The sequence below is a fragment of the Streptomyces sp. NPDC029138 genome (assembly GCF_055564375.1).
On sequence record NZ_JBVHWM010000022.1, the window covers coordinates 4,221 to 58,539 of the forward strand.

At 73.9% G+C, this 54,319-nt stretch carries 53 protein-coding genes and 2 pseudogenes (1 of these 55 running past the window's edge); 26 read left to right on the forward strand and 29 right to left on the reverse strand.

Features of this window, described 5'->3' with window-relative positions; all coding sequences use genetic code 11:
* From ACZ4WH_RS19225 to ACZ4WH_RS19240, 4 genes and pseudogenes are all read right to left on the reverse strand, one after another.
* Positions 1-398: pseudogene (locus tag ACZ4WH_RS19225) on the reverse strand (cell division protein DivIVA); the annotation flags it as partial.
* Positions 399-455: 57 nt separating this feature from the next.
* Positions 456-2,018, reverse strand: a complete 1,563-nt coding sequence (locus ACZ4WH_RS19230; protein ID WP_468181868.1) for an RICIN domain-containing protein — start codon at positions 2,016-2,018, stop codon at positions 456-458.
* Between the two features lie 335 nt (positions 2,019-2,353).
* The gene (locus ACZ4WH_RS19235) at positions 2,354-2,731 is read right to left on the reverse strand and encodes a toxin Doc (protein ID WP_041666033.1); all 378 of its coding nucleotides are present in this window, start codon (positions 2,729-2,731) and stop codon (positions 2,354-2,356) included.
* A gap of 3 nt (positions 2,732-2,734) precedes the next feature.
* The gene (locus ACZ4WH_RS19240; protein WP_030344647.1) at positions 2,735-2,974 is read right to left on the reverse strand and encodes a hypothetical protein; all 240 of its coding nucleotides are present in this window, start codon (positions 2,972-2,974) and stop codon (positions 2,735-2,737) included.
* A 183-nt stretch (positions 2,975-3,157) separates the two neighbouring features.
* On the opposite strand from ACZ4WH_RS19240, the gene ACZ4WH_RS19245 reads away from it, so the two are divergent.
* From ACZ4WH_RS19245 to ACZ4WH_RS19255, 3 genes and pseudogenes are all read left to right on the forward strand, one after another.
* Complete coding sequence (locus ACZ4WH_RS19245; RefSeq protein ID WP_468181870.1) at positions 3,158-3,670, forward strand: methylated-DNA--[protein]-cysteine S-methyltransferase; 513 nt, start codon at positions 3,158-3,160, stop codon at positions 3,668-3,670.
* A gap of 11 nt (positions 3,671-3,681) precedes the next feature.
* Positions 3,682-4,404, forward strand: coding sequence for a 2OG-Fe(II) oxygenase (locus ACZ4WH_RS19250; RefSeq protein WP_468181872.1), 723 nt, complete (start codon positions 3,682-3,684; stop codon positions 4,402-4,404).
* Positions 4,405-4,490: 86 nt separating this feature from the next.
* Positions 4,491-4,610: pseudogene (locus ACZ4WH_RS19255) on the forward strand (2OG-Fe(II) oxygenase); the annotation flags it as partial.
* A gap of 193 nt (positions 4,611-4,803) precedes the next feature.
* Here the strand turns inward: ACZ4WH_RS19255 and ACZ4WH_RS19260 are convergent.
* Complete coding sequence (locus ACZ4WH_RS19260; protein ID WP_468181874.1) at positions 4,804-7,899, reverse strand: glycoside hydrolase family 2 TIM barrel-domain containing protein; 3,096 nt, start codon at positions 7,897-7,899, stop codon at positions 4,804-4,806.
* A gap of 278 nt (positions 7,900-8,177) precedes the next feature.
* Between ACZ4WH_RS19260 and ACZ4WH_RS19265 the strand changes: the two genes are divergently transcribed.
* Entirely contained in the window at positions 8,178-10,559 is a 2,382-nt protein-coding gene (locus ACZ4WH_RS19265) for a SpoIIE family protein phosphatase (protein WP_468181876.1), read from the forward strand.
* Between the two features lie 15 nt (positions 10,560-10,574).
* Here the strand turns inward: ACZ4WH_RS19265 and ACZ4WH_RS19270 are convergent, their stop codons facing one another.
* Positions 10,575-11,123 (reverse strand): RNA polymerase sigma factor, encoded by a 549-nt coding sequence (locus ACZ4WH_RS19270; protein ID WP_468181878.1) that lies wholly within the window; start codon positions 11,121-11,123, stop codon positions 10,575-10,577.
* Positions 11,124-11,170: 47 nt separating this feature from the next.
* Between ACZ4WH_RS19270 and ACZ4WH_RS19275 the strand changes: the two genes are divergently transcribed.
* The 5 genes from ACZ4WH_RS19275 to ACZ4WH_RS19295 all read left to right on the forward strand — a co-directional run bounded on the left by ACZ4WH_RS19275 (position 11,171) and on the right by ACZ4WH_RS19295 (position 16,759).
* Entirely contained in the window at positions 11,171-12,562 is a 1,392-nt protein-coding gene (locus ACZ4WH_RS19275) for a serine/threonine-protein kinase (protein WP_468181880.1), read from the forward strand.
* Positions 12,563-12,724: 162 nt separating this feature from the next.
* Positions 12,725-13,432 carry a DUF4232 domain-containing protein gene (locus ACZ4WH_RS19280; RefSeq protein WP_468181882.1) on the forward strand — a complete coding sequence of 236 codons (708 nt, stop codon included), beginning with the start codon at positions 12,725-12,727 and terminating at the stop codon, positions 13,430-13,432.
* Between the two features lie 249 nt (positions 13,433-13,681).
* Positions 13,682-14,923, forward strand: coding sequence for a polysaccharide deacetylase family protein (locus ACZ4WH_RS19285; RefSeq protein WP_468181884.1), 1,242 nt, complete (start codon positions 13,682-13,684; stop codon positions 14,921-14,923).
* 63 nt (positions 14,924-14,986) lie between these two features.
* A complete protein-coding gene (locus tag ACZ4WH_RS19290; protein WP_468182069.1) occupies positions 14,987-16,240 on the forward strand; it encodes an SLC13 family permease in 1,254 nt (417 codons plus the stop codon).
* 30 nt (positions 16,241-16,270) lie between these two features.
* On the forward strand, positions 16,271-16,759 hold the full coding sequence (locus tag ACZ4WH_RS19295) for a universal stress protein (protein ID WP_468181886.1): 489 nt from the start codon (positions 16,271-16,273) through the stop codon (positions 16,757-16,759).
* A 65-nt stretch (positions 16,760-16,824) separates the two neighbouring features.
* On the opposite strand, the gene ACZ4WH_RS19300 is transcribed toward ACZ4WH_RS19295, so the two are convergent.
* Both ACZ4WH_RS19300 and ACZ4WH_RS19305 read right to left on the reverse strand, forming a co-directional pair.
* Positions 16,825-19,056, reverse strand: coding sequence for a ricin-type beta-trefoil lectin domain protein (locus ACZ4WH_RS19300; RefSeq protein WP_468181888.1), 2,232 nt, complete (start codon positions 19,054-19,056; stop codon positions 16,825-16,827).
* Between the two features lie 196 nt (positions 19,057-19,252).
* Positions 19,253-20,155, reverse strand: coding sequence for a helix-turn-helix domain-containing protein (locus tag ACZ4WH_RS19305; RefSeq protein WP_468181890.1), 903 nt, complete (start codon positions 20,153-20,155; stop codon positions 19,253-19,255).
* Between the two features lie 63 nt (positions 20,156-20,218).
* On the opposite strand from ACZ4WH_RS19305, the gene ACZ4WH_RS19310 reads away from it, so the two are divergent.
* Positions 20,219-21,040 carry a phytanoyl-CoA dioxygenase family protein gene (locus ACZ4WH_RS19310; protein ID WP_468181893.1) on the forward strand — a complete coding sequence of 274 codons (822 nt, stop codon included), beginning with the start codon at positions 20,219-20,221 and terminating at the stop codon, positions 21,038-21,040.
* A 4-nt stretch (positions 21,041-21,044) separates the two neighbouring features.
* Here the strand turns inward: ACZ4WH_RS19310 and ACZ4WH_RS19315 are convergent, their stop codons facing one another.
* Positions 21,045-22,013, reverse strand: coding sequence for an aldo/keto reductase (locus ACZ4WH_RS19315; protein ID WP_468181895.1), 969 nt, complete (start codon positions 22,011-22,013; stop codon positions 21,045-21,047).
* Positions 22,014-22,152: 139 nt separating this feature from the next.
* Between ACZ4WH_RS19315 and ACZ4WH_RS19320 the strand changes: the two genes are divergently transcribed.
* The gene (locus tag ACZ4WH_RS19320) at positions 22,153-22,932 is read left to right on the forward strand and encodes an endo alpha-1,4 polygalactosaminidase (protein ID WP_468181896.1); all 780 of its coding nucleotides are present in this window, start codon (positions 22,153-22,155) and stop codon (positions 22,930-22,932) included.
* A gap of 46 nt (positions 22,933-22,978) precedes the next feature.
* On the opposite strand, the gene ACZ4WH_RS19325 is transcribed toward ACZ4WH_RS19320, so the two are convergent.
* The 3 genes from ACZ4WH_RS19325 to ACZ4WH_RS19335 all read right to left on the reverse strand — a co-directional run bounded on the left by ACZ4WH_RS19325 (position 22,979) and on the right by ACZ4WH_RS19335 (position 25,080).
* Entirely contained in the window at positions 22,979-23,179 is a 201-nt protein-coding gene (locus tag ACZ4WH_RS19325; protein ID WP_468181898.1) for a ferredoxin, read from the reverse strand.
* A gap of 12 nt (positions 23,180-23,191) precedes the next feature.
* The gene (locus tag ACZ4WH_RS19330; RefSeq protein ID WP_468181900.1) at positions 23,192-24,421 is read right to left on the reverse strand and encodes a cytochrome P450; all 1,230 of its coding nucleotides are present in this window, start codon (positions 24,419-24,421) and stop codon (positions 23,192-23,194) included.
* A 200-nt stretch (positions 24,422-24,621) separates the two neighbouring features.
* The gene (locus tag ACZ4WH_RS19335) at positions 24,622-25,080 is read right to left on the reverse strand and encodes a nuclear transport factor 2 family protein (protein ID WP_468181902.1); all 459 of its coding nucleotides are present in this window, start codon (positions 25,078-25,080) and stop codon (positions 24,622-24,624) included.
* A 213-nt stretch (positions 25,081-25,293) separates the two neighbouring features.
* Here ACZ4WH_RS19335 and ACZ4WH_RS19340 point away from each other — a divergent pair, with 213 nt between their 5' ends.
* Positions 25,294-25,743: a nitroreductase family deazaflavin-dependent oxidoreductase gene (locus tag ACZ4WH_RS19340; protein WP_468181904.1), complete on the forward strand. Its 450-nt coding sequence runs from the start codon at positions 25,294-25,296 to the stop codon at positions 25,741-25,743.
* Positions 25,744-25,834: 91 nt separating this feature from the next.
* Here the strand turns inward: ACZ4WH_RS19340 and ACZ4WH_RS19345 are convergent, their stop codons facing one another.
* Complete coding sequence (locus ACZ4WH_RS19345) at positions 25,835-26,941, reverse strand: cation diffusion facilitator family transporter (protein ID WP_468181906.1); 1,107 nt, start codon at positions 26,939-26,941, stop codon at positions 25,835-25,837.
* A gap of 98 nt (positions 26,942-27,039) precedes the next feature.
* On the opposite strand from ACZ4WH_RS19345, the gene ACZ4WH_RS19350 reads away from it, so the two are divergent.
* Together ACZ4WH_RS19350 and ACZ4WH_RS19355 are read left to right on the forward strand one after the other, a co-directional pair.
* Positions 27,040-28,056 (forward strand): glutathione S-transferase family protein, encoded by a 1,017-nt coding sequence (locus tag ACZ4WH_RS19350; RefSeq protein ID WP_468181908.1) that lies wholly within the window; start codon positions 27,040-27,042, stop codon positions 28,054-28,056.
* Between the two features lie 28 nt (positions 28,057-28,084).
* Positions 28,085-28,387, forward strand: coding sequence for a DUF4235 domain-containing protein (locus ACZ4WH_RS19355; RefSeq protein WP_468181910.1), 303 nt, complete (start codon positions 28,085-28,087; stop codon positions 28,385-28,387).
* A gap of 141 nt (positions 28,388-28,528) precedes the next feature.
* Here ACZ4WH_RS19355 and ACZ4WH_RS19360 read toward each other — a convergent pair whose 3' ends face one another.
* The 3 genes from ACZ4WH_RS19360 to ACZ4WH_RS19370 all read right to left on the reverse strand — a co-directional run bounded on the left by ACZ4WH_RS19360 (position 28,529) and on the right by ACZ4WH_RS19370 (position 30,847).
* On the reverse strand, positions 28,529-28,921 hold the full coding sequence (locus tag ACZ4WH_RS19360) for a VOC family protein (protein WP_468181912.1): 393 nt from the start codon (positions 28,919-28,921) through the stop codon (positions 28,529-28,531).
* Between the two features lie 52 nt (positions 28,922-28,973).
* Entirely contained in the window at positions 28,974-29,438 is a 465-nt protein-coding gene (locus ACZ4WH_RS19365; RefSeq protein WP_468181914.1) for a pyridoxamine 5'-phosphate oxidase family protein, read from the reverse strand.
* Positions 29,439-29,890: 452 nt separating this feature from the next.
* The gene (locus ACZ4WH_RS19370) at positions 29,891-30,847 is read right to left on the reverse strand and encodes a GlxA family transcriptional regulator (protein WP_468181916.1); all 957 of its coding nucleotides are present in this window, start codon (positions 30,845-30,847) and stop codon (positions 29,891-29,893) included.
* Positions 30,848-30,918: 71 nt separating this feature from the next.
* Between ACZ4WH_RS19370 and ACZ4WH_RS19375 the strand changes: the two genes are divergently transcribed.
* The 3 genes from ACZ4WH_RS19375 (at position 30,919) to ACZ4WH_RS19385 (ending at position 33,093) form a co-directional block, all read left to right on the forward strand.
* On the forward strand, positions 30,919-31,869 hold the full coding sequence (locus ACZ4WH_RS19375) for an NADP-dependent oxidoreductase (RefSeq protein ID WP_468181918.1): 951 nt from the start codon (positions 30,919-30,921) through the stop codon (positions 31,867-31,869).
* 130 nt (positions 31,870-31,999) lie between these two features.
* Positions 32,000-32,380 (forward strand): anti-sigma factor antagonist, encoded by a 381-nt coding sequence (locus ACZ4WH_RS19380; protein WP_468181920.1) that lies wholly within the window; start codon positions 32,000-32,002, stop codon positions 32,378-32,380.
* Between the two features lie 62 nt (positions 32,381-32,442).
* Positions 32,443-33,093: a DUF4230 domain-containing protein gene (locus ACZ4WH_RS19385; RefSeq protein ID WP_468181922.1), complete on the forward strand. Its 651-nt coding sequence runs from the start codon at positions 32,443-32,445 to the stop codon at positions 33,091-33,093.
* Here ACZ4WH_RS19385 and ACZ4WH_RS19390 read toward each other — a convergent pair whose 3' ends face one another.
* From ACZ4WH_RS19390 to ACZ4WH_RS19415, 6 genes are all read right to left on the reverse strand, one after another.
* Complete coding sequence (locus ACZ4WH_RS19390) at positions 33,094-34,863, reverse strand: complex I subunit 5 family protein (protein ID WP_468181924.1); 1,770 nt, start codon at positions 34,861-34,863, stop codon at positions 33,094-33,096.
* The gene (locus ACZ4WH_RS19395; protein ID WP_468181926.1) at positions 34,863-35,210 is read right to left on the reverse strand and encodes a sodium:proton antiporter; all 348 of its coding nucleotides are present in this window, start codon (positions 35,208-35,210) and stop codon (positions 34,863-34,865) included. The genes ACZ4WH_RS19390 and ACZ4WH_RS19395 overlap by 1 nt, the downstream gene beginning before the upstream one ends.
* Positions 35,210-35,956, reverse strand: coding sequence for an MnhB domain-containing protein (locus ACZ4WH_RS19400; RefSeq protein ID WP_468181928.1), 747 nt, complete (start codon positions 35,954-35,956; stop codon positions 35,210-35,212). Before ACZ4WH_RS19400 ends, ACZ4WH_RS19395 begins: the two co-directional genes overlap by 1 nt.
* Positions 35,953-36,213 carry a Na(+)/H(+) antiporter subunit B gene (locus tag ACZ4WH_RS19405; protein ID WP_468181930.1) on the reverse strand — a complete coding sequence of 87 codons (261 nt, stop codon included), beginning with the start codon at positions 36,211-36,213 and terminating at the stop codon, positions 35,953-35,955. Before ACZ4WH_RS19405 ends, ACZ4WH_RS19400 begins: the two co-directional genes overlap by 4 nt.
* Before the next feature lie 81 nt (positions 36,214-36,294).
* Positions 36,295-36,747, reverse strand: coding sequence for an MrpF/PhaF family protein (locus tag ACZ4WH_RS19410; RefSeq protein WP_468181932.1), 453 nt, complete (start codon positions 36,745-36,747; stop codon positions 36,295-36,297).
* Positions 36,744-36,938 carry a hypothetical protein gene (locus ACZ4WH_RS19415; protein WP_468181934.1) on the reverse strand — a complete coding sequence of 65 codons (195 nt, stop codon included), beginning with the start codon at positions 36,936-36,938 and terminating at the stop codon, positions 36,744-36,746. The genes ACZ4WH_RS19410 and ACZ4WH_RS19415 overlap by 4 nt, the downstream gene beginning before the upstream one ends.
* A 232-nt stretch (positions 36,939-37,170) precedes the next feature.
* Between ACZ4WH_RS19415 and ACZ4WH_RS19420 the strand changes: the two genes are divergently transcribed.
* On the forward strand, positions 37,171-37,839 hold the full coding sequence (locus ACZ4WH_RS19420; RefSeq protein ID WP_468181936.1) for a VanZ family protein: 669 nt from the start codon (positions 37,171-37,173) through the stop codon (positions 37,837-37,839).
* 98 nt (positions 37,840-37,937) lie between these two features.
* Positions 37,938-39,170 (forward strand): lectin, encoded by a 1,233-nt coding sequence (locus ACZ4WH_RS19425; RefSeq protein ID WP_468181938.1) that lies wholly within the window; start codon positions 37,938-37,940, stop codon positions 39,168-39,170.
* A 9-nt stretch (positions 39,171-39,179) separates the two neighbouring features.
* Here the strand turns inward: ACZ4WH_RS19425 and ACZ4WH_RS19430 are convergent, their stop codons facing one another.
* From ACZ4WH_RS19430 to ACZ4WH_RS19440, 3 genes are read right to left on the reverse strand one after another with little or no spacing between them, the layout of a single operon-like run.
* Complete coding sequence (locus tag ACZ4WH_RS19430; RefSeq protein WP_358641386.1) at positions 39,180-39,425, reverse strand: hypothetical protein; 246 nt, start codon at positions 39,423-39,425, stop codon at positions 39,180-39,182.
* Positions 39,426-39,460: 35 nt separating this feature from the next.
* Positions 39,461-40,486 (reverse strand): DNA topoisomerase IB, encoded by a 1,026-nt coding sequence (locus tag ACZ4WH_RS19435; protein WP_468181940.1) that lies wholly within the window; start codon positions 40,484-40,486, stop codon positions 39,461-39,463.
* 41 nt (positions 40,487-40,527) lie between these two features.
* On the reverse strand, positions 40,528-41,331 hold the full coding sequence (locus tag ACZ4WH_RS19440) for an SDR family oxidoreductase (protein WP_468181942.1): 804 nt from the start codon (positions 41,329-41,331) through the stop codon (positions 40,528-40,530).
* 173 nt (positions 41,332-41,504) lie between these two features.
* Between ACZ4WH_RS19440 and ACZ4WH_RS19445 the strand changes: the two genes are divergently transcribed.
* The 4 genes from ACZ4WH_RS19445 (at position 41,505) to ACZ4WH_RS19460 (ending at position 44,933) form a co-directional block, all read left to right on the forward strand.
* Entirely contained in the window at positions 41,505-42,572 is a 1,068-nt protein-coding gene (locus tag ACZ4WH_RS19445) for a PHP domain-containing protein (RefSeq protein ID WP_468181944.1), read from the forward strand.
* 64 nt (positions 42,573-42,636) lie between these two features.
* Entirely contained in the window at positions 42,637-43,293 is a 657-nt protein-coding gene (locus ACZ4WH_RS19450) for an HAD family hydrolase (protein WP_468181946.1), read from the forward strand.
* Positions 43,294-43,616: 323 nt separating this feature from the next.
* Positions 43,617-44,648 carry an SDR family oxidoreductase gene (locus tag ACZ4WH_RS19455; RefSeq protein ID WP_468181948.1) on the forward strand — a complete coding sequence of 344 codons (1,032 nt, stop codon included), beginning with the start codon at positions 43,617-43,619 and terminating at the stop codon, positions 44,646-44,648.
* 39 nt (positions 44,649-44,687) lie between these two features.
* Entirely contained in the window at positions 44,688-44,933 is a 246-nt protein-coding gene (locus tag ACZ4WH_RS19460; protein WP_468181950.1) for a hypothetical protein, read from the forward strand.
* Positions 44,934-45,187: 254 nt separating this feature from the next.
* On the opposite strand, the gene ACZ4WH_RS19465 is transcribed toward ACZ4WH_RS19460, so the two are convergent.
* From ACZ4WH_RS19465 to ACZ4WH_RS19475, 3 genes are all read right to left on the reverse strand, one after another.
* Positions 45,188-46,477: an ROK family protein gene (locus ACZ4WH_RS19465; protein WP_468181952.1), complete on the reverse strand. Its 1,290-nt coding sequence runs from the start codon at positions 46,475-46,477 to the stop codon at positions 45,188-45,190.
* Positions 46,478-46,563: 86 nt separating this feature from the next.
* On the reverse strand, positions 46,564-47,541 hold the full coding sequence (locus ACZ4WH_RS19470; protein ID WP_468181954.1) for a phosphotransferase family protein: 978 nt from the start codon (positions 47,539-47,541) through the stop codon (positions 46,564-46,566).
* A gap of 22 nt (positions 47,542-47,563) precedes the next feature.
* The gene (locus ACZ4WH_RS19475) at positions 47,564-50,743 is read right to left on the reverse strand and encodes a bifunctional cytochrome P450/NADPH--P450 reductase (RefSeq protein WP_468181956.1); all 3,180 of its coding nucleotides are present in this window, start codon (positions 50,741-50,743) and stop codon (positions 47,564-47,566) included.
* A gap of 204 nt (positions 50,744-50,947) precedes the next feature.
* On the opposite strand from ACZ4WH_RS19475, the gene ACZ4WH_RS19480 reads away from it, so the two are divergent.
* The gene (locus ACZ4WH_RS19480) at positions 50,948-51,583 is read left to right on the forward strand and encodes a PAS domain-containing protein (protein WP_468181958.1); all 636 of its coding nucleotides are present in this window, start codon (positions 50,948-50,950) and stop codon (positions 51,581-51,583) included.
* A 198-nt stretch (positions 51,584-51,781) separates the two neighbouring features.
* On the opposite strand, the gene ACZ4WH_RS19485 is transcribed toward ACZ4WH_RS19480, so the two are convergent.
* Positions 51,782-52,768, reverse strand: a complete 987-nt coding sequence (locus ACZ4WH_RS19485) for a DUF3626 domain-containing protein (RefSeq protein WP_468181961.1) — start codon at positions 52,766-52,768, stop codon at positions 51,782-51,784.
* Between the two features lie 84 nt (positions 52,769-52,852).
* On the opposite strand from ACZ4WH_RS19485, the gene ACZ4WH_RS19490 reads away from it, so the two are divergent.
* On the forward strand, positions 52,853-53,347 hold the full coding sequence (locus ACZ4WH_RS19490) for an FBP domain-containing protein (RefSeq protein ID WP_468181963.1): 495 nt from the start codon (positions 52,853-52,855) through the stop codon (positions 53,345-53,347).
* 79 nt (positions 53,348-53,426) lie between these two features.
* Positions 53,427-54,319 carry the 5' portion of an FUSC family protein gene (locus tag ACZ4WH_RS19495; protein ID WP_468181965.1) on the forward strand. Its footprint extends 358 nt past the window's final position, so 893 of the gene's 1,251 nt are visible here — the first part of the coding sequence; it begins with the start codon at positions 53,427-53,429; its stop codon lies off the right edge, out of view.

Sequence of the window (54,319 nt, forward strand, 5' to 3'; positions counted from 1 at the left end):
CCATCGGTCCCTGGCCCATCGGTCCCTGGCCCATCGGTCCCTGGCCCATCGGTCCCTGGCCCATCGGTCCCTGGCCCATCGGTCCCTGGCCCATCGGTCCCTGGCCCATCGGGCCCTGGCCCATCGGTCCCTGGCCCATCGGTCCCTGGCCCATCGGTCCCTGGCCCATCGGGCCCTGGCCCATCGGTCCCTGGCCCATCGGGCCCTGGCCCATCGGTCCCTGGCCCATCGGGCCGGGACCCTGCGGGCCGCCCTGACCGCCGGGGCCGGCGGGCAGCTGCGGGCGGGGCACCGCTCGGCAGCTGGGGCGGACCACCCATGCGGCCACCCATCTGCTGCTGCGGCGGGCCCGGTGTCCCGGCGGGCACCGGAGCGCCGGGACCTCGCATGCCCTGCTGCCGGTGCCGCTGGTCCACGACGGACCGGCAGCCGGCGTGGCGCCCCCTGCCGCGGCCCTACGGCGCGCCGCCGGAGACCCACCGTTGGCCGGCGGACCCGTCCCGGACCTTGACGACGAGGTCGGCCCCCGCCTGGTCACCCCCGGCGGCGAGCGCGAGCGTCCGGTCCCACCGGGGCAGCAACTCGCCCTCCGGAGTGAGGTCGTAGCGCACGTCGTCGCCCCGCTCGGACCCCGCGTCGGCGCAGCGGCCGAGGAGGACCACACCGGCGTCGGCGTGCGAGTCCAGGCACAGACCGGTGTCGGCCGCACTGCGCAGCAGCCCGTCGGTCTCGTACGTCCACCGCTGCGTGGCCGAGCCGGAGCAGACGGCGAGCACGGCGCTCGCCCCGGCCTCCGGTGTGCCCTTGACGTCCAGGCACTGGCCGGCGGCGTTGCGCAGCGGGCCCGGCCGGCCGGTGGCGGGCAGTGCGGTGGTGCTCGGCGGAACCGACGCGCCGGGGACGGCGCTGGTGGTGGCGACCGGGGCGGTGCCGTCGTCGCCGTCCGGCCACACGCTGACCGCGAGGACGGTGGCGAGCAGTCCGGCCGAGGCCACGCCGACGCCGGTCAGCAGCGTCCGGGACGACCAGGCGGTGCCGGGTGCGCGGTGCGCGGACACCCCGGCGAGGAACCGGGCAGGCAGCCCCCTTCCGCCCTCCTCGGTGCCGCGCCGCCCACCGCCGCGCCGCCCACCGCCGCGCCGGCGTCCGCCGGACCGCCGGGAGCCGCCACGGGCGGGGCCGGGGCGGCGGCCGGGGCGCGAGTCGAGGTAGCGGCGGGCGCCCCAGCCGAGCACGGCCTCGGCGAGCAGCACACCCAACGCCGCGTCGGCGTGGCCCAGTTGCTCGGCCGCGTGCCGGCAGTAGGCGCAGCCGGCCAGATGCTCCTGGACGTCGGGCAGCAGGGCACCGCCCCGGCGGATCGGGACGTCGAGCAGGCGGTTGTAGTAACGGCACTCCTTGCCGGGCGCGAGTTCCCGGTGGGCCCGTACCAGGCCCTCGCGGAATTTCTCCCGGGCCTGTTCGAGCGCGGCGGTCGCGTTCTGGAGGTCCACGCCGAGCAGTCCGGCGGGCACGTCCAGCGGTTCGGCCTCGACCTCGGCGTGCCACAACAGGGCCTGTTCCAGCCGGGAAAGGGCGTGGAAGGAACGGTCGGAGAGGGCGCGGTTCTCCGGTATCAGCGGCTGCGCGGCGCGCATCCCGCGGCCCCCGGCGGGTTTTCCGAGTCCCGGGAGTACGGCGGTGATCCGGTCGGTGCCGGACCAGTTCAGGACCGTGTCGCGGACGGCCACCAGCAGGCGGGGCCGCAGCGCGTCGGCGGGTTCGCCGAGCGCCAGCCGGTCGAGGACCTGGTGGAAGGCGGTGGCGGTGACCATGTGGGCGAGGGGTCCGGAGGCGGCCAGGCAGATGACCGCGTACTCCTGGGCCGGCTGCCAGTGCCGGGCCATCAGGAGGGCGGCCGACCGGGAGGCCTCCGCGTCGGAGCCGGCCCGCAGCGGGCCGGCTAGGAACTCGTCGGATTCCCCGGTATCGGCGCCGGACGGCGGATAGGAAGGACGAGGGGGGTGGGGGGTGAGCACGGAGCGGATTCCTTTGGCGCGTGGTGCGAGCGGAAATTCACCGCGTTTGAACCCTTGCACAACTGCCACACGGGCAACAAGGCGCACGGAGGACATCGACCGGTTTGACAGAAAGTCAGAAACACGGCCCCGGCCAGGGGATTGTCGCGCAGGCGGCCGGATTTCTCATGCGCCCCGTGTGAAGCGTGCGCACGCGTCCACCTGACGCGCACGCTCCCGGAGCGCGCGGCCCGGTAGTGGACTGGGTGCCGGTCCACCTCGAAAGGCCCGTCCCCGGCCGGCGGCTCCCGGCGGCTTCCCCCCGCCGGCCGGAGGCGCGGCCGGCCCCTGCCGCGTCAGATCTGCCAGGAGCGGAGCCGGTCGGCGGCGCCGTACACGTCGGTCTTGCCGGAGATCAGGTCGCGGGCCAGGTCGACGAGGGCGCCGTAGGGCGGGTCGATGCCGACGCCGCTGACGAACATGTAGGCCACGGCCGTCGCGCAGGCGAAGCGGGCGTTGGCCGCGGGCAGCGGCTTGAGCACGGCGAGGGTGTGCAGCAGCGCGGCGGCGCGCCACGCCGCGTCGGAGTCCACGCCGAGCCGGGGCGGGTCCACCCGGTGCCGGGCGACGGCGGCGACCAGCGCGGAGAAGTCGTCCACGGCGGGCTGGTCGGGCAGGACCTCCTCGTGCCGCTGGAGCAGCCACGGGACGTCGATATGGATGACGGAGGGCATCGCTCAGGCGGCCTCGCCCTTGGCGGGGCGCTCGTCGTCGGGGAAGGCCGCCGCGAACTCCTCGGCATGGCCGGCGAAGAAGCGGCGGAAGGCCTCGGCGCCTTCCTGGAGGGCCCGGTGGCGGGCGATGTCGGCGGCGGCGGCCTCGCGCACGAGGGCCTTCATCGACGTACCGCGCTCCTTGGCGATCTGCCGCAGGTCCTCTAGTTCCCGTTCGCTGAACTCCACGTTGAGAGCTGGCATGCCTCTCACGGTACCGCTCGGGTACTCACGCGTAAATACCCCCAGGTCAGCAGGCACATGGTGCGGTACCAGCCAGGGTTGAGGGCCATGTCCGATTCCCGCCGGTGGGACGGCCGGCGGCGCAGCAGACTCGACAGCGCGGAAGCAGCCGAAGGAACACCGAGGAAACACGTAGGAGCACCGATGGAGACGCACACCGTGCACACCGTGCACCCGAGCCCGCTGGGCGACCTGCTGCTGACCGGCTCCGTGTCCCCGGCCGGCCGCCTCACCCTGGCCTCGCTCTCCCTGCCCGGGCAGCGCGGCGCCCCCGCGGTCCGGCCGGAGGACCGCGACGACCGGCCGTTCGCCGAGGCGCACCGGCAGCTGGACGCGTACGTCGCGGGCCGCCGGACCCGCTTCGACCTGCCGCTCTCCCCCGCCGGCAGCCCCTTCCAGCGGGCCGTGTGGCAGGCCCTGGACGACATCCCGTACGGCACGACGACCACGTACGGCGAGCTTGGCGCCCGGCTCGGCGTGCCCCGGTCCGCATGGCGCGCGCTGGGCCGGGCCCTCGGCGCCAATCCCCTCCTGCTGGTCCGCCCGTGCCACCGGGTGATCGGCGCGGACGGCTCACCGCGCGGGTACGCGGGCGGGGTCGAGCACAAGCGGTGGCTGCTCGCGCACGAGGGCGCGCTGCGGCCGACGCTGCTGTGAGGGGAGGACGCATGACGCTCACCCGGGCCGAGGCCCGCCGCCGGGCGGAACGCACCGACTGGGAAGCGCTCGCCGCCGAGCTGGACGAGCACGGCAGCGCGCCCACCGGTCCGCTGCTGACGCCCGCCGAGTGCGCGGACCTGGCCGCCCTGTACGACGAGCCGGGACTGTTCCGGACCACGGTCGACCTGGGCCGGCACCGGTTCGGCTCCGGCGGGTACCGCTACTTCACGCACGACCTGCCCGCCCCGGTCGCCGCGCTGCGGGCCGCGCTCTATCCGCGCCTGCTGCCGGTCGCCCGGGACTGGGCGGCCCGGCTGGACCGCCCGGCCCCCTGGCCCGACTCGCTCGACGCGTGGCTGGCGCACTGTCACGCGGCAGGCCAGGACCGGTCGGCGCAGATCCTGCTCCGCTACGGGCCGGGCGACTGGAACGCGCTGCACCGGGACGTGTTCGGCGAGCTGGTCTTCCCGCTCCAGGTGGTGATCGCGCTGGACGCGTACGGCACCGACTACACCGGCGGCGAGTTCCTCATGGTCGAACAGCGCCCGCGCGCCCAGTCCCGGGGTACGGCGAGCGTCCTGCGGCAGGGCCACGGACTGGTGTTCACCACCCGTGACCGCCCCGTGCGCACCCGCCGCGGCTGGTCGGCCGGGGCGATGCGGCACGGGGTGAGCACGGTCCGGTCGGGGCGGCGGCGCACCCTGGGCCTGGTCTTCCACGACGCCACCTGATCCCGACGGCACCGCGACTCCCCCCGGGGGGCGCGGAACTGCGCCACCGACCGCCACACCCCCGCGACCGCACACCCGCGCCCCGCCGCCACCGCCCCGTGCGCACCCGCCGCGGCTGGTCGGCCGGGGCGATGCGGCACGGGGTGAGCACGGTCCGGTCGGGGCGGCGGCGCACCCTGGGCCTGGTCTTCCACGACGCCACCTGATCCCGACGGCACCGCGACTCCCCCCGGGGGGCGAGGCTGCGCCACCGACCGCCACGCCCCCGCGACCGCACACGCGCGCCTGCCACCACGGCCCCGCCCCCGCGACCGCACACCCGCGCCCGCCTCCACGGCCCCCCGCCCGCACACGCACCCGCGGTCCGGCGGCGCGGATGCGGACAGGCACGCCGGCCCGTCAGACGTCCAGCCTGCTGATCCGCACCGCCCCCTTCGCCTGCCCCGGGTACGCGCTGGTGAGCGTCAGCCGCAGCCGGGAGCCGCGTACCGGGTCGAAGGTGATGACCGTCGGGCTGTCGGAGGCGGTGGCCCACTCCACCCTCGCCCCGGTCACCGGGACCCAGGCGTGCCCGTCCCACACCGCCACCTCGGCCCGCGCGGGCAGGGTGTGGCCCGCGTCGACGGTGAAGGAGGCCGCCACCCGGTCGAGGGTCCGGGTGCGCCCGAAGTCGACCGAGACCCAGTCCTTCGCCCGGGCCCCGCTGAACGCGGGCAGCAGCGCGGTGGCCGACTTGACGAAGGCGTTGGACCAGCCGGTGGCCGGGTCGCCGTCCAGCATCGCGGCGGGCAGGGTGTCCGGGCGGCCGGAGTAACTGGCGTCCGCGTACGGGTGGTCGGGCGGCGCCGGGTGGTCGGGCCGGAAGGCGGCGGGTTCGGTGGTCGCGGCCGAGCGGGCCGGGGTGGTGTGCAGGTGGGCCGTGCCCGTGCGCAGGCCGTCCACCCGGGCGGTGACCTTCAGGGTGCCGGGCCTGGTGCCGGAGCGGACGATGGCGAGGGCCTTGCCGTGGAAGGCGGTGCGAGTGCTCGCCTGGTAGCGCTCGGCGCTCTCCTCGCGGCCGTTGTCGACACCGGCCAGGGAGCCGCCGGTGACGTCGAAGGCGATGAGGTGGTCCGCGTCGGGCACGACCACGCCGTGCGCGTCGACGATCTCGGCGGTGACGAAGGCGAGCGAACGGCCGTCGGCGGCGAGGGACTTCCGGTCGGCGGTGAGCCGTACGGCGTGCGGGGCGCCGGCCGTGCGCAGCACGTCGGTGGCGACGACCTTGCCGTCCCGCCGGGCCACCGCCTTCAGCTCGCCCGGCCGGTACGGCACCTTCCAGGTCAGGTGCAGTTTGCCCGCGCTGCCGTTGGGGCTGGTGTAACTGCCCGGATAGGGGCCGTCGGTGAAGGTCTTGTCGTCGCCGGTGGGCTCGGTGGTCTCCAGATAGGTGCGGCCGTCGGTGGTCCGCTTGACGTCGAACTCCCGCACCCCCAGGGACTGTCCGTCGAGGAACAGCTCGACGGTGGGCACGTTGGCGTACGCCCACACCTCGACGGTGTCGCCCTCCTCGTGGTTCCAGGTCATCGGCAGCAGATGGACCATCGGCTCGGTCGTCCACTGGCTCCTGAAGAGGTGGTACATGTCCTTGGGGAAGCCGGCGGTGTCGACGGCGCCGAAGAAGGACGCCTTGACCGGGAAGACGTCGTACGGCGTCGGTTCGCCGATGTAGTCGATGCCGGACCACAGGAACTGGCCCGTGAACCACTTCCGGTCCCGGTCCTTCTTGTGCCCGTACTCGCCGCTCATCGTCCAGGAGGCGAGGTTGTTGTCGTACGAGGAGACCTCCCGCTTGCCGGGCGTGTGGTTCTCACCCGTGTTCAGGTGCTCCGGCTCCTGGTAGGTGCCCCGGGTGGAGGTCTCCGAGGAGGACTCGGACTCGAAGAGGAACAGGTGCGGGTAGGCCGCGTGCAGGGCGTCCACCGACTTGGCCGTGTTGTAGTTGAGGCCGAGGCCGTCCAGCTTGGCGAGCATCAGGTCGGCCGCCGAGCCCTTGGCGGGTACGCGCCGGTACTTGTCGGAGCCGATGACGAGCGGCCGGGTGTCGTCGGCGGCCCTGACGGCGCCGATGATCCGGTCCGCCATGGCGAGTCCGGCGGTGGAGGTGGAGTCGGGGATCTCGTTGCCGATGGACCACAGCACCACGGCGGGCGAGTTGCGGGCGGCCAGGACCATCTCGGTGGCGTCCCGCTCGCACCACTCGTCGAAGAACCGTCCGTAGTCGTACTTCGTCTTGCCGGTGCGCCAGCAGTCGAAGGCCTCCACCATCATCACGATGCCCAGTTCCTCGCAGACCTGGATCATCTGCGGTGAGGGCGGGTTGTGGGAGGTGCGGAAGGCGTTGACGCCCATGGACTTCATGATCCGCATCTGCCGGCGCACGGCGTCGATGCTGATGGCCGCGCCGAGGGCGCCCTGGTCGTGGTGGAGGTCGACGCCCTTGATCTTGGTGTACGCGCCGTTGAGGGAGAAGCCCTCGTCGGGGTCGAAGCGGAAGGTGCGGATGCCGAAGGGCGTCCGGTAGGTGTCGGTGGTGCGGCCCGCGACGCGCAGCTCGGTGTGCAGGGTGTAGCGGTGCTCGGGGGTCGCGAAGTCCCACAGGAGGGGCTTCGGGACGGTCAGTTCGTGGGTCTCGGCGGCCTCGTCCGTGACGGCGGCCGTGGTGGCCGTACGGGCGACGGTCCGGCCGTCGGGTGCGACGATCCGGGAGCGGATCTCCACGTCCGCGGCGGTGCCGAACGCGTTCCGCACGGTGGTCCGCACCCGGACCAGTGCCCGGTCCGCGGAGATCTCCGGGGTGGTGACGTACGTGCCCCAGCGGGCCACGTGCACCGGCTCGGTGATCACCAGGCGGGCCTCGCCGTAGATGCCGCTGCCGGAGTACCAGCGGCTGCTGGGCAGTTGGTTCTGGACCTTGACGGCGAGCACGTTCGCGGTGGTGCCGTCGGTGTGGACGAGGTCGGTGAGGTCGAGGGCGAAGCCGGTGTAGCCGTAGGGGTGGCGGCCCACCTCGGTGCCGTTGCAGTAGAGGTGGGCGTCCATGTAGACGCCGTCGAACTCCACCGAGATCCGCTTGCCGGCACAGGCGCGCGGGATCGTGAAGGCGAGCCGGTACCAGCCGAGGCCGCCCGGGAAGAAGCCGGTGCCGCTGGTGGTGCCGTGCTCGGTCGTGGGGGTCTGCTCGATGCTCCAGTCGTGGGGGACGGCGACCTCGCGCCAGGCCGAGTCGTCGTAGCCCGGCTCGGCGGCCCGCGCGTAGGCGCCGGTGGGGTCGGTGATGCCGCCCGGGTCGGCCAGGGCGAAGCGCCAGCCGTCCCGGAGCGGCACGGTGTGGCGTCCCCCGGCGTCGGGCGCGTCGGCGGCGAGGGCGGCCGGAGCCGCGGAAATGCTCAGGAGCGTCCCGGCCGCGGGCGCTGCCGTGGCTGCGACCAGAACCGATCTGCGCGTGACCGTCATGGGCGGCTCTCCCTCATCAGGGCCCAGAAGTACTCACAACTGATCGTGACCAAACAGATTCTGACGCCCTGCCACACACGATCGTCAAGGGTCCGGAACCTTGCGCCTACCGCCAGCGGCATATCGGCCGGATTTCCCCCTTGACCGTGCCCTCGACCGTGTTCGACGGGTCGGCCGGGTCGCCCCGGAACGGCGCTCACGGGCGGACGTGAAGCACTAGGCTGGAACACGAGTGGTGCCACCTGTTCACTGTGAGTGTGCGCTTGGGAGCGGCGACGATGAGCCGGGTCTATCCGTTCGACGATGCGGCGACGGCCCGGGCTGTCATCGGTGACGACGGAACGCTGGTGGAGTGGAACGAGGGCGCCCGCCGCCTGCTCGGCCACCCGGCCGCCGCCGTCGTGGGCCGCCCCGCAGCCGAGCTGCTGGCAGACGCCGGCACCCCGGCGCCGCCCCCGGGCCTCCGCTGGGCGGGAACGGTCGGATTGCGCCACCGGGACGGCCGTACCGTCCGCGTGTGGCTGCTCGCCCACCGCCGCCCGCCGCACGACGAGCACCCGGGTGACTGGCTCCTGGTCACCCCGCTCACCGGCACCGATCCGCCCGCCGGGGACGACCCGCTCACCGAGGCGGGCCTGCTCCAGTCGCCGTGCGCGGTCGCCGTGTACGACGACCGGCTGCGGCTGCGCCGGATGAACGAGGCGATGGCCGACGTCGTCGGACTGCCCGCGGAGCGGCTGCGGGGGCTCCGGCTCACGGAGATCGGCGGCAGACCGCAGAGCGAGGAGCTGGAGGAGAGCATGCTCCGGGTGCTGACCTCGGGCCGGCCCCAGGACGTGCAGACCTTCATGCACGCCGGCGGCGAGGACCGGGCCCACGCCTGGCTCGCCCGCATGGCGCCGGTCCGGGACCCGGCCGGCCAGGTCCGGGGCGTGTGCCTGGCCGCGCACGACATCACCGACAACCACCGGGCCCGGCAGCGGCTGCAACTGGTCAACGAGGCCAGCGTGCGCATCGGGACCACGCTCGACGTCACCCGTACCGCTCAGGAGCTGGCCGACGTGTGCGTGCCCGCGCTCGCCGACTTCGTCACCATCGACCTGCTGGACCCGCAGGAGTACGGCGGTGAGCCCCCGGCCCGCGTCACCGCGCCGGTGCGGCTGCGCCGCGCCGCCCACCAGTCGGTGCTCCCCGGCGTACCGGAGGCGGTGATCCGGCCCGGGACGGCGGAGGAGTACCCGGTCCCCTCCCCGCAGGCCGACGCGATGACCGCGGGCCGCGCGATCGCCACCTCGGTGGCCGCCGGCGACCTGAACGAGTGGCTGACCTGGCATCCGGAGCGCGGTGAGCGGGTGCGGCGGTTCGGCGTCCACTCCTCGATGTCGGTGCCGATCCAGGCACGCGGACTCACCCTCGGGGTCGCGGTGCTCACCCGGCACCGCCGCCAGGACCCCTTCACCGCGGACGACGTGCTGCTGGCCGAGGAGATCACCACGCGGGCCGCCGTCTGCATCGACAACGCCCGCCGCTACTCGCGCGAGCGGGAGACGGCGCTCGCGCTCCAGCGCAGCCTGCTGCCCCGCTCACTGCCGCTCACGGCCGCGCTGGACGCCTCCTCGCGCTATCTGCCGGCCGCGCGCGCCGGCGTGGGCGGGGACTGGTTCGATGTGATCCCGCTGTCCGGGATGCGGGTCGCGATGGTCGTCGGGGACGTCGTCGGGCACGGCATCCAGGCCTCGGCGACCATGGGCCGGCTGCGTACCGCCGTGCGTACCCTCGCCGACATCGACCTGGCCCCGGACGAGCTGCTCACGCACCTGGACGACCTGGTGCTGCGGCTGTCGGAGGACGCCGGCGGCGACGGCAGCCCCGGCGAGGTCGGCGCGACCTGCCTGTACGCCGTCTACGACCCGGTCTCCCGCCGCTGCGCGCTGGCCCGGGCCGGGCATCCGCCGCCCGTGGTGCTGCGGCCGGGCGGCCGGCCGCAGTTGCTGGACCTGCCCGCCGGTCCCCCGCTGGGCCTCGGCGGGCTGCCGTTCGAGTCCACCGAGGTCGACCTGCCCGAGGGCACACTCCTCGCCCTCTACACGGACGGCCTGGTGCAGTCCCGGGAACGGGACGTGGACGCCAGCCGTGAGCTGCTGTACCGGGCGCTGGGGCAGGACACGGACTCCCTGGACGAGGCGTGCGACCGCGTCCTGCACGCCCTGCTCCCGGGCGGCGCCCCACCGGACGACGTGGCGCTGCTCCTCGCCCGCACCCGGGGCCTGCCCGCCTCGCAGGTGGCGACCTGGGACATCCCCGCCGACCCGGCGCTGGTCGCGCCGATCCGCAAGCAGGTCGTGGACCAGCTGGACACCTGGTCGCTGAGCGAGGCGACGTTCGCGGCGGAGCTGGTGGTCAGCGAGCTGGTCACCAACGCCATCCGGTACGGGGCGCGGCCGATCCGGCTCCGGCTGATCCACGACGCGACCACTTTGATCTGCGAGGTCTCCGACACCAACCACACCGCCCCGCATCTGCGCCGGGCCAAGACCTTCGACGAGGGCGGCCGGGGCCTGCTGCTGGTCGCCCAGCTCACCCGGCGCTGGGGCAGCCGGCACACCCCGGAGGGCAAGACGATCTGGGCGGAGCTGCCGCTGTACGAGGAGGACGAGTAGGCCAGGGACAGCGCGTCAGGAGGCCGTCAGCCAGGGCCGTACCTGCTTGCGGGCCTCGTGCAGGCGGGACTTGAGGGTGCCGAGCGGGATGCCGGCGCGCTCGGCGGCCTCGGCGTAGTCCAGCTGGCAGATGTCCCGGTAGACCAGCGGCGCGACCAGATGCGGATGCTCCCGCTCCAGCCGGTCCAGGGCCTCCAGCAGATCCACCCGGGAGCCGGCGATGACACTGGTGGTGCGCGGGTCGACGGCCTGCGCGGGCTCGATGGCCGCGGGCTGTTCGGCGGCCCGCCGCTTCAGCTCGCGGTACTTCTGCCGGCAGCAGTTGGCGACGACGGTGTACAGCCAGGTGCCGAAGCGGCTGCGCCCCTGGAATCCGGTGATGTGCCGGGCGACCTGGAGCAGCACGTCCTGGGCGGCCTCCTCGGCGTCCTCCCGGCACGGCAGGAAGCGCGCGCAGCGGCGCACGACCTCGGGCCGGATCTCGGTCAGCAGCCGGTCCAGGGCCCCGGTGTCGCCGGCGGCGGCGCGCCGGGCGAGGTCTTCCATCGGCGCCTGGTCCTGCACGGACGGGCTCCCCTCCAAGTCGATCTCAGGCCAGGCATGATAGTCGTATGCACCCCCTGGAGCGGATCGGCCGCCACCGCCTCGAACGGCCGCTGGGCAGCGGCGCCTTCGCCACGGTGTGGCTCGCGCACGACCCCGAGCTCCAGGCCCCGGTGGCGGTGAAGGTCCTCGCCGAGAACTGGGCGCACCGGCTCGACGTCAGGGAGCGCTTCCTGTCCGAGGCGCGGCTGCTGCGCCGGGCCGGGTCCAGCCGGGTGGTGCAGGTCTACGACATCGGGGAACTCCCGGACGGCAGGCCGTACTTCGTGATGGAGTACGCCGCCGGCGGGACCCTCGCCGATCTGCCGGCGGGCGGCCCGCTGCCGGTGCGCGAGGCGCTCGCGCTGACCGCCGAGGCCGCGCGCGGCGCCGCCGCCCTGCACGAGGCGGGCATCGTGCACCGCGACATCAAGCCGACCAACGTGCTGCTGCACACAGCGCCGGACGGCACCCGGCGGGTGCTGCTGGCCGACCTGGGGCTGGCCAAGAGCCTCGCGCAGGCCTCGGTGCTGACGCTGGCGGCGGGTTCGGCGGGCTATCAGCCGCCGGAGCAGGCCGAGCCCGGCGAGGGCATCGACGAGCGGGCGGACGTCTACAGCCTGGGCGCGGTCGGCTACGAACTGCTCACCGGGACCGTGCCGGGCCCGCCGGGGAAGGTGATACCGCCCCGGCGGCTGCGGCCGGAACTCGGCGAGGACGTCGAGCGGGCGCTGCTGCGCGCGCTGGAGCCGGACCGGGCGCGGCGCTGGCCGGGCGCCCTGGCGTTCGCCCACGAGCTGGACCGGCTGGCCGCGGGTCCGTCGGTGCGGCCCGCCCGGCGCCTGGACCGGGTGCGCGGCAGGCTCAACACCGTGACGCTGGCGGTCGCCGCGGTCCTCGCCGCCACCGCCGCCGCGGTCACGGTGAGCGTGGCGCTCCACCGGGACGGCGGCACGGACGACGGGGTGCGGGTCGCGGACGCCACCGGGCGGGTGAGCCTCCGGGTGCCCGCCGGGTGGGGCCGTGAGCTGCGCGACTCCGGCTGGGACCCGAAGGCGCTCGGGCTGACGGCGGGACACGAACCGGGTCTCGTGGTGGCCGACGACCTGTCCCGCTGGTCCGATCTGAAGGCCGCCGTGGACGGGGTGTTCGCCGGAGTCGGCGAGCGCGGCGACGTCACCGCGAAGGTGAAGGCGCTCGCGCACCCCGGCTGCCGCTACGCGGGCGCCCACCGCTTCACGGACGCCGACTGGCACGGGCTGGTCCGGGTCTGGAGCGGCTGCCCGGACGGCGGCTCGGTCACCGAGTCCGCGCTGGTCCCGGCGGACGGGGCCGCGCGGCCCCAGGTGTATGTGCAGGTGCGCGAGCGGGGCGACGGCGACGCGACCGACGGCGTACTCCGTTCGCTGACGGTGACCTGAACGGCGCCTGCCGAGGGGCGGGGCGGGGAAAAGAATCCGACAGAACCCGGCGCGTCCCGAACTTTTCCGGCGGTCCGTGCATCGGACGGAGAGGACGGCGCACCCGGCGCCGTAGGCACGCGTTCCCGTCGTGTGCCGTGACCTCCAGGAGTGTTGAGCGACATGGTGTACACCCCCCGGTCCGCCCCCCGGTCCGCGCGGCACGGGGCCCTGCTCGTGGGCACCGCCGCCGTGCTGGGCCTGCTGACCGCCTGCGGCAACGGCACGAGCGTCCACAGCGACGCCCCGGCCACCGTCTCCGGTACGGCCGCACCCGCGACGGACGGCACGAACAGCCCGGCGTCGTCCGCCACGGAGTCCTCCGCCACCGGCACCGGCTCGCCGGCCGCGCCCAGGGCGACGGCGTCCTCGGGCGGCGGTAAGGCCACGACGACCCCGGCCGCGGCGAGCACCCGCTGCCACACCTCCGAGCTGCGCGCCTCCGTGGGCCGCAACGACCCGGGCGCCGGCCAGGAGAACTTCCCCGTGGTCCTCACCAACACCTCCTCCCGGACCTGCACCCTGCACGGCTATCCGGGCGCGGCCTTCGTGGGCGCCGACGGCGGTCAGCTGGGCCCGGACCCGAAGCGGTCCCCGGGCACCCCGGCGACCGTCACGCTCAAGCCCGGGCAGAGCGCCTGGGCGGGGCTGACGTTCTCCAACCCGGGGATCAGCGGGGCGAAGACGGCCACGCCGGCCGCGCTGCTGGTCACCCCGCCGGACGAGCGGGACCAGTTGAAGGCCGTCTGGAAGGGCGGGCCGGTGCCAGTGTCCGGCAACTCCTCGTCGGTCCGCCTGACGGTGTTCAGCCCCGGCACCGGGCCCTCCTGACCCTGCGCCTCCTCCGCGCGAACCCCGCTGTCACCCCCGAGGCAGCGGGGTTCGTCATGTCGGCGCCGGGAAAGCCCCGTTCGTCATGACCGGCTGAGGCGGCGGTTCGTCCTGTCGGCGCCGCAACTGTCACAGGACGGCAACAGCCGCCGCCGGCCGCGATCTTTTCCCGCCCTGCCGTCATCGAACCCGGTCGACCACACGGCGAGGTGGCCCTCCAGGGGCCATGACCAGGGAATCGGGGAGAAGATGAGCGGGATCTCACGCAGGCGGGTGCTGACGGCCGGAGCGGCGGCGGGCGCCCTCGGGACACTGGCCGCCTGCTCCTCCGGCACCGGCCTCAGGATCGGCGGGCCGGACCCGGCGGACGGGAAGGGCACCGCGCAGGCCCGGCCGGTGAAGCCGATCGGCGACGGCTCCACCGCCGACACCGGCGCCCAGCCGCACCAGCCGAAGCCGGACCGGCTGCGGCCGGGTCAACGGCCCCCGCAGTTCGTGGTGTTCTCCTGGGACGGCGCCGGCGAGCTGAGCAACCAGCTGTTCTCCCGGTTCCGCAAGGTGGCCGCCGACCACGGCGCCAGGATGACGTTCTTCCTCAGCGGCATCTACACCCTGCCCGAGTCCAAGAAGGACCTGTACCGGCCGCCGCAGCACCCGGTCGGCGCCTCCGCGATCGGCTATCTCGCCGACCGGCACATCCACGCCACGCTCCAGCAGGTGCGCGCGGCCTGGCTGGAGGGCCACGAGATCGGCACCCACTTCAACGGGCACTTCTGCGGCGAGACCGGCGTACGCCGGTGGTCCCCGGCCGAGTGGCGCAGCGAGATCGACCAGGCGATGGACTTCGTGACGAAGTGGAAGACCAACACGGGCTTCACCGACCTCGACCCGCTCCCCTTCGACTACCGCAAGGAGCTGATCGGCGGCCGTACCCCCTGTCTGGAGGGACAGGCCAGTCTGCTGCCCACCGCCGCCGCGCTCGGCTGGAAGTACGACGCCAGCTCCCCCGGCGGCCTCCAGGTCTGGCCGGGCAAGGTGCAGGGCGGCAGACTCTGGGACTTCCCCTTGCAGTCCATACCGTTCGCCGGGCACTCGTTCCAGGTGCTCTCGATGGACTACAACATGATGTTCAACCAGTCCGGCGGCAACCCCCTGGGCGACCGCGCGCAGTACGACACCTGGCGCGTCCAGGCCCGCGACACCTACCTGGCCGGTTTCCGGCGGGCCTACGAGAGCAACCGCGCGCCCTTCTTCATCGGCAACCACTTCGAACGCTGGAACGGCGGCATCTACATGGACGCCGTCGAGGAGGCGATCGGGAAGATGGCCGCCTACGACGACGTGCGGTTCGTGTCCTTCAAGCAGCTGGTGGCCTGGCTGGAGGCGCAGGACCCGGCGGTGCTGCGCAAGCTTCGCGCGCTGGTGCCGGGGCAGTCCCCGGCGGGGGGCTGGGCGGAGTTCCTGGGCGCGGCGGGCGCCGGGGCGTCGTAACCCGTCCAGGATCGTCTGTTTTCATGGGTGGGCCCCCTCTGATCGCCCCTGGAAGGACCCGCCCTGAACACCCCGCTCGCCGAGGCGCTGTCCGCCGTTCTGCTGGTCGCCGTGCTGGCGTGGGCCGTCGTACGGCCCTTCGGATGGCCGGAGGCGGTCATGGCCGTGCCCGCCGCCGGCATCGCCGTCGCGGCCGGCGCGATCTCGCTCGACCACGCCCGGGCCGAGGCGGAGCGGCTCGGCCCGGTGGTCGGGTTCCTCGCGGCGGTGCTGGTGCTCGCCCACTTCTGTGACGTGGACGGGCTGTTCCAGGCGTGCGGGGCGTGGACGGCCCGGTGGGCGGCGGGCCGTCCGGTGCGGCTGCTGACGGCGGTGTTCGCGCTGGCGTCGGCCATCACCGCCGTCCTCAGCCTGGACGCGACGATCGTGCTGCTCACCCCGGTGGTCTTCGCCACGGCCGCGCGGACGGGCGTACGGCCCAAACCCCACGTCTACGCCTGTACGCATCTGTCGAACACGGCGTCGCTGCTGCTGCCGGTGTCCAACCTGACGAACCTGCTGGCCTTCGCGGCGAGCGGGCTGAGCTTCACCCGGTTCGCGGCGCTGATGGCGCTGCCGTGGCTGGCCGCGATCGGCGTCGAGTACCTGGTGTTCCGGCGGTTCTTCGCCCGGGACCTCGCGGCGGCGGCCCCGGCGGGCCGGGACACCGGTGAGGTGCCCGAACTGCCGCTGTTCGCGCTGGTGACCGTGGGCTGCACGCTGGCCGGGTTCGTGGTGGCGTCGGCGTTCGGCGTGGAGCCCGCCTGGGTGGCCGCGGCGGGCGCGCTGGTGCTGGCCGGGCGGGCGCTGGTCCGCCGGAAGGCGAGCCCGCTGACCGTCGTACGTGCGGCGGCCCCGGCCTTCCTCGCGTTCGTGCTGGCGCTGGGCATCGTGGTGCGGGCGGTGGTCGACAACGGGCTCGCGGACGTGCTCGGGCATGTGCTGCCGGACGGCACCGGGCTGCCCGCGCTGCTCGGGATCGCCGCGCTGGCCGCCCTGCTGGCCAACCTGATCAACAACCTGCCCGCGGTACTGGTCCTGCTGCCGCTGGCGGCACCCGCCGGGCCGGGCGCGGTCCTGGCCGTGCTGCTCGGCGTGAACATCGGGCCGAACCTCACCTACGCCGGGTCGCTGGCCACGCTGCTGTGGCGGCGGATCGTGCACCAGCACGAGCACGACGTGGACCTCGGGGAGTTCACCCGGCTCGGGCTGCTCGCCGTGCCCTCCTCCCTCGCCGTCGCGGTGGTGGCACTGTGGGGGTCGCTGCGGATTCTCTGACGGGTACGCGTGAACGAGGGAGGCCGAGGGATGCGCGTGATCGCCTGGCTCGTGGAGGGCACCTGGCCCGCCTGCGTGGACGCGGTGCGCGCCCACGCGCCGGACGACGCCGAGGTGGTGCTGCTCCATGTGACCGGGCCCGACCTGCCGGCGGTGGCGCACGGGGCGTTCGCCGGGCTGCTGGGGCGGCGGGGTCACGATCCGGGTGACCGTCTCGAAGCGCTCGGCGACACGTCGGCGACCGCTCTGCTCGACGCGGCGGCCGAACGGCTGGGCCGGCCCTGTGCGCGCGAGGAGCGGTCGGGCCGGGTCGAGCGGGAGGTGGTGGCCGCCGCCGAGGGTGCCGGTCTGCTGGTGCTGGCGCGGGACGGGGACCGTTCCCGGCTCGGCCCGAAGAGCCTCGGCCCCGCCGTCCGCTTCGCCGTCGACCACGCACCCTGCCCGGTCCTGCTGGTCTGGCCGGAACCGGCCCCGCACCTGGACACGATCCCGCCACCGCCACCGCACCACCACCCGTGACCGCTCGGGCTACGCCGGGCACGGGCCGAGGGTGACGGTCGGCGGGGGTGCGGGGCCGCCTTTCGTCACCGTCGTGGGGCCTGCGCGGGAGTGCTGTCGCTGTCCCAGTCGACGTTCTCCATCCGCAGGTCCGGATGAGCGGTGTCGACGGCCCAGCGCTGGGCGGTGCCCGCGGCGCGGGTCTTCACCACGAGCGCTCCGGAACCGTCGGTGGCGGCCGGGGTGAGGGCCAGTTCCTGGTCGGAGCGCGGTACCAGGACGCCCTGGAGGGTGAAGTCGTAGCGGAGGTCGCGAGCGGCCTTGCCGGTGGCCGTGCAGGGGGCGAGGCGCACGGAGTAGCCGAGGCGGGAGTCCAGGCAGAGGTCGGGGGCGGCGGCGCTGCGCAGCAGACCGTCGGTCTCGTACGTCCACTGCTGGGCCGGGGCGGCGGAGCAGTCGGCGAGTTCCGTCTCGGCGCCCTGGACGGCCTTGCCGCCGACGACGCCGACGCACAGGCCGGAGGCGAGGTTGCGCAGCCTGCCGTGCAGGGCCCCGCCCTGGCCCGGGGCGTTCCGCCCGGCCCAGGAGGGTCCCGGGGAGGCGGCGTCCCCGCCCGGCGTGCGGGAGGGCGTCCCGGCGGCACCGGACGCCGGGCCGTCGTCGGAGCCGAGCGCCGACCACAGTGCCAGGGGCAGGACGACCAGTCCGCTGACGGTGACGACGGCCAGCGCGAGGTGCCGGCGCCGGGCCCGCCGGGCGGCGCGCTGGACGGAACGGCGGGAGGCGGGTCCGGGCCCGCCGCCTTCCGTACCTCCGACGACGCCCCGGTTCGCACGCGTGCGACGCCGGACGCTCCCCGCACCCGGCACGGCGGACGCGGCGCGCCCGGTGCCGTCGGCAACGGCGGAGAAGGCTCCGCCTCGGCGCCGGACGAAGGACGCACCCCGGCCGACGGCGCGGCGAACGGCCCCCGCGCCCCACCCGACGGGTCCGACGCCCTCGACGCCTTCGGCAGCAACAGAGGGTGCTCCCCCTCGCCGCCGAACACCCGACGCACCACGACCCGCCGACCGACGCCCACTCCCCACGCCGAAGTCGACGTCATCCGCGCCCCCGGCGACGCTGGTCCAGGGTTCGCCTCTGCGGTGGGTGGACGACGGGGCACGGCCCGCCGACCGACGGGCGCTCCCCACACCGGAGCCCACCTCGTCCGCGCCCCCGGCAGCAACAGAGGGTGCTCCCCCTCGCCGCCGAACACCCGACGCACCACGACCCGCCGACCGACGCCCACTCCCCACGCCGAAGTCGACGTCATCCGCGCCCCCGGCGGCGGTGGGCCAGGCTTCGCCTCCGCGGTGGGTGGACGACGGGCCGCGGGGGGTCGGTCGGACGGGGGCGGGTTCTTCGTGCGGTGTGGCGGGTTCGGCGGGGGCGAAGGCCGCTTCGGCCGGGGGGAGGACGGCGTCCCGGTCCGCGGGCGCGACGGTGGCGGCAGCCGGGGCCGGTGCCGCGGGTTCGTCCGTGTCGGCCGTCCGGGACTCCAGGTAGCCGGAGGCGCCCCAGCCGAGGACCGCCTCGGCGAGTGCGAGGGCCAGGCCGTCGTTGAAGCGGGCGAGTTGGTCGGCGGTCCGGGCGCAGTGGGCGCAGCCGGCCAGGTGCTGTCGCAGGTCGGGGTCGATGTCGGTGCCGCCGCGCCGGAAGGTCACGTCGAGCATGCGCAGGTAGCGCTGGCAGTCGTCCTCGGGGGCGAGTTCGCGGTGTGCCTGGAGGCATTCCTCGCGCAGCCGCTCGCGGGCCCGGCGGAGTTCGACGCGGGCGTCCTCCTCGTCCAGGCCGAGCAGCGCGGCGGGCACGGCCAGGGGTTCGGCCTCGACCTCGGTGTGCCACAGCAGGGCGCGGTAGGTCTCGGGCACCCGCTGGAACGCCCGGGACAGCAGCCGCCGGCCGGACGGTGGCAGCAGCCGGGCGGAGGCCCGCTCGCCGGTGCCGTACCCCGAGCGCAGGGCGGGGTGGAGGAGTTCCTGGCGGCCGTCGGCGTCCCACTCGGCCGCGATCCGGCGGACGGCGACGAGCACATGGGGCCGCCAGGCGGCGGTCGGGCCGGACTGCCGGAGGGACGCGCCGAGGAGCCGGGTGAAGGCGGCGGTGGTGAGCATGCCGGCGGCGCGGGGCCCGTCGGTGCACAGCCGGGCGTAGGCGAAGGCCGCCGCCCAGTGCCGGTCGAGGAGTTCGCCGACGGGATGGAGAGCGGGCGACGCTCCCGTCCACTTCTTCAGTTCGGCGCTCAGCTGCTCGTCCGACAGGCCTGACTCGGTCACGGCCGAATTCCTCCAGGGCATTACCGGAATTAGTCCATACCAATCGGTACGGCGAGGTCATGGCAGCTCGAACGTCCACCTGAGGCGGCACTTTTACACAGTCACAGACGCCGGAACAAGCGATCCCCCGATTCTCGGGATTTCCCGCACGAGATTTCATTGTTGACGTTTCGTCAAGGGCCGTCATTTCCTCCCTTTACCGCCGTTCGCCCGCCCGATAGGCGCCGGGCGGCACCCCGTACCGCGCGCGGAACACCCGGCTGAAGTGAAAGGGGCTCGGAAATCCGGAGGCCGCCGCCACCCGGTCCACCGTCAGGTCGGTGACCTCCAGCAGCCGGGCCGCGTGCCGCAGCCGGGCCTCGCGCACGGCCCGCATCGGGGACCGGCCGGTCCGCAGCGTGAACAGGTGCGCGAACCGGGACGGGGACAGCGCGACGCTCGCGGCGAGCGAGCGCACGGTGTGCGGGGCGCCGGGGTCGGCGGCGATCAACTCCTCGGCACGGCGCACCCGGGCGTCGGTGCCCGCGTCGGCCACCGGAGCACGGGCGGCCCCGGCGGCGGCGAGCAGGACGACCTCCTCCAGTGCGCACAGCGCCAGTTCGCGCGCCAGGCTGCCGTGCGCCACGGCCACCGGCTCCCGCTGGTGCGGTGAACCCTCGGCCGGTGCGCGGGAGTCGGTCAGCATCCGGCCGAACGCCGCCTCGATCCTGGCCCGTTGAGCGTCGGGCAGGGATGCGACGGCGTACAGGCCGTCGGCCACGGCGTGCGGGCCGAGCCAGTGCGTCCAGGCCGGCCGGGCCTGGCAGTGCGCCCACCAGAACCGCCACCGCCCGGCGCCGGGCGCGACGGCGTAGCGGTGGCCGACACCGGGGGCGAGCACCACGAGGTCCCCGGCGCCGGCCCGGGCGCGGGCGGTGCCCTGCCGCAGCAGACCGTGTCCGCCCGTGGTGTACGTGAACAGCCAACTCGCCGAACCGCCGGGGCGGTTGACGCCGTAGCCCGGTGCCTGGTCGTAGCGGCCGGTCACCACGAGGCCGGCCGGCGGGGACGGGTCACCGGCGGCAGCCGTCCCGGGCAGTCCCTCAGCACGCACAGGCATCCCTCCCGTCGGACGCACCCGCCTAGCGTGGGGCCGGTTCCCAGCGGACGCGAGGAGCGGATCATGACAGCCACGGACCCTGGTGCCACCGGCACCCCCATCCTGCCCGAGGCGCTGCGGCACGCTTTCGAGGAGGACGGATTCGTCGTCGTACCCGGCCTGTTCCGCCGTGACGAGATCGCGCGGCTGTGCGAGGCGTTCGCGGCGCTGCACGCGGCCGGTCCGGTGCCGGGCCACTTCGCGCCGGAACCGGACCACCCCGACCCGCTGCGCCGCCACCCACGGGTGATGCAGCCCCACGAAGTCAGCCCGGCCGCCCGGCAGTTCCTGCTGGACGCACGGCTGCGGGCGGTGCTGGAGGCGATGTTCGGGGAGGAAGTCCTGGCCGCGCAGAGCATGTTCTACTTCAAGCCGCCCGGTGCGCGCGGACAGGCGCTGCACCAGGACAACTTCTATCTCCGGGTCGAGCCGGGCACGTGTGTGGCCGCGTGGGCGGCGTGCGAACCGGTCGACCGGGACAACGGCGGCCTCGAAGTCGTCCCGGGTACCCACCGGATGGACCTGTTCTGCCCCGAAGCGGCCGACGAGGGGCTGTCGTTCGCCCGCGAGTACGTTCCGCCGCCGCCCGGTCTGACGCCGGTGCCGGTGGATCTGGCGCCGGGTGACGTGCTGTTCTTCAACGGCAGCCTGGTGCACGGCTCGGGGCCGAACCGCAGCGCCGACCGCTTCCGGCGCACCTTCATCGGCCACTACGTGGGCCGTTCGGCCCGGCGCATCGGCGCCTACTACCGGACGCTGACGATGTCGGGTGCGCGGGTGCCGCTGCCGGAGAGCGAGGGCGGGGGTCCGTGCGGCACGGAGTTCGCACCGCACGGACCGCACTGACCGGTCAGTGGCCGCTGATCGCCCGGGCCGTGTAGGGCCGCTCCAGTTCCTCGATCTCCTTGTCGCTCAGCTCGAGTTCGACGGCGGCCACCGCGTCCTCGATGTGCCGCGGCTTGGCGGCGCCGACGATCGGTGCCGCCACGGTGTCCTGGTGCAGCAGCCAGGCGAGGGCCACCTGGGCGCGGGGCACGCCCCGCTCGCTCGCGATCCGGGTGACGGCCTCGACGATCGCGTGGTCGCTCTCCAGGTACAGCCGGCCGCCGAAGTCGTCGTTCGCGCTGCGCTCGGTCACCGTGCCCCAGTCGCGGGTGAGCCGGCCCCGGGCGAGCGGGCTCCACGGCAGCACTCCGACGCCCTGGTCCGCGCACAGCGGCAGCATCTCCCGCTCCTCCTCCCGGTAGAGCAGGTTGTAGTGGTTCTGCATGGACACGAACTTCGTCCAGCCGTGCCGCTCCGCGGTGTACTGGGCCTTGGAGAACTCCCACGCGTACATCGAACTCGCCCCGATGTAGCGGACCTTGCCCGCCTTCACCAGGTCGTGCAGCGCCTCCATCGTCTCCTCGACGGGGGTCGCGTGGTCGTAGCGGTGGATCTGGTAGAGGTCGACGTAGTCGGTGCCGAGGCGGCGCAGGCTGTGGTCGATCTCGCTCATGATGGCCTTGCGGGACAGGCCGGCCCCGTTGGGACCCGGCCGCATCCGGCCGTTCACCTTGGTGGCGAGCACGATCTCGTCGCGCTGGGCGAAGTCCCGCAGGGCCTTGCCGACGATCTCCTCGCTGGTGCCGTCGGAGTAGACGTTCGCGGTGTCGAAGAAGTTGACGCCCGCCTCCAGCGCCTGCCGGATCAGCGGGCGGGACGCCTCCTCGTCCAGGGTCCACTCGTGCGTGCCGCGGTCCGGCAGTCCGTAGGTCATGCAGCCCAGACAGATCCGAGAGACGTCCAGGCCCGTGGAACCGAGCTTCACGTACTGCATCGTTGCTGCTCCTGCCTCAGGGACGATGGTCACGGCCGAGCCTACGACGTGACGCGGGGCCGACTTGACGAGCGAAGCGTACGGGCGATGTGATCCTGACACGTACCGCGCCGCCCGGCGTGGGCAGGACGGAGCGGACGTGCCCCCCACGGGTGTTCACCGCGCCAGGGGACCGCGCGCGCCCCTGGGCGCCCTGGCAGCGGCCCTGATCGTCGCGGTGACGGCACTGTCCGGCTGCGCCTCCGGCGAGCGGGAGAAGGACGGCGCGCCCGGGCGCGCCACGCTGCGGCTGCCCCCGCGGCACGCCGGGTTCGACTACCAGATCGGCGGCGCCTATCCCCCGCCCGCGGGCGTGCGGATCGTCAGCCGCGACCGGTCGGACTCCCCCGCGCCGGGCCTGTACAACATCTGCTACGTCAACGCGTTCCTGCTCGACATCGGCACCCCGGCCAAGCGTGAACGGGTGGCGCGGCGGGTGAACCGCTGGATCGACGGCTGCGCGGACAAGGGCTTCGACGCCGTCGAGCCCGACAACTACGACAGCTGGACGCGCTCCCACCGGCTGCTCACCGCGTCCGACGCGACCGCGTTCATGGCCCTGCTGTCCCGGCACGCGCACACCCGGCACCTGGCCGTCGGGCAGAAGAACACCGCGGAGCTGGCCGGCCGGCGAGAGCGGGCCGGGCTGGACTTCGCGGTGACGGAGGAGTGCGGGCAGTACGACGAGTGCGAGGTGTACGCGAAGGCGTTCGACGACCGGGTGGTGGACATCGAGTACACCGACGGCGGCCTGCGCGCGGCCCTCGCCCGCTGGGGCGACCGGCTGAGCATCGTCCGCCGGGACCGTGACGTGTCCACCCCGGGCAGCGCCGGGTACGTCCGCGAGGTGCGCTGGGACGGCCGTCGCCGCACCGGGTGATCGTCCGGCGGTACGGCGGGCCGGGCGCCGTACCGCCGGGTGGTCGTCAGCCGGTGCTGCCCCCTACGGTGATCGCGCTGACCGGGCAGGCGCGGGCCGCCGCCCGGACCATGGGGTCGCCCCCGCCGTCCTCGTGTCCGGGCACCAGCGTGCTGTAGCCGTCGTCGTCCTGGGTGAAGACGCCCGGCGCGGCCAGCGCGCACTGCCCGGCGCCGATACAGACGTCCTTGTCGATGTCGATGTGCATGAGCAGAGCCTCTTACCAGGTCACCGGGAGTTCCAGCATCCCTTGGACCGTGTCGCCGGGTTTGAAGGGGATGTCCTCGGCCGGCGCGGCCAGCCGCAGCCCCGGCAGCCGGGTGAACAGGCTGCCCAGGGCGATCTCCAGTTCCGCGCGGGCCAGGTTCTGGCCCAGGCACTGGTGGATACCGAAACCGAAGGCCACGTGGTGGCGGTCGGGGCGGTGGAAGTCCAGGGCGTCGGGGTCGTCGTACACGGAGGTGTCGCGGTTGATCACGGACGTCGCGAAGAGCACGCCGTCGCCGGCCCGGATCGTGGTGCCGGCGATCTCGATGTCCTCCAGCGCCACCCGCTGCAACCCCTCGGCGATGGACAGCATCCGCATCAGCTCCTCCACGACAGCGGGCAGCAGCGCGGGGTCGGCGCGCAGCTCGGCCAGCCGGCCGGGGTGCTGGAGCAGGGTGTAGGTGCCGAGGGAGATCATGTTGGCGGTGGTCTCATGGCCGGCGACCAGCAGGATGATGGCGAGCGACACGGCGTCGGCGCGGTCAAGCTCCCCGGCGCGGAGCCGGTCGTGGACCAGCTCGTCGAGGATGCCGTCGCCGGGCTCGGCCTCCTTGGCCTTGGCGTCGATCAGCCCGCCGAGGTACTCCTCCAGCCGGTTGCGGGCCTGCACCGTGTCGGCGGCGGTCGGGCCGCGCAGCAGCCGGCGGGACTGCTCCTCGAAGAACTCGTGATCGGCGTACGGCACTCCCAGCAGCCCGCAGATCACCATCGACGGCACTGGCAGTGCGAAGGCGGAGACCAGCTCGGCGGGCGGGCCCTGGGCGATCATCGCGTCCAGCAGTTCGTCCACGATCCGCTGGATCCAGGGGCGCAGTGCCGCCGCGCGTTTGACGGTGAACGACGGGATCAGCATCCGCCGCTGCCGGTGGTGCTCGGGGTCGTCCACCCCGAGCAGGGCCACTCTGCGGTCGCGGCCGGCCTCGAACCGGGGCGTGGGCACGGGGAAGCCGGGGCGGCGGCGCTCGGTGGACAGCCGGGGGTCGGCGAGCAGGGCGCGGGCGGCGGAGTACCCGGTGACCAGCCAGACCTCGCGGCCGTCGTAGAGGGTGACGCGGGACAGGGGTCGCCCGTCGCGCAGCGGGTCGTAGCCGGTGGGCGGATGGTAGGGGCAGGTGCGGTCCTGGGGGAAGGCGACGGGGTCGGCCGGGGCAGCCGGGCCGGAGATGTCCGTCAGTTCCGTCATGGAAAGACCTCGCAGACGAAGGAAGTGCGTCGTGCCGATCTTCATTAGATGCCCCGGGCACCTATGGGTCGACGCCAAGTTCGGCCACTTCGGTGACCCTCGTGATCTGGCCGAAGTACCCGGGGTCCGACGAGCGGAAACCGGCCACGGCTCCGTGCCGCTCAGGGGCCGCGGCCGGGCGTGGCTCTCGTCGGTCCTGGTCACGGCAGCCGGGCGCCGCGCTCGTCCGGGGCGAAGGCGCGGGCCACGGCGAGGCTGTCCTCGTACACGTGGTGCCGTACGACCAGGCCGTCCCGGACGGTGAGGTGCAGGGCGAACCGGGCGGCGTAGGCGCGCCCGGTCGGGGCGGCGGTCTGCCGGATGACGCCGAGCACGACCGCGTCCTCGTCGTCGGCCAGGATGCGCTCGATCGCGGTGTCGGCCTTTCCCGGGACGTGGTGCGCGGCCAGTTCCCGGTAGTGGGCGGCGGCGTCGGCGCGGGTGGCGCGGTGCCGGATCCACGGCGTGTCGGGGCGGCCGTGTTCCTCCTCGGGCCAGTCGAGCCGCCAGTCGCAGCCCTCCGCGTACAGCTCGGCGATCCGCTCCGGATCGCCCTGGCCGATCCTGCGGAGGAGTTCCTGGACCACGGCGCGGGTCGCGGCGGTGCGGTCGGCGGACATGGGTGGTGGCCTCCCCGGGCGGTCGGTGATCGGGACGCGGACCACTGTGCCGCGCGCGGCGGGGCGGCGCGATGACCCCGGAGGTCATGACGGCGGCCGGGGCGGCGATCACCCCATCGGCGGAATCGGCACGCGGTACGGATGATTCATGGCGTCACCGGTGTTGTCGCGGTGGCAGGCAGCCTTTTGGACCGACGAAGGGAACGGAATCCCATGCCTCTTGAGGGCGAGTACGAGCCCAGCCCGACGCAGTGGGTACGTGAGCAGGTCGAGTTGTACGAGAGCTCGGGCGGGACGAAGGGGACGACGCTGCTCGACACCGGGCTGCCGGTGATCCTGCTGACCACCCGGGGCGCGAAGAGCGGGAAGATCCGCAAGACGCCGTTGATGCGGGTGGAGCACGAGGGCCGGTACGCGGTGGTCGCCTCCCTCGGCGGCGCGCCCAAGCACCCGGTCTGGTACTTCAACGTGAAGTCCGACCCGCATGTCGAGTTGCAGGACGGCCCGGTGAAGCGGGACATGCGGGCGCGCGAGGTCACCGGCGCGGAGAAGGCCGAGTGGTGGGAGCGGGCGGTGGCCGCGTACCCGCCGTACGCCGAATACCAGACGAAGACGTCCCGGGAGATCCCGGTGTTCGTGCTGGAGCCGCTCGACGAGAGCTGACGGACGCGCTGGTTCGGGCCGGGGACCGCTCCGTTTCAGAAAAATCTGTTCCGGGGAGGTGTGAACCGGCTTCCGGGCGGGCACTCGTGCGTCAGGCCCCGCCGCGTTCCCCCGTCGCGGCGGGGCTCTCTCGTGCCTCGCCCGCCGGCCGGTCGGTGACGTCCAGGAAGATCTGGTCGGCGTCGGGGAACGTCTGGGCGAGGGACCGCTTGATGCGTACGGAGACCTCCTCGACGCGCTCGCTGTCCAGCCCCGGCACCAGGTCGACGCGTGCGGCGACCAGCGTGGAGTCGAGGCCCATCTTCATGGTGAACAGCGCCTCCACGCTGTCGATCTCCGGCTGCGCCCGCAGCAGCGCGCCGATCCTGCCGCTCAGTTCCGGATCGGCGGCCTCCCCGATCAGCTGGGTGCGGGCGTCGCGGCCGAGCCGGAAGGCGACGTAGACCAGGAGCACGCCGATCGCCAGCGAAGCGGACGCCTCCCAGACGACCTGCCCGGTCACCATGTGCAGCGCCATCCCGATCAGGGCGAGGGTCACGCCGAGCACCGCCGTGCCGTCCTCGGCGACCACCGTGCGCAGCGCCGGGTCGCGCAGCGCGCCGAGTCCGTCGCCCTGGCGGCGCACCTGGTGCAGGGCCCGCAGCAGCGAGACGCCCTCGGCGACCAGGGCCACGCCCAGCACGATCAGGCCCGCCACATAGCCGCTGAACTTCTCCTCGGCGCCGCTCCTGAGGGCCTCGACGCCCTGGAAGAAGGAGAAGCAGCCGCCCATGACGAAGATGCCCACGGCGGCGAGCAGGGACCAGAAGAAGCGCTCCTTGCCGTAGCCGAAGGGGTGCCGGGTGTCGGCGGGGCGGCGGCTGCGGCGCAGAGCGGCCAGCAGGAAGACCTCGTTGAGGCTGTCGGCGACCGAGTGCGCGGCCTCCGACAGCAGCGCGGGCGAGCCCGCGAGGACGCCACCGGCCGCCTTGGCGACGGCGATCACCAGATTGGCGCCGAGCGCCACGAGGACGGTGACTTTCGTGTGCCGGTCGCCCTTGGCGTCGGCTCGGGCGCCGGGGTCGTGGCCGGGGTCGCCACCGGCACGGCTGCGTGCGCGTGCCGGTGGCGGTGCGCCGTCCGGGGCCGGTGCCGGCCCTGTTCCGTTGCCCTCGGCCGTCCGTGCGGCCGGCTCCCGTTCCGAGGATGTCCCGCTCATCTCTCGCCGATTGCCCCCGACCGGGCGGCTCACACCGTGCGAGCCGCGTGAAACGGGGAACGCGTCGGCCAGGAACACCCGGGCGGCGAGGAGGAGACATGGGCGACGACGGCAACCGCTCCTACGGACACCGGACCTTCAGCCGGTCCAGGAGCCACTTCCAGGACCGGATCACCGCCGACGGCCGGGACGGCTGGCCGGTCGAGGCGGGCCGCTACCGGCTGGCGGTCTCCCGTGCCTGCCCGTGGGCGAGCCGGGCGGTGATCTCCCGTCGGCTGCTGGGGCTGGAGGACGCGCTCTCGATGGCGATCGCCGATCCGATCCAGGACGACCGCAGCTGGCGGTTCACCCTGGACCCGGACGGCCGGGACCCGGTGCTCGGCATCCGGTTCCTCAGCGAGGCCTACGACAAGCGGGAGACCGACTACCCGGGCGGGGTGAGCGTGCCCGCGATCGTGGACGTCCCCAGCGGGCGGCTGGTCACCAACGACTACCAGCGGATCACCCTCGACCTGGCCACCGAGTGGACGGCCCTGCACCGTGCCGGCGCGCCGGACCTGTACCCGGCCGAGCGGCGCGACGAGATCGACCAGGTGATGGCCGAGGTCTACGAGGACGTGAACAACGGGGTGTACCGGGCCGGGTTCGCCACGCACCAGAAGGAGTACGAGGAGGCGTGCGCGACGCTGTTCCGGCGGCTGGAACTGCTCGGCGAGCGGTTGTCCGGGCAGCGGTATCTGGTCGGCGACACCCTCACGGAAGCGGACATCCGGCTGTTCACCACCCTGGTCCGGTTCGACGCGGTCTATCACGGCCACTTCAAGTGCAACCGCTGGAAGCTCGCCGAGCACCCGGTGCTGTGGGCGTACGCCCGGGATCTGTTCCAGACGCCGGGGTTCGGCGACACCGTGGACTTCGACCACATCAAGCGGCACTACTACCAGGTGCACACCGGTATCAACCCCACCGGCATCGTGCCGCTCGGCCCGGACCTCGGCGGCTGGCTGAGCCCTCACCGCCGCGCGGAGCTGGGCGGCCGGCCGTTCGGTGACGGTACGCCGCCGGGTCCGGTGGCTCCGGGCGAACGGGTGGCCGAGCAGGGACGGCCCGCATGAGGGCCGCTTCACGAGGAAGTAGTCACACATGGCCAAGAACAAGAAGAAGAAGCTCCCTCTCGCCTACCAGCCGATCGGATTCGTGCTCAGCTGGGCGGGCGGCGCGCTGGCCGGTATGGCCTTCCGCAAGGCGTGGATGGCGATCCGGCACGAGGAGGACGCGCCCGACGCCTTGGACCCGGACCGCGGCTGGGGCGAGATCCTGCTGGCCGCGGCGGTCCAGGGCGCCATCTTCGCGGTGGTGCGCAGCGCCGTGGACCGCACCGGCGCGAAGGCCATCGCCCGGTCGACGGGCATGTGGCCGGTCACCGACAAGGGCGGCCGGGACTGACCGGACCGACCCCCCGCTCCGGCGCCCCGGCCGACCCCCGCCGCGGCGCCGGGGCCAACCCCTGCCCCGGCACCACCGCCCCGCACCGCCGCGCCACCGCCGGCCACCCCGGCCCCGGCGCCCCGGCCGCCACACTCCATGTCACCCCTGCTTGGGTGCCACGGCAGGCAGGAGGCGGAAGGTGAAGGAGTGGCCGGCGGGGTCGGCGTAGCCCCGTTCCTCGTACGGGCCCGCCGCGTCCCTCGTCTCGATCGGGCGGCCGCCGAGTCCCACCACCCTCCGCTCGGCCTCGTCCAAGTCCTCGACGAGGAAGTCGAGATGGATCTGGAGGGAGTTCTCCGGACGCGGCCAGCTGGGCGGGGTCGCGTTGACGTCACGCCGGAAGGCCAGCCGGACGCCGTCGGCGCCGCGGACCTCCACCAGGTTGGCGGACACGGCGGTCCGCTCCCCCTCCAGCAACTCCCGATAGAACTCGGCGAGTTTCTCGGGCTCGGCGCAGTCCAGCACGACCACGCCCGCTTTCACCAGTGCCATGGATCCTCCCGGGAAGTGTCCTCTCCCCAGCGGATATCCCGGGCCCCCGGATTCAGTCGGCGGACAGCCACTCCCCGTCGCGCATCAGCTCCCGCCCGTGCAGCTCGTTCTCCTCGCGCCAGGCCTGGATCCGCTCCGGGAAGACCCGGAAGTACAGGTACCGGGCGGCCAGTCGGCGCGGGTCGAAGCCGGTCTTCCCGGCGAAGACCTCGGCGTCCTCCTCGGGCAGGTCCTCGGGCGTCACGGCGCGGACGGTGCCGTCGACCAGGACGACGTCACGGGTGGGACCGATGCCGAGACGGGCCCGGCCGGTGGCCACGAGATTGCGGCCGGTGAGACTGTCCGCCGCGGTGGCGATCAGGAGGCAGCTGCCGTCCCACACGAACGACAGCGGCACGAGATACGGGGCTCCGCCGTGGGAGCCGGCGGTGGCGACCCACGCGTCGACGTCGTGATCCAATCGGTGCAGGGTGTCCTTCTTGCGCTGTTCGGCGGTGCGGGCGGGGGGCGGGGTCATGGCGAACGGCCTCCTCTGCGTGATCGTTCCGATCAGTGTGGCCGCGCGCCCCCGGTCCGCGCACGGAGTCGCTCAAGGCCGTCCGGGTGACGGGGCGGCGGGCGGCACCTCACGGGAACACCGTCGAGCCGTGTCCCGGTGGGCGCCGGCGTATCCGGTGTCCAAGAACGGCACAGAGCACGGGAGAAACGGGGGGGAATGCGCAGAGGGTTCGTGGCGATGGCGGTACTGACGGCCGAGTGCCGGTACCCCGGCTGCACACCTCGTCGGGGCCCGAGCACTGCGGCCGGCAGTCCGCCGTCCGGCCCTCGCGGTCGGTCCAGATCTGCCGACCCGTGGTGGCCGTGAAGCTCTCCGGGAGCCGTGGCCGGGCTGCTCCGGCTGGACCATGTCGAAGTAGAGGGCCTGCCCCTCCTCCGGGGTGCCTTGGACGCCGGAGCCGGCCGGAACGTTCAGCGGGTCTGCTGGAAGGTCCTCCGGTAGTTCTGCGGGGACACCCCGATCGCCGCGTGCAGGTGCTGGCGCAGCGAGGCGCCGGTGGCGAAGCCGACCTCGGCGGCGATCCGGTCCACCGGCAGGTCGCTGGCCTCCAGCAGCTGCCGGGCCCGGGCCACCCGCTGCTGGATCAGCCAGCGGCCGGGGCTGAGGCCGACCTCGTCGTTGAAGCGGCGGGCGAAGGTGCGCAGGCTCATCCGGGCGTGCCCGGCGAGGTCGGCCAGGGTGAGCGGCTCGTCGAGGCGCTCCAGCGCCCAGGCGCGGGTCGCGGCCGTGCTCGCGGCGCCGCTCTCGGGGACCGGCTGCTCGATGTACTGGGCCTGGCCGCCGTCCCGGAACGGGGGCACGACACAGCGGCGGGCGACGGCGTTCGCCAGCTCGCTGCCGTGGTCGGTGCGGACGATGTGCAGGCAGATGTCGACGCCGGAGGCCGCTCCGGCGGAGGTGAGGATACGGCCGTCGTCGACGAAGAGGACGTCCGGGTCGAGGTCCACCTGGGGGTAGCGGCGGCGGAAGTGGTCGGCGACCTGCCAGTGGGTGGTCGCCCGGCGGCCGTCGAGCAGTCCGGCCTCGGCGAGGACGAAGGCGGCCGTGCAGATGGAGACGATCCGGGCGTCCGGGCGGATCCGGTCGAGCGCGGCGGCGACCTCCGGGGACAGCTCGGTGGGGATGTGGGCGGTCGCCATGGAGGCGACGACCACCGTGTCGGCGGTCTCCAGGATCTCGGGGCCGTGGGCGACACCGATGGTGAAGTCGGCGTTGGTGCGCACCGGGCCGCCGTCGACCGTGCAGGTGAACACCTCGTAGTGGCCGTCGGCCGCGCCGAAGATGCGGCTGGGGATGCCCAGCTCGAAGGGGTAGACGCCGTCGAGGGCCAGGACGACCACGCGTTCGGGATGTGGTGTGCCACGCATGGCACGATCCTATCGAAGGTTGGCAATCGTGCCATTTCCCGGGCGGGCGGGCTCCGGCAGGCTGGGTGACCATGAGCGATGTGAACACGATGCGAGCCATCAGCCAGGACGTCCTCGGCGGTCCCGAGGTCCTGAGGGAAGTACGGGTCGAGCGGCCGAAGCCGCGGCCGAACGAGGTGCTGGTCCGGGTGCGGGCCGCCGGGGTGAACCCCACCGACTGGAAGCACCGGGCCACCGGCGGGTTCCTGGGCGAGCCCCCGTTCGTCCTCGGCTGGGACGTCTCCGGCGAGGTCGCGGAGACCGGGATCGGCGTGGCCGCGTTCCGGCCCGGCGACGAGGTCTTCGGCATGCTGCCCTACCCCTTCGGCCATGGCTCGCACGCCGAGTACGTCACCGTCCCGGCCCGGGCCCTGGTGCACAAGCCGGCCTCCCTCGACCACGTGCAGGCGGGCGCGCTGCCGCTGGTGTCCCTGACCGCCTGGCAGGCGCTGACCGAGCACGCGGACGTCCGGCCGGGGCAGCGGGTGCTGATCCACGCGGCGGCCGGCGGGGTCGGCCATGTGGCCGTGCAGATCGCCAAGGCGCGCGGGGCGTACGTGATCGGGACGGCGAGCGCGGGCAAGCACGACTTCCTGCGGGAGATCGGGGTGGACGAGCCGGTCGACTACCACACCACGGATGTCACGGAGGCGGTGCGGGACGTCGACGTCGTCCTGGACACCCTGGGCGGTGAGACCTCCGTGCGGTCCCTGCGGGTGCTGCGGCCGGGCGGTGTCGTGGTGTCGATCCTGCCGGTGGGCTCGGAGGAGTTCCACGAGGAGGCCGGGCGGCTCGGGGTGCGGGCGGTGCGGATGCTGGTCGACGCCGACCGGGCCGGGATGCGGGCGGTCGCGGACCTGGCGGAGTCCGGCCGGCTGAAGGCGACGATCGCCGGGACGTTCCCGCTGGCCGACGCGGCGAAGGCGCACGAGCTGGGGGACACCGGGCGGACGACGGGCAAGCTGGTGCTGCTGGCGGACTGAGCGCGCGGCGCGCCGACACGCCACAAAGTCGAAGACATATGTCAATCGAACATGCTCAAATTCCTTCCATCGAGGGTAACTTGACGATCGGGAAACGACGTCCGGGGCGCGGGTGGGAGGTGGTGGCGAGGTGCGACACGAACCCGTACCTCTCACCCGGCAACTGGGCATGTACGCGTACCGCGGGCACACGGTGCTGGAGTTCCGGGGCGAGATCGACATCGCCTCGGCGACGGAGATCGGCCCGTTCCTCGACCGGGCCACCGACCGGCCCGGGGTCCGCGTCGTGATCGACCTGCGGCCGGTGGAGTTCTTCGACTGCTCGGGGCTGCGGCTGCTGTACCGGGCGCGCGTCCGGGTGCTGGAGCGCGGCGGGCAGCTGCACCTCGTGTGCACGCACCCGCTGACGCTGCGCGTGTTCCGGGTCACCGGTCTGGCCCGGCTGCTGCCCCCGCATCCGAGCCTGGACGCGGCCCTGGCCCGCTCGGAGGCCGCGTCCGGCTCACTGTGAGACCGGTCGGCCTGCTCCGGCTGTTGACGGGAATGCGGTCAACAGGAAGGAGGACCGTCGCGATGACGACTTCCGTGAGGCGCCTGCCGGGCTGGGCCAAGGCCGTGGCGGCGCTCGTGCTGCTGCTCGCCGTACTGTTCGCCGGCATCCGGCTGGCCGTACTGCCCGGCATCAAGGACCTGTTCGGCACCGAGACCCATGACCGCTCCGGCCCCGCTCTCCTCAAGTCCATCCAGGACATGAGCCGTTACGACGCCGCGTCGGGCAACTTCCAGGTCGTCGTGGACCTGGACAAGGACGCGAAGTTCCTGCCCGACGCCATCCGCGGCACCCGCACCCTGTACGTCGGCGCGGGCACCGTGGACGCCTACGTCGACCTGGGCCGGGTCGGCGAGAAGGACGTGACGGTCGACGACGACCGTACGTCCGCCACGATCCGGCTGCCGCACGCGCGGCTCGGCAGGCCGGCCCTGGACCCCGACCACTCCTACGCCGTGTCCAAGCAGCGCGGACTGCTGGACCGGCTCGGCGACCTGTTCTCCGACAACCCCAACAGCGAGCAGGCCGTGCAGCAGCTCGCCGTCCGGCACATCGGTGACGCGGCGCGCACCAGCGGGCTGACCGCCCGGGCCGAGCACAACACCACCGGCATGCTCCAGGGCCTGCTGCGCTCCCTCGGCTTCAAGGAGGTGCACATCGAGTACGGCACCTGATCAGGGGCCGAGAATCCCCGGCAGGGCCAGCGCCCCCAGCACGGTCGCGCCCACCAGCAGCCAGGCCACGTAGTCGCCGACGTGCCCGGACTGAAGGCGCCTGAGGGGGGCGGCCCAGTCGGGGGCGGCCACCCAGCTCGGACGGGTGACGGCGAGGCCGGCCAGCGCCACGGCCAGCACGGTGGAGGCCACGCCCAGCAGGACGCCGGGCAGAGTCCAGTGTGCCGAGGCGTGGGCGCCGCCCGAGCCGGCCTCGTTGACGGAGCGGGCGACCAGGGCGCCGAAGCCGGGGGCCACCCCGACGGCGAGGGCGGCGGCGAGCAGTACGGCGGGCACGGTCGTCATGGTGTCCGGGATCCGGCGCAGCAGGCCGGACGTCTCGGGTTCCTCGTCGGAACCGCTGGTCTCGTACTCCGCGTCCTCGGGGCGCGGCCCGAGCCCCAGGAAGACGCGGCCGGTGACCCGCAGGACCGCGCCGGCGGTGATCGCGGAGGCGGCCACGTACACCACGGTGAGCGGGCCGCCGACCGCCTCCTCGGTGACCGCCTTGCCCAGCGCCGTACCGAACGGCGGCAGGCCGGCCAGGCCGAGGGCGCCGACGGCGAACATCACGGCGGTGGCGCGCAGCTGCCCCCGGGCCCGGCCGTGCAGCGCGTGCTCGTCGACGCTGCCGAACCGGTCCAGCAGGGCGCCCGCGCAGGCGAACAGCGCGGCCTTCACCCCGGCGTGGCCGAGGAGGTACAGGGCGACCCCGTCGTCGCCCTCGGGGGTGAGGACGCCGAGACCGATGAGGAACAGGCCGGTGTGGGCGACGGTGGAGTAGGCGAGGAGCCGTTTGATGTGCCGCTGGTACCAGCACATGACGGCGCCGGTCACGGCAGTGAGGGCGCCGAGCGTCACCAGGGCGCGGGTCAGGTCGGCGGCGGGGATGCCACCGGGTCCGGCGAAGACGGTGCCGTAGACCCGCCACACGCCGTAGGCGCCGAGTCCGACCATGACGCCGGACAGGAGCATGCAGACCGGGGTGGGGGCGACGGCGTGCGCGTCCGGGAGCCAGAAGTGGAAGGGCACGGCAGCCGCCTTCACCAGCAGCCCGGTCAGCACCAGCACGAAGGAGGCGAGGACCAGCGCGTCCGGCCCGCCCTGCCCGGCGGAGGCGTCGAGCCCGCGGCCGATCTTCGCCATGGCCAGTTCGCCGGTACGGGCGTACAGCAGGGCGATGCCCATCAGCAGGGCGTACGCGCCGAGGGAGTTGACGATCCCGAAGGTCAGGGCGCCCTGCACGGCCTTGGCCTCGTCGATGCGGTAGCCGGTCAGGGCGTAGGCCACCACGCTCATCAGCTCGAAGAACACGAACGCGTTGAACAGGTCGCCGGCGACGGCGAACCCGCACATGGCGCCCTGGAAGACCAGCATCAGCGCGGTGAAGGAGCCGGTGCGGTGGCGCGGGGGCTCGTCGAAGTAGCGCCAGGAGTAGGCGAGCGCGGCGAGGGTGAGCAGCGAGGCCAGCGCGGCCATGCCGAGCGCCGGGCCGTCCCCGACCACGAGGATGCCGACGCTCTCACCGTCGACGGGCAGCCAGCCGCCGACCCATTCGACCATCGGTGGCGTCGAGTTCAGCAGCAGCATCAGCGCGAGGGCGGCCGTACCGCCGGAGACGACGAACCCGGTGATCTCGGCGGCGATCCGGTGCAGATGGCGGCCCGTCGCCACGAGCAGGGCGGCGCCGAGCAGCGGGATCGCGACGAGCAGCGGGATCAGGTGGTGCATCAGCCGCGCAGCTCCCGCAGTTCGTCGGGGTCGACCGTGCCGTGCCGTTTGGCGATCTGGAGGACGAGGGCGAGCAGCAGCGCGGTGACGGTGGCGCCGACGACGATGTCGGTGAGGGTGAGGGCCTGCACCACCGGGTCGACCAGGGGCCGGGAGCCGGGCTTCATGTCGGAGAAGACGGGCGCGGTGGCGCCGTCGCGGTACCCGACCGCCAGCAGCAGGACATAGGTGGCCGACTGGCAGACCGCGAGGCAGCCGACGGCGTGGATGAGGTTCCGGCTGGTGGCGAGGCCGTAGCAGCCCGTCAGGAAGATGTAGGCGGCGACCAGGTAGGGAAGGACGTGCATCACGGTGTCGGCTCCTCGCCTTCCTCCTCGATCTCCACGGCCTGGTCGAGGAAGTGGGCGAGCAGGACGACGACCGCGCTCGCCACCTCCATGCCGATGGCCGCGTTCAGCAGGGGGACGGTGCCGCCCGACGACAGCGTGTTGAACGTGCCGTACGGCAGCAGGGTGTTGGCCAGGAACGCGGTGCCGGCCAGGACTCCGGCGGCGCCGAGCACGAGGTAGGAGGAGACGGCGAGCGCGTCGGCGGTCTCGTAGACGCCGAGCGGGCGGACGCGTTCCAGCGCGTGGTAGTCGGCGCCGAGGTAGAGCAGGTGCAGGGCGGTCGCGGCGACGACCCCGCCCTGGAAGCCGCCGCCGGGGCTGAGCTGGCCGTGGGCGATGACGTACAGGCCGGTGACGAGGGCGACGGGCAGCACGAGCAGGGCGTAGCGGCGGACCGGGCGGGCCACGTCGGCGGGCTGGGGCCGCGCCCGGTGCTCGTCGCGGGCCTGGCGCAGCAGCACCACGCAGCCGAGGACGGCGGCGAACAGGATGCTCATCTCGCCGAGGGTGTCGTAGGCGCGCTGGTCGAAGTTGACCGACGCGATGGTGTTGGCGGTGTGCCGGTCGAGGGAGGCGTGGACGGCACGGTCGCCGTACGGGTGCCGGGACCCGCCGAAACCGGGCAGGCCGAGACAGGCCGCGACGAGCAGGGCGGCCAGTCCCGCGCCGCCGACGGCGAGCAGCCACAGCCGCAGCCGCTTCACTTCGCCCCCTCCTTCGAGCGGCCCCGGCGTCTGACCTTGCGCACCGACAGCATGATCAGCAGCGGGGTGAGGGCGGAGCCGACGGCCAGCTGGGACAGGCCGACGTCCGGAGCCTGGAGGACGGTGAACAGCGCGGCCAGCAGCACCCCGAGGAAGGACAGCACGAGCGCCTGGCGGGCGGGGTCGCGCTGGGCCACGGCGGCGGTGGCGGAACCGGCCACGAGCAGCAGGGCGACGACGATCACGGCGTCGGACACACCGCACCTGCCTTCGGCATGTCGGCCACCGCGCGCCCGCCGCCCGGGGCGCACCCGGCACCGGCCACGTCCGTCACTCCGTCAGCCACCCCACACCCCCCGGAACCCGCCCGCCAGCGCGCGGGAGGCGATCACGTTGCCGCTGATCAACAAAGCGCCGATCAACAGCAGCTTCACCGTCGCCCGGCCCGGGTCGCCGGCCACGCACAGGGCGAGGACGACCGCCGCGCCCAGTCCCGCCGCCGTCCAGGTCAGCCCCCAGGCGCTCGGGCGTTCCCGGGCCAGGTCGTCGGAGAGCAGCCGGGCGAAGACGAGCGTGCCGACCGGGCCGAGCAGGGCGAGCAGCAGGGCGAGGTCGACGTAGGACGGGCGGCCGTAGCCCTGGGCGAGGAGCAGCAGGGCCGGGCAGACGGCGGAGGTGGTCAGGTTCTGGGCGATGACCCGGCGGGCCGGCGGGCCGGTGGACACGCCCCACAGGGCGGCCGCCCCTCCCCCGCCCAGCTCGACGGTCGCCGCGAGGATCCAGCCGTTCACCGCCAGGTCACCGCCCGCCGGCCGGTCCGGGCGAGGAGCGCGCCCACGGCGGCACAGCTCGCGCCGACGATCCGTTCCAGGGTGTCGACCGTGGTGATCAACACCAGCCACAGCAGTGCCAGCACCGCCCACCAGGCGAGGAGTTCGCCGGCGGCGAGGAGGACCGCGCGGGGCGCCGTTCGACGGGTCATGCAGCACCTCCTCGGTCCGCTGTGCTCGGATACGCGGCGATGTGTCCGGAGTGCCGCTGGAGGCATCCAAGCACCGCCGGACCCGGGCGGGAGCGGCGGCACGCGGGTCCGCACCCGGAGTGCCCCGCAGGCGTGAACGAAAACCACGGGTGCGGGCCGGGCACGCGGCATCGTGGGCCGCGCTGCGGGTAACCGACGTTCGGAACGCGGAAGTTGACGAGTGGAGGACCGCATGGCCCGTACCGTCCCGCGCCTGCCGGAGATACTGCGCGCCGCCCGGACGCGGCGGCCGGCCGACGAGGTCCGCCCCCGGTCCACCCGGAGGTGGTGGCCGGCCGAGAAGGTGCGTCCCCGGTCCGCCCGGAAGCGGCGCCCGGCCGAGGACGCCCACAAGCGGCGGCCCGCCGAAGAGGGTCGCCCCCGCCCCGCACGGCACGCGCTGCCGTTGCCCGTCCGGCTGCTGGCGATGCTGGCGGCCTTCGCGTGCATGGTCGCGTTCGCCGTCGTCCTGGCCCGGATCACGCTCCAGCCGTCGCCCGCGTCGGTGCCGCTGACCCACAGCAATCTGCACCCGGGCCGCTCCCTCCAGGCCTATCTGGAGCAGGCGTCGCTGCGGGACGCGGTCCGGCAGCTCGGCGGGAACCTGTTGCTCGGCGTGCCGTTCGGGGTGCTGGTGCCGGTCCTGGCGCCGCGTGCCCGGGGCGCGCTGCGGGTGCTCGCTCTGACGGCCCTCGTGATGCTGATGGTGGAGCTGGTCCAGGGGGCGCTGGTCACCGGACGGGCCTTCGACATCGACGACGTCATCCTCAACACGGCCGGGGCGCTGGTGGGTTGGCTGCTGCTGGGGCGGCGGCTCGGGCGGGGGGTGCACCGGCGCGTGGGCGGGCCGTCCACCGGCTGATCGTCAGCGGCAGGTCTGTACCAGAGTATTGACGACCTCTTATCTCACTCCTTAAATCAAGAGGCGCACCGCTCACACCCCCACACGAACGGAGAGCCATGGCCTCCCCACGTCTGCTCCGCAGATGTCTTCTCGCGGCCCTGTCCGCCGCGCTGATCGGCTCGGCCGCCGTCGGCCCGGCGCGGGCCGGGACCGCCGCCCCCGCGGCGGCGGCCGTCACCACCTTCTCCGACTCCTTCGACGGACCCGCGGGCGCCGCGGTCGACTCCTCGAAGTGGACCCTGGAGACCGGTGACAACGTCAACAACCACGAGCGGCAGTACTACACCTCGGGCACGAAGAACGCGGCCCTGGACGGCCAGGGCCATCTGGTGATCACCGCCCGCAAGGAGAACCCGGCCGGCTACCAGTGCTGGTACGGCAGCTGCCAGTACACCTCGGCCCGGCTGAACACGGCCGGGAAGTTCAACGCCCAGTACGGCCATGTCGAGGCGCGGATGAAGATCCCGCGCGGCCAGGGCATGTGGCCCGCGTTCTGGATGCTCGGCACGCCGGTCAACTGGCCGGACTCGGGTGAGATCGACGTGATGGAGAACGTCGGCTTCGAACCCTCGACCGTGCACGGCACCATCCACGGGCCCGGCTACTACGGCTCGGGCGGCATCGGCGCGGCCTACTCGCTGCCGAACGGCCAGGCCTTCGCGGACGCCTTCCACACCTTCGCCGTCGACTGGGCGCCCGACTCGATCACCTGGTCGGTGGACGGCAACGTCTACCAGCGCCGCACCCCCGCCGACCTGGGCGGGAAGACCTGGGTGTTCAACAAGCCGTTCTTCCTCATCCTGAACCTCGCGGTCGGCGGCTACTGGCCCGGCGACCCCGACGGCTCCACGCAGTTCCCGCAGCAGCTGGTGGTGGACTCGGTGTCGGTGACGACGAGCGACAGCGCCGCCGGTGTGCCGATCCGGGGCCTGGCGGGCAAGTGCGTGGACGTGGCCGGCGCGAACTCCGCGAACGGCACCCCGGTCCAGCTCTACGACTGCAACGGCACCGCCGCGCAGGCGTGGACGGTCGGCTCGGACGGCACGCTCCGGGCGCTCGGCAAGTGCCTGGACGTGACGAACAACGGCACGGCGGACGGCTCGACCGTCCAGCTGTGGGACTGCACCGGCGGCCCCAACCAGAAGTGGACCGTCACCGGGGCGCACGACATCGTCAACCCGCAGGCGAACAAGTGCCTCGACGTCACCGGGAACAACTCGGCCAACGGGACACGGTTGCAGATCTGGACCTGCACGGGCGGAGCCAACCAGAAGTGGACGGTCGGCTGAGCGGTCCGGTCAGTGCACCCTCCAGGTGTACTTGTCGCCGCCCACCCAGCGGACCGCGTCCGGGTCGTCCAGGTCGTGGATGGGGATGCCGTAGGAGGCGGCCGTCTCCAGCACGTCCGTGATGGTCCTGGCCTCACCGACCACCTGACCGTCGATCTCCATGATCCGGAAGGGCGGCTCGCCGTGCCTGCCCGGGCACACACCGAGGACCAGGATCCGCGGGCGGGAGATGTGGGGAGCTGCTTGTTCGGTCATGCAATCGAGGGTAGAACGCAACCCGCGCCGACGGGTCATCCACCGGAGCCGTCGAGGAGATCGAGCACCGCGGCCTCGACGGCCCCCTGCGTGGCCGGACGTCCGAACTCCCCGTGTTCGCCCAGCCGGGTGAGCACGGGGGCGACGGTCACGCCCTGCTCGAACAGCTCGAAGACCTTCGGGTCGATGTACGAGGTCCGGCAGACCGCGGGCGTGTTGCCCAGGTAGTGGCTGACCTCGCGGACCGCCCGCGCGATCTGCCGGCGCCGGGCGGCCTCGGTGGCGCGGGCGCCCCGCGCGGCCACGGCGACGGCCACGGCGGCCAGCACGGTGGCGTGCCAGGTGCGGAAGTCCTTGGCGGTGACGTCGGTGCCGGACAGCCGGCGCAGGGCCTCGTTGAGGTCGTCGCTGTGCAGCTCGTGCCAGGCGCCACGGTCCCGGTAGACGAGGAAGCGGTCGCCGCCGCGCGGGCGGCGCAGCAGGGCCCGGGCGACCGCGTGGACCTGCTCGTCGACGAGGGCGCGGACGATCTCGGTGCCGCCCTTGGCCGGGTAGCCGAAGGTGATCTCGCCGCGTGCGCAGCTGACGTGCTCACGGAGCATGGTCGTCAGGCCGTAGGTCTCGCTGTTGCGGGTGTGCCGGTCGCTGCCGACGCGGAAGAAACCGAGGTCGAGCAGGCGGACCGCGCAGGCGGTGACCCGGGCCCGGCTCAGCCCGCGCCCGGCCAGGTCCAGCGCCACCTTGGCGCGCAGCTCGGGCAGGGCCCGCGCGACCTGCCGTACGTGCTCGTGCTTGGCCTTGTCCTGCTCCGCCCGGAACTGCTCGTGGTACAGGTACTGCCGGCGCCCGGCGTCGTCGGTGCCGACGGCCTGGAGGTGGCCGTTGGGCCAGGGGCAGATCCACACGTCGCGCCAGGCGGGCGGAATGGTCAGGGCCCGGACACGGGCGAGCTCCTCGGGATCGGTGAGGGGCCGTCCGGTGGTGTCGACGTAACGGAAGCCCCGGCCGCAGCGGACGCGTGTGTAGCCGGGGCCGTCACACGAGCTGGTACGCAGTCTCACCGCGGTCTCTCCCCCCGCCTCGTCACGCTTTCCCCGGCACCTCAGGGCCGGCGCCAGTCGTCGCTGGTCAGATGGGAACCGGCCTGCGGGCCCATGCGCAGCATGCCGCCGTCGACGCTCCAGGAGGCGCCGGTGACGTAGGAGGCGTCGGGACTCGCGAGGAACGCGATCACGGCGGCGACCTCGCGGGCGTCGCCGGGCCGGCCGAGCGGCACGCCGGGGCGGCGCTCGGTGCGCACGTCGGTGTCCTCCTGGCCGGTCATCGGAGTGGCGATCTCGCCCGGCGCGACCGCGTTCACGGTGATGCCGTACTCGGCCAGCTCCAGCGCCATCACCTGGGTGAGCAGACCGAGCCCGCCCTTGGCCGCGCAGTAAGGGGCCGCGCCGACCCGGGGCTGGTGCTCGTGCACGGAGGTGACGTTCACGATCCGGCCGCCGTCGCCCTGCCGGATCATGCGCCGCGCGGCCCGCTGCCCGAGCAGGAAGGGGCCGACGAGGTCGACGTCCAGGACCCGGCGCACGTCCGTGAGCGTCAGGTCGAGGTAGGGGGTCATCGTGCCCGTACCGGCGTTGTTCACGAGGACGTCGATCCGGCCCAGCTCCTCGCCCAGTTCGTCCACGGCGTCCGCGGCCTCGGGCAGCCGGGTCAGGTCCAGCCGGGCCACGGCGGCGCGGCGGCCGTGCGCGCGGACCTCCTCCGCCGTCTCCTCGGCGCCCTTCTCGTCCGTGTGCCAGGTGATGCCGACGTCCAGGCCCGCCTCGGCCAGCCGTACGGCGGTGGCTCGGCCGATGCCGCTGTCGCCGCCGGTGACCACGGCTGTTCGCTGCGCATCCGATACGGACATGGCGGACCTCCTCACGGTGGGTCATGTGGACGGATCACGCAGTACCCGGGGGTGGTGCGGACAAACGGATTCGCCGTGGCGGCACGGATCGATCGTGCGGGCCGCGGGTCGTCCGTGGCTGGTCGCGCGGTTGCCCGCGCCCCTTCGGAGCGCCTGGTGCACCCTTGGTTCTCATGGACCCCGTCGCCGCCCTCGACCGGATCGCGTTTCTTCTGGAGCGGGCGCTCGCGCCCACCTACCGGGTACGGGCCTTTCGTACCGCCGCCCGAACGCTGGCCGCGCTGCCCGAGGAGGAGGTGGCCGAGCGGGCCGCCGCCGGGACGCTGGAGTCGCTGAAGGGGGTCGGGCCGAAGACCGCGCAGGTGGTGCGGGAGGCGCTGGGCGGTGAGGTGCCCGGGTACCTGCGCAAGCTGGAGGAGGAGGCCGGGGCGTCGGTCGGGGCCGAGGGGGCCGGTGCCGAGCTGCGGGCGCTGATCCGCGGGGACTGTCACACGCACTCGGACTGGTCCGACGGAGGCAGCCCGATCGAGGAGATGGGGCGGGCGGCGGCCGAGCTGGGGCACGAGTGGACCGCGCTCACCGACCACTCGCCACGGCTGACCGTGGCCCGTGGGCTGTCGCCCGCGCGGCTGCGGGAGCAGCTGGCGGTGGTCGCGGAGCTGAACGCGCGGTGGGCGCCGTTCCGGCTGCTCACCGGCATCGAGTGCGACATCCTGGAGGACGGCTCGCTGGACCAGGAACCCGAGCTGCTGGAGAAGCTGGACGTGGTCGTGGTGTCCGTCCACTCCAAGTTGCGGATGGACGCGCGGTCCATGACCCGGCGCATGGTCGCCGCCGTGCGCGATCCGCACGCCGACGTCCTCGGGCACTGCACCGGGCGCCTGGTGACGGGCCGGGGACGGCCCGAGTCGCAGTTCGACGCGGACGAGGTGTTCGCCGCGTGCGCCGAGTCGGGGACCGCCGTGGAGATCAACAGCCGTCCGGAGCGGCTGGACCCGCCCCGGCGGCTGCTGCGCCGGGCGGTCGAGGCCGGGGTGCTGTTCTCGGTCGACACCGACGCCCACGCGCCCGGCCAGCTGGACTGGCAGATCCTCGGCTGCGCCCGGGCCGAGGAGTGCGGGGTGCCGCCCGAGCGCGTGGTCACCACCTGGTCGGCCGAGGAGCTGCTGGGCTGGACGCGCGAGGGCCGGGTGCCGGCACGCGTGGCGGGTTCCGGGCGTGGTACCCGCTCCCGGAGCTGACGGGAAGGACCTGGAGCCGGCAGGAAGGGCCTGGGGTACCTGGGGCTGACGGAGAGGACCTGGTATGGACCGTGCCGCCGTGTTCGACGTCGACGGGACCCTCGTCGACACCAATCACCTGCACGTCGTGACCTGGTGGGAGGCGTTCCGGCAGGCGGGTCACGACGTGCCCATGCACGCCGTGCACCGGGCCGTCGGCCTCGGCTCCACGGACCTCGTCGCCCATCTGCTCGGCGACGACCGGGACCGGGACCAGGACGCCGAACTGAGCGCCGCGCACACGGCGCTGTACGGCCAGTACTTCGACCGGCTCGCCGCCCTGCCGGGCGCCGGTGAGCTGGTGCGGCGGCTGCACGGGGACGGCTGGACGGTGGTCCTCGCCACCTCGGCGAGCGGCGCGGAGCTGGGCGCGCTGCGCCGGGCGATCGACGCGGACGACGCCATCGCGGCCACGGCGAGCGCGGACGACGTACGGGAGGGCAAGCCGGCCCCGGAGCCCGTGGAGCACGCGCTCGAGCTGGCCGGGGTGCCGGCCTCGCGGGCGGTGTTCGTCGGGGACACCGTGTGGGACATGCTGGCGGGCAGCAAGGCCGGGGTGCGCTGTGTGGGCGTGCTGTGCGGCGGGATTCCGCGGGCCGACCTGGAGGAGGCGGGGGCGGAGGCGGTGTACGCGGACCCCGCGGATCTGCTGGCGCGGCTGGCCGGGAGCCCGCTGGCCTGAGCGGTTCCCGTGGTGACGCACGTCACGTAAGGGGTCGGAACACCTGGGTGTGGTTGCCCGTTGAACAAGCCGTGGGTGTGGATGGGACAGTGTCCCCGGGCCTCACCTTTTGCCCACAGGGACGATCGTTCGGCTGAAGCCCTGTGGAGCGTCTCGCCGAGAGGCGACCGCCATCCGCGCCCACCACCTGACCGCCCCGGTCGTGATTCCCCCGTCACGGCCGGGGCTTCCTCATGCCGCTCCCGTGCCGCGTGTGCGCACGCGGCGCCCGGGTACCCGGCCCCTCGTCGCAGCCTCCGCCGTGCCGACGAGAGGAGCCGAAGGTGAGCAGCTCAACGGGCAGCAGGGTCGTCGTGACAGGCGCCACCGGCAACGTCGGGACGAGTGTGGTGCGCCTGCTCTCCGAGGACCCGGCCATCAAGTCGGTGCGCGGGCTGGCCCGGCGGACCCCCGAGTGGGCGCCGCCGAAGACCGAGTGGTCCGCCGTCGACCTGGCCGGGGACCAGGCGAACCTCGCCGAGTGGTTCGAGGGCGCCGACGCCGTGATCCATCTGGCCTGGGCCTTCCAGCCGACGCACGATCCGGCCACCACCTGGCGGACCAACGTGCTCGGCGGCATCCGGGTGTTCGAGGCGGTCGCCGCGGCCCGGGTACCGGTGCTCGTGCACGCCTCCTCCGTGGGGGCGTACTCGCCGGGACCGAAGGACCGCCCGGTGGACGAGTCCTGGCCGACGCACGGCTGGCCGGACGCCGCCTACTGCCGGGAGAAGGCCTACCTGGAACGCGCCCTGGACGCGTTCGAGCGCGACCACCCCGGGGCGCGGGTGGTCCGGATGCGCCCGGCGTTCCTGTTCAAGTGGGAGTCGGCGAGCGAGCAGCGGCGGATCTTCGGCGGGCGGTTCCTGCCCGGCCCGCTGGCCCGGCCGGACCTGCTGCCGTTCCTGCCGGACATCCCCGGCCTGCGGGTGCAGGCGCTGCACACCGACGACGCCGCCGAGGCCTACCGGCTGGCGGTGCACTCGGACAGCGCCCGGGGCGCGTTCAACCTGGCCGCCGATCCCGCGCTGGACGCCGGTGTCCTCGCCGAGCTGCTCGGCTCCCGGCCGGTCCGGCTGCCGCGTACGGCGGCCCGCTCGGCCATCGCCGCGGCCTGGGGACTGCACCTGCTGCCCGCCTCCCCGCACCTCTTCGACGCCGTGCTGCGGCTGCCGCTGATGGACTGCGCGCGGGCGCGCGCCGAGCTGGGCTGGGAGCCCCGGCACACGGCGACCGAGGTGATCCAGGAGTTCCTGGACGGCCTGCGGAAGGGCGGCGGGATGGAAACCGAGCCGATGCGCGGGCGGAAGGTCGGCTGAGCGCGCCCCCACCCGAGCCGACGAGGAGCGGAGAAGACCATGGCTGTGCGGGAACCCGGTTCCGGGTCCGGAGCCGAGGAACGGCCGGTACCCCGGGACCTGCCCGACCAGCAGACCGGGTCCGGCGAGGACCCGTGGGACGTGACTCCGGGACACGCGGTCGACGACGAGCCCGACGAGGACGTCGTACCGGACACGGACGAGGCCGGCACCGGCCCCCGGGGCGCGCCCCGGCCGGGCACGGTACACCCGGAACACCCGACCCCGGACGAGCCGTCGGCCTGAACCCGGGGCCATGACAGGCGGACGTCGGCCTCTGGCCGGGACACGGCGGCCCAGTTCCAGGACACGGCGTCCTGGTCCGGGGCACTGCGGCCTCAGCTCGGCGAACCTCGGCCTCGGCTCGGCGGACGACGGTCGGAGCGCGGGGCCCCTCGACCTCAGCCGAGGGCACGTGATCTCACCCGGCGGACGTCGGCTCAGCGGCGGGATCACGTCGGCCTGCTCCCCGGGGGCACCCCGGCCCACCCCCGGCGCCCTCAGTGCGGGGCCCGTTCCTGGAGGGCTGTTCGCCAGGCGGGGAGCCGGTCCTCGGTGGCCGGTTCGGGGCGGCGGCCGCCGCTGGTAAAGAAGTCGGCCAGTGGCAGGATCGCGGCGCCGACGGTGACCGCGTCCGGGCCGAGCCGGCCGAGGTCGATGGTCACCTTGTCGGCCGGGTGCCGCAGGGCGTACGTCGCCGCGTGCCGGCGCACGGCGGGCAGGAACCGCGTGCCCAGCTGGAGCCCGGCCCAGCCGCCGATGAGGATGCGCTCGGGCTGGAAGAGGTTGATCAGGTCGGACAGGCCGGCCCCGAGGTACTCGGCGGTCTCCTCCAGGACGGCCAGCGCGACCGGGTCGGCCGTACCGCCCTCCGGCGGGTACGCGGCGGCGAGCATCGCGGTGAGCGCGGTCTCCTCGTCGGTGTCCTCGGGCGGCCGGCCGCCCTCCTCGCGCCAGCGGGCGAGCAGCGACTCGGCGCCCGCGTAGGCCTCCAGGCAGCCGGGGGCGCCGCAGCGGCAGCGGCGCCCGCGCACCCGTACCGTCAGATGGCCCCACTCCACGGCCCGCCCGTGCTCCACCTCGGGGGTGACCAGGCAGGCGCCGACACCGGAGCCGAAGAGCACGACGACGGCGTTGCGGGCACCGCGCCCGGCGCCGAACCACATCTCCGCCTGGCCGAGGGTCTTCGCGCCGTTGTCGATGAGGTACGGCACCCCGTCGGGCAGCTGGGAGGCCGAGCGGAGCAGCTGCTCCAGCGGGACCGCGTCCCAGCCGATGGTCTGGCCGTGGACGACGGCACCCCGGTCGGGGGTGTGCTCCACGATGCCCGGGACGCCGACACCGACACCCAGCAGCCGGTCGGGGACGGCCTCCTCGGCGGTGAGCACCTCGGCGACGCCGTCGCGGATATGGCCGGCGATGACGTCGACGTCGTAGCCCTGCGGGGTCAGCGGGCGCTCGGCCCGGGCCAGTTCCGTGAGGGCCAGGTCGAACAGCTCGACCCGGACGCGGGTCTCGCCGACGTCGACGCCGATCATCTGCCCGCTGTGCGGGGCGACGCGCAGCAGCGTGCGCGGCCGGCCGCCGTCGGAGTCGACGCTGCCGGCCTCCTCGACCAGCCCGTCGGCGATCAGGTCCGCGACCACGTTGCTGACCGAGCCGGAGCTGAGTCCGGTGGCCGGGCCCAGCTCGAACCGGCTGAGCGGGCCGTCGAAGTACAGCCGCTGGAGCACCGCCGTGCGGTTGCCTCGTCTCAGGTCGCGTACTGTGCGCCCGTTGCGCGCCGCCATGTGGCTCCCTTCACGAACCCTGCCCGACCTGCAACATACCCCTTCGGACAGCCGGGGCGCGACATTCTCCCAACCCTTAGTTCACGCTATGAGCTAAGGCGGAGACGTTTGATCTCCTCCAGCGCGGCGAGAAGTTCCGGCGCGACGGTCTCCTGCGTCCACCGCCGCCGCTCCGCGTCGACCGCCCGCGGCACCGTCTCGACCAGCATGATCAGGTAGAGATAGGCGCGGTAGAGCGCGAGCCGCAGCCGCTCCGAGCGGTCGAAGGAGACCCGCCCGCCGGCGTCCCGGTAGCCGCCCAGGAAGTCCTGGTCCTTCTCGATGTCGTCCAGCAGGGCGAGGGAGACGAAGTCGGCGATCGGATCGCCCCAGAACATGCGCTCGCCGTCGATGAGCCCGCCGACGCGGGGTCCGGCGGGGGTGCGGTGGACCAGGATGTTGCCCGGCCACAGATCGAAGTGGACGGCGCGCGGGACGGTGGCCTCCTCCAGCACGTCGTCACCGGACCGGAGGATGCGGGCCACCTCGTCGACGGGGCACGGCAGGTCGGCCGCGTGGTCGCGGGCATCGGCCAGCAGGGCGTCGGTCATCGCGGTGAACGCCGTCCGCCAGTCCGGGGCGAGCGGGCCGAGGGCGCCGGACGGGTAGCCGAAGCCGGGGCCGGTCACCCGGTGCAACCGGGCCACGTGGCCGCCCAGCTCCCGGCGCAGGGCGGCCTGTTCGGCGGCGGTGAGGGAGTCGTCCCAGGGGGTGCCGGGGCAGTGGGTCTGCACGGTGTGCCGTGCGGCGGGACCGCCGTCGGTGTACACGGTGCGGGGCGCGGGGACCCCGGCCTCGGCGGCGGCGCGGCAGAACTCCTCCTCCGAGCGCAGCAGCCGCGACTCGTAGCGCAGGCCCGGCCCGTCCGGCGCGACCTTCAGCACATAGCGGCGGCCGTCGGTGAGCCGTAGTTCCTCGACGGTGTTGTAGGTGCCGCCGCCGAGCGGGCGCACCCCGCCCGGCCGGGCGGGCGGCAGGCCCGCCGCGACCAGGATTCGCCGGGCCCGTTCCTCCGTGTCCCGCACCCCGCACCCCTCCCCCGGCGGCTCAGCCCGCCGCGAACACGTCCTCCACATAGCGCCCGTCCGCCACCAGCGTGTCGAGCCACCGTTCGGCCGCGGCATCGTCGGCGCCGGGGGTCCGTTCCCGGTACAGGGTACGGAAGGCCGCGCGGACGCCGGGAGCCATCCGGGCGCCGTCGCCGCAGACGTACACCCGGGCACCGGCGCGCAGCAGCTCCCAGACCTCACCGGCCTCGGCGGCGATGCGGTGCTGGACGAAGGCGGCGCCGTTCTCGGGCGCGGCGCTGAAGGCTGGGCGCAGCGAGACCGCGCCCGCCCGCTCGGCGGCCCGCAGTTCCTCGGCGTGCAGGTAGTCGGCGCCGGGGGCGTCGCAGCCGAAGTAGAGGAGCCCTGCCGGGAGTCGGGCGCCGGTGCGGCGGGCGGCCAGGCGGTCGGCGACGGCGCCCCGGAACGGGGCGAGTCCGGTGCCGGCGGCGACCATCACGACCGGTGCCGCGTGGTCGATCCGGAACGCCTCGCGGCAGGGCTGGACGCGGGCGTACACGGTGTCGCCGGGGCGGAGGGAGGCGAGGTGGCCGGAACCGGTGCCCCGGTAGCGGCCCTTGCCGGAGTGCGCGGGGGCGTCGAGCACGGACACCATGAGGTCGGCGTGGCGGGCGTCGGCCGACGGTGCGGAGGAGATGGAGTAGTGGCGGGGGCGCAGCGGGGTCAGCAGGTCGAGCAGGAGCGGCCAGTCCAGGGCGCCGCGCAGGGCGGGGTGGTCCTCGGCCAGTTCCACCAGGGTGCGCGGATCGTCGCCGGGCAGGGCGGCGAGGGCGGTGCGCTCGGGCGGGCAGGGGTTGGCCTCGGCGAGGAGAGCCAGTTGGCGGCTGGTGGGCCGCTCCTGCAACTCGACGTGGTGGGTGAGCAGGTGGCGTACCGTCAGCGGCCGGTCGACGGCGAGGCCGTCGCTACGGGAACGGGTCGCCCGGATGTCCAGGACGGCGTCGGCGTCGAGGCCGAACGCGGCGACGGCACGGTCCACCAGCTCGGGGGCGTTGGCGGGCAGCACGGTCAGGTGGTCGGCGGTGCGGTAGGTGACGCCCGCCGGCAGGGCGACGCGCAGGAACCGCTTGGTGCGCGGATGACCGGGCGCGGTGAGGTCACGGGCCTCGGTGACCGTCATCGGGACCAGCCCGTGCCGCTCGGCGAGGGCGTCGAGCGGCTCGCCGGTCAGGGTGCGGACCGCGTAGCCGTGGGCGGGCTCGTCCGTGGTGCCGTGGGTGGCGTCCGGGTCGCCGTACTCCGTCAGGAGCGCGGTGCGCAGCCGGGCGGTGAACTCCCTCACGGCGCCGGTGAGATCGCCGGAGGCGTCGGCGGCGGCGCGCCCGGTGATCCGGGTGGCGCCGAGTTCCGCGAGGCGGGCGTCGATCCGGGTGGGGACCTGCTGGTAGGTGGCGGCCCAGTTGCGGTCGCCGACGCCGAGGACGGCGTAGGTCACGCCGGTCAGGTCGGGGGTGCCGTCGAGCCAGGCGGTGAAGGCGACGGCGTCGTCGGTGGGGCGGCCGTTGTAGGAGGCGGCGGCGATGACGACGGGCCGGTCGGTCGGCAGGCCGTCCGCGTAGGCGTCCAGGGCGGCGACCTCGGTGGCGCAGCCGACGGCGGCGGCCTCGTCGGCGAGCCGGGCGGCGAACTCCCGGCAGGTGCCGTAGTTGCTGCCGTGCAGGAAGAGGGCGCGGGTGCCGGGGCGGACCCGCGCCGGGAGGGCGTCCGGGGCAGGGGTGCCGGCGGTCGGCGCGGTGGCGGTGCCGGGCAGGGATGCGTGCACACGGTCGGCTGAGGTGCGCGGGGTGAGCGTGAGGGTGAAGCCCTCGGGCTTGAGGGTGAGGGTCTCCTTCACGGTGAGCCGGTAGTCCGCGTGGTCGTGCAGCCGGTAGCGGTGGACCAGCAGGGCGAGCAGCATGGTCGCCTCGTGCAGCGCGAACTGCCGTCCTATGCAGGCGCGTTCGCCGGTGCCGAACGGCTTGAAGGCGTGCACCGGGCGGGCCGCCTCGGCCTCGGGGGTGAACCGCTCGGGATCGAACAGTTCCGGGTTGTCGCCCCAGACGGGCTGGCGGTGCAGCATCGGGGTCAGCACGGTGACGGCCTGGCCGGCGCGCAGCGGGATCCGGCCCCCGAGCAGGGTGTCCTCGCGGGCGTGCCGGCCGAAGGCGGCGGCCGTCGGCCACAGCCGCAGCGCTTCGCCCAGGACCTGGCGGGTGTAGGTGAGCCGGCCGATGTCCTCGTACGACGGCTCGGGGTCGGCCGTGTCCCCCCACAGCGCGTCGACCTCACGCCGCACGAGCCGGAGCACGGCGGGGTGCTTGGCGAGGTAATAGAGGGCGAAGGACATCGCGCCGGAGGTGGTCTCGTGGCCGGCGATCAGGAAGGTGATGACCTGGTTGCGGATGTTGGCCGCGTCCAGGGTGGTGCCGTCGGCGGGGTGCGGGGCGCTGAGCATCAGGCCGAGCAGGTCCTCGGCCCCGCTCTGGTCGGTTCCGGTGCGGGCCGCGATGACGTCGTCCACGACCTGGGCGAGGTGGTCGGCGTCCTTCCGGAAGGCCGCGTCGGCGGCCGAGTGACCGGTGCCCGGGGTGCGGGCCAGCCGGGTCATGCTCCACTCCAGGCAGCGGACCATCGACTCCACGAAGGGGTGCGGCTCGGCGCGCTCGAACGACCCGAAGTCGTAGCCGAATCCGGCGAGTCCGATGGTGTCGAGGGTCATCCGGGTCATGTCGTCGGGCACGTCGACGGGCCGCCCGGCCCGCGCCGCACGGTCCCAGGCGTCGATGAGCCGCCGGGCCACCTTCAGCATCACCGGGTGGTAGGTGCGCATCGAGCCGAGCGCGAAGGCGGGCATCAGGATGTCGTGCGCCTTCGCCCAGTTGGGCTCGTCGTTGTACGCCGTGAACAGGCCGTCGGCGGCGAACTCCCGCACGTTCTCCAGGGCGGGCCCGACATGCTTGGCGAACCGCTCCTCGTCGGCCAGCTCGGCGACCAGGTCCGCGTCGGCGACGAACATCACGTCCCGCCCGTGCAGCCGCCGCACCAGCACCGGGCCGTGCTCCCGCATCAGCTGCATGATCTGCTGAAGGGGCGTGCGGCCGGGGCCGGAGGCGGTGATGTCGACGACGGGGACACCGGTCAGGGTTCCGGCCGGTTCGGGGCGCAGTGCGGTGGGGGGCATGACGCGGCAACTGCCTTTCGCGGTAACGGACGTACTGCGTTCCAGGGTGGGCGACGGGCGGAGGGCGCCGGAGCCATGGCACTACACGATCGTGCAGTGGAAAGTGCCCGCCGGGACTTGCGCGCCCCCGGCCGCCGCGGCCAGGGGCCTGGGCCTCCCCGCCAAGTTGCCGCTGACCTGCTCTTTCCTCTTGGATGAGATGCCATGGAAGCGGGACGGGCCGACGCGGTGGTGTGGCGCAACCGTGCGCTGATGCTGTTCGACCGGGTGACGGTACCGGTCGCCGTGTGCGACGTGTACGGCCAGGTCGTCCTGGCGAACCCCGCCATGGCGGCGGAGTGCGGTACGACCCCGGGCAGGCTGCGCGGCCGGCACGTGCTGGAGCTGTTCCGGCCGCAGGAGACCACCCAGGTGGACCGGATCGCCGAGGCGCTGCGGCTGCGGCACCGCTCCCGCTACCAGGTGTCGGTGTGCTGGCGGGCCCCCGGCGGGGCCGAGCGGCACGGGGAGCTGACGGCGGACCCGGTGAGCGACAGCGTGGAGGAGACACCGGCACTGCTGGTGATGCTCCGGGTCCTGGGCGAGCGCCCCGCACCGGAAGCGGAGCCGGTACGGGTCACCGATGTGGAGCGACGGGTCCTGGCCCTGCTGGCCGGCGGCGCCACCACGGCCCGCGCCGCCCGCGAACTGGGCCTCACGAAGGACGGCGTCACCTACCACCTGCGCCGCCTGTCGGCACGGTGGGGCGCGACGAACCGCACGGAACTGGTCGCCCGGGCCTATGCGATGGGGGTACTGGCCACGGGGGTGTGGCCGCCGGGGACGGGCGATGGGGCGTAGTGCGGGCGGGTGCGTCGGGGGCACGCCGGCCTCGGCCGGGGCGTCGGGGGGCACGCCGGCCTTGGCCGGGGCGTTGGGGCGACCCGGCGGTGGCGGTTCCGGTCGGGGCCTGTCCAGGCAGCGGCAGCTCGTGGGATGGCGGCCCCCGCAGAAGCCATAGCGACAGGATCGGCACCGGCGAGAGCCCCGCCGGGCACCTCAGCCGCAGCGCCCCCGCGGGATCTCCACGGCGGCGGTGCCCGTGGGCGCCATGACCGCGGGCCCGCTCGGGTCGGGGGCAGTGCCCGTGCCCGTCGTGACGGCGGGCGGCGTGGGAAATCGTGCCGTCCCCGCGCCCTCCGGGGCTCCGAAGCGGGCCAGGGTGTGCCAGACCATCTTGAGGGACTGGAGGTCGTGGCGGGCGCCGCGGGCCGCGTCGCCGATGACGCGGGGGGTGATGAGGCCGCGGTCGGCGATGCGGGCGCCGAGGTCGGCGTACTCCGGGCCGCGGTAGTCGGCGTGCCGGCGCAGCGCGGTGACGGTGAGCCGGTAGCCGGGGTGCCAGGCGAGCGGGAAGGGCAGGCGCCGGGCGGCCCTCTCCACCGGCGTGCCCCGGTAGCTCGCGTCCAGCACCAGCGCCTCCACGTCCCGGTCGAGCAGCACGCCCCCGTGCACATGGGCCTCGATGTAGTCGTTGAGGGCGTCCCGCTCGTCGGCCTCCGCGAGCGCGATCAGGGGCATGGCGGCGGCCACGCCGAAGTCGGTGGGCTCGGCCGCGCTGTCCGGGTAGCAGAAGGTGGTGCGGGCGAGGACCGCTCCGGAGAGTCTGAGGTGTGAGGAACCGAAGCGGGGGGCCGCGCCGACCACCTGGTGCCGGAAGTCCAGCGCGCCGTAGACCGGGCGCTCGGCCGGGTCGGCGTCGTCGTACGCGCCGCCGAAGATCCGGCTCTCCCAGCGCGTCCGGTCGCCGCCCGCGTGCGCGGTGAGTCCGCCGTTGCTGGTGCCGGTGACGAACTGCGAGTGGTACGCGCCGTCCCGGGCGAGCGACTCCAGGATCGGCAGTCCGGCGGAGATCCGGTCGGGGTGGAAGTTGAGCGTGATGCGCAGGTCCGGGTCGATCGGTCGGCCGGACGCGGTGCCGGTGACATGGTCCAGCGCGCGCCGGGCACGCTGCGGCAGTCGGTGTGGCCTCCGCCGGAAATCCATTGGCCCACCCTCCCCTGGCTAAATAGGATTGCCACGAGCCTAGAGGCTCTAGGTTCGCTCCCTGACATCCGGAAGGACTCCCCCATGAGATCGCTCACCGAGCAGGACATCCGCAACTCGTTTATCAACTGCTCGAGGGGCGAGGCCAAGCGGTTGGCCGTCCCGCGCGATCTCGGTGACCGCCCCTGGGACGATCTGGACTTCCTCGGCTGGCGCGATCCCGGCGCTCCCGACCGCAGCTATCTGGTCACCGAACGGGAGGGCCGGCTCGTCGGCGTCGCCCTGCGCTTCCCGGCCTCGCAGCGCGGCTTCCTGCACCGGAGCATGTGTTCGGTCTGTCTGACCACGCATCCGGGCGGCGGGGTGTCGCTGATGACCGCGCGGAAGGCGGGGGCGGCCGGCCGGGAGGGCAACTCGGTCGGGCTGTACATGTGCACCGACCTGGCCTGTTCGCTGTACGTGCGGGGCAGGAAGGTCCCGGAGGCCGGCACCCGGTTCGAGGAGAGCCTGACGCTGGAGGAGCAGATCGCGCGCACGGTGGGCAATCTTTCCGCCTTCGTCGACAAGCTGTACGCATAAGCATCTGGCGTAAAACAGTCGGAAACAGTCCGCAAACGGCCAGGTTCGACGCACCCGACTAACGGGAACAGGCCAAGGGATGCGCGAACGAAAGTTGACCACGGGACTGCTGCGTCTGGCGAAGCGTCGCCGGGAGCCGGTGGTCGTCCAGACGCTCCGGTCGGCCGCGGCCGCGACGGTCGCCTACGTCATCGCCCTCAGACTGAGTCCCGAGCCGGCCCCGCTCACCGCACCGCTGACCGCGCTGCTGGTCGTCCAGGTGACCTTCTACGCCACGCTCACCAACGGCATCCGCCGGGTGAACTCGGTGGTCGCGGGCGTGCTGGTCGCCATCGCCTTCAGTGTGCTGGTGGGCCTGACCTGGTGGAGCCTCGCGCTGCTGATCGTGGCCGCGCTGGCCGTGGGGCACCTGGTGCGTGTCGACGAGTACGTCGCCGAGGTGGCGATCAGCGCCATGCTGGTGCTCGGGGTCACCACGGTCGGGTTCACCGCGTGGGCGCGGATCGTGGAGACGCTGATCGGCGCGGTCGTCGGCACCGCCTGCAACCTGCTGCTGCCGCCCCCGGTGTGGGTGGACGAGGCCGGCCGGTCCATCGAGGACCTGGCGCGGCGGGTGCGCCAGCTGACGCTGCGGCTGGGTGAGGAGGCCGCGGGCCGGACCCCCTGGCAGCGGGCGGCCGAGCGACTGCACGAGGCACGCCGGCTGGACCACCACATCGTGCAGGTCGACGCTGCGCTGCGGCAGGCCGAGGACAGTCTGCGGCTCAATCCACGGGTGAAGGAGGGACTGCTGCACCGGGTGGTGCTGCGCACCGGCCTGGACACGCTGGAGATCTGCACGGTGGTGCTGCGGGTGCTGGCCCGCTCGTTCACCGACCTGGCGAAGGCCCGTGGGCCGGATGAGCTGTTCCCGCCCCAGGTGGCGGCCACCGTGGAGCAGCTGCTGTCGGAGATCGCCGACGCGGTGGTCAG

What these genes read in the sequence shown, in the direction of transcription:
- ACZ4WH_RS19235 (WP_041666033.1), bottom strand. Translation starts at nt 2,731, where the DNA reads ATGCCCTCCGTCATCCATATCGACGTCCCGTGGCTGCTCCAGCGGCAC.
- ACZ4WH_RS19240 (WP_030344647.1), bottom strand. Translation starts at nt 2,974, where the DNA reads ATGCCAGCTCTCAACGTGGAGTTCAGCGAACGGGAACTAGAGGACCTG.
- ACZ4WH_RS19245 (WP_468181870.1), top strand. Translation starts at nt 3,158, where the DNA reads ATGGAGACGCACACCGTGCACACCGTGCACCCGAGCCCGCTGGGCGAC.
- ACZ4WH_RS19250 (WP_468181872.1), top strand. Translation starts at nt 3,682, where the DNA reads ATGACGCTCACCCGGGCCGAGGCCCGCCGCCGGGCGGAACGCACCGAC.
- ACZ4WH_RS19260 (WP_468181874.1), bottom strand. Translation starts at nt 7,899, where the DNA reads ATGACGGTCACGCGCAGATCGGTTCTGGTCGCAGCCACGGCAGCGCCC.
- ACZ4WH_RS19265 (WP_468181876.1), top strand. Translation starts at nt 8,178, where the DNA reads ATGAGCCGGGTCTATCCGTTCGACGATGCGGCGACGGCCCGGGCTGTC.
- ACZ4WH_RS19275 (WP_468181880.1), top strand. Translation starts at nt 11,171, where the DNA reads ATGCACCCCCTGGAGCGGATCGGCCGCCACCGCCTCGAACGGCCGCTG.
- ACZ4WH_RS19280 (WP_468181882.1), top strand. Translation starts at nt 12,725, where the DNA reads ATGGTGTACACCCCCCGGTCCGCCCCCCGGTCCGCGCGGCACGGGGCC.
- ACZ4WH_RS19285 (WP_468181884.1), top strand. Translation starts at nt 13,682, where the DNA reads ATGAGCGGGATCTCACGCAGGCGGGTGCTGACGGCCGGAGCGGCGGCG.
- ACZ4WH_RS19295 (WP_468181886.1), top strand. Translation starts at nt 16,271, where the DNA reads ATGCGCGTGATCGCCTGGCTCGTGGAGGGCACCTGGCCCGCCTGCGTG.
- ACZ4WH_RS19305 (WP_468181890.1), bottom strand. Translation starts at nt 20,155, where the DNA reads ATGCCTGTGCGTGCTGAGGGACTGCCCGGGACGGCTGCCGCCGGTGAC.
- ACZ4WH_RS19310 (WP_468181893.1), top strand. Translation starts at nt 20,219, where the DNA reads ATGACAGCCACGGACCCTGGTGCCACCGGCACCCCCATCCTGCCCGAG.
- ACZ4WH_RS19315 (WP_468181895.1), bottom strand. Translation starts at nt 22,013, where the DNA reads ATGCAGTACGTGAAGCTCGGTTCCACGGGCCTGGACGTCTCTCGGATC.
- ACZ4WH_RS19325 (WP_468181898.1), bottom strand. Translation starts at nt 23,179, where the DNA reads ATGCACATCGACATCGACAAGGACGTCTGTATCGGCGCCGGGCAGTGC.
- ACZ4WH_RS19330 (WP_468181900.1), bottom strand. Translation starts at nt 24,421, where the DNA reads ATGACGGAACTGACGGACATCTCCGGCCCGGCTGCCCCGGCCGACCCC.
- ACZ4WH_RS19335 (WP_468181902.1), bottom strand. Translation starts at nt 25,080, where the DNA reads ATGTCCGCCGACCGCACCGCCGCGACCCGCGCCGTGGTCCAGGAACTC.
- ACZ4WH_RS19340 (WP_468181904.1), top strand. Translation starts at nt 25,294, where the DNA reads ATGCCTCTTGAGGGCGAGTACGAGCCCAGCCCGACGCAGTGGGTACGT.
- ACZ4WH_RS19345 (WP_468181906.1), bottom strand. Translation starts at nt 26,941, where the DNA reads ATGAGCGGGACATCCTCGGAACGGGAGCCGGCCGCACGGACGGCCGAG.
- ACZ4WH_RS19350 (WP_468181908.1), top strand. Translation starts at nt 27,040, where the DNA reads ATGGGCGACGACGGCAACCGCTCCTACGGACACCGGACCTTCAGCCGG.
- ACZ4WH_RS19355 (WP_468181910.1), top strand. Translation starts at nt 28,085, where the DNA reads ATGGCCAAGAACAAGAAGAAGAAGCTCCCTCTCGCCTACCAGCCGATC.
- ACZ4WH_RS19360 (WP_468181912.1), bottom strand. Translation starts at nt 28,921, where the DNA reads ATGGCACTGGTGAAAGCGGGCGTGGTCGTGCTGGACTGCGCCGAGCCC.
- ACZ4WH_RS19365 (WP_468181914.1), bottom strand. Translation starts at nt 29,438, where the DNA reads ATGACCCCGCCCCCCGCCCGCACCGCCGAACAGCGCAAGAAGGACACC.
- ACZ4WH_RS19370 (WP_468181916.1), bottom strand. Translation starts at nt 30,847, where the DNA reads ATGCGTGGCACACCACATCCCGAACGCGTGGTCGTCCTGGCCCTCGAC.
- ACZ4WH_RS19375 (WP_468181918.1), top strand. Translation starts at nt 30,919, where the DNA reads ATGAGCGATGTGAACACGATGCGAGCCATCAGCCAGGACGTCCTCGGC.
- ACZ4WH_RS19385 (WP_468181922.1), top strand. Translation starts at nt 32,443, where the DNA reads ATGACGACTTCCGTGAGGCGCCTGCCGGGCTGGGCCAAGGCCGTGGCG.
- ACZ4WH_RS19390 (WP_468181924.1), bottom strand. Translation starts at nt 34,863, where the DNA reads ATGCACCACCTGATCCCGCTGCTCGTCGCGATCCCGCTGCTCGGCGCC.
- ACZ4WH_RS19395 (WP_468181926.1), bottom strand. Translation starts at nt 35,210, where the DNA reads ATGCACGTCCTTCCCTACCTGGTCGCCGCCTACATCTTCCTGACGGGC.
- ACZ4WH_RS19415 (WP_468181934.1), bottom strand. Translation starts at nt 36,938, where the DNA reads ATGACCCGTCGAACGGCGCCCCGCGCGGTCCTCCTCGCCGCCGGCGAA.
- ACZ4WH_RS19420 (WP_468181936.1), top strand. Translation starts at nt 37,171, where the DNA reads ATGGCCCGTACCGTCCCGCGCCTGCCGGAGATACTGCGCGCCGCCCGG.
- ACZ4WH_RS19425 (WP_468181938.1), top strand. Translation starts at nt 37,938, where the DNA reads ATGGCCTCCCCACGTCTGCTCCGCAGATGTCTTCTCGCGGCCCTGTCC.
- ACZ4WH_RS19430 (WP_358641386.1), bottom strand. Translation starts at nt 39,425, where the DNA reads ATGACCGAACAAGCAGCTCCCCACATCTCCCGCCCGCGGATCCTGGTC.
- ACZ4WH_RS19440 (WP_468181942.1), bottom strand. Translation starts at nt 41,331, where the DNA reads ATGTCCGTATCGGATGCGCAGCGAACAGCCGTGGTCACCGGCGGCGAC.
- ACZ4WH_RS19445 (WP_468181944.1), top strand. Translation starts at nt 41,505, where the DNA reads ATGGACCCCGTCGCCGCCCTCGACCGGATCGCGTTTCTTCTGGAGCGG.
- ACZ4WH_RS19450 (WP_468181946.1), top strand. Translation starts at nt 42,637, where the DNA reads ATGGACCGTGCCGCCGTGTTCGACGTCGACGGGACCCTCGTCGACACC.
- ACZ4WH_RS19460 (WP_468181950.1), top strand. Translation starts at nt 44,688, where the DNA reads ATGGCTGTGCGGGAACCCGGTTCCGGGTCCGGAGCCGAGGAACGGCCG.
- ACZ4WH_RS19465 (WP_468181952.1), bottom strand. Translation starts at nt 46,477, where the DNA reads ATGGCGGCGCGCAACGGGCGCACAGTACGCGACCTGAGACGAGGCAAC.
- ACZ4WH_RS19475 (WP_468181956.1), bottom strand. Translation starts at nt 50,743, where the DNA reads ATGCCCCCCACCGCACTGCGCCCCGAACCGGCCGGAACCCTGACCGGT.
- ACZ4WH_RS19480 (WP_468181958.1), top strand. Translation starts at nt 50,948, where the DNA reads ATGGAAGCGGGACGGGCCGACGCGGTGGTGTGGCGCAACCGTGCGCTG.
- ACZ4WH_RS19485 (WP_468181961.1), bottom strand. Translation starts at nt 52,768, where the DNA reads ATGGATTTCCGGCGGAGGCCACACCGACTGCCGCAGCGTGCCCGGCGC.
- ACZ4WH_RS19490 (WP_468181963.1), top strand. Translation starts at nt 52,853, where the DNA reads ATGAGATCGCTCACCGAGCAGGACATCCGCAACTCGTTTATCAACTGC.